The sequence below is a fragment of the Pectobacterium versatile genome (genome assembly GCF_020166435.1).
In the GTDB taxonomy this organism is placed as follows: Bacteria; Pseudomonadota; Gammaproteobacteria; order Enterobacterales; family Enterobacteriaceae; genus Pectobacterium; species Pectobacterium versatile.
This window is the reverse complement of record NZ_JAINZP010000001.1, coordinates 115,344-173,014: the sequence shown is the minus strand read 5'-3', so window position 1 is coordinate 173,014 and position 57,671 is coordinate 115,344. Positions and strand designations below refer to the sequence as shown.

Genomic DNA, 57,671 nt, shown 5'->3' with positions numbered 1-57,671 from the left:
TGCCCCAGAATATCCACCGCCAGATTAATCAGCACATAGCTGACGGTAATCAGCAGCACCGCTCCCTGAATCACCGAGAAATCGCGGCGTTCGATGGAATCCACCACCAGCGAGCCGACGCCGGGAATGCCGAACACGCTTTCAATCACAATCGTTCCCGTCACCAGCGAACCGAAAGATTCACCGCAGATGGTGAGAATAGGCAGGAGCGCATTTTTCAGGCCGTGGCGTAGTAGAACCCGGTATTCCGCTACGCCTTTGGCACGCGCCGTTTTAATGTAGTTTTCGCTCAACACATCGAGCATGACCGCGCGCGTCATGCGGGCAATCAGCGCCGCGATGCGCAGCCCCAATGCCAGCGCCGGAAGCGTCATATACCACAGATTGACCAGCACATCGCCGCGCGTCGAGCTGTATCCCACAACCGGAAACCAGCGCAACTGCACGGCAAAAAAGAAAATCAGAAACAGCCCGAGTAAAAAGCCGGGAATCGACATCCCCACCGCCGCCAGTCCCATAATCAGGCGATCCAGAAACCGTCCCTGTTGCGATGCGCTAAGCACGCCAGCCGCCAGCCCAAGCAGTAGCGCCAACCCTTGCGCATAGAGCGCTAATGCCAGCGTAGGTTGCAGGTGCTGCAAGAAAAGCGACATGACGCTGGCGTTCATGAAGAGCGAATGGCCGAGATCGCCACGCAGCACTGCACCAAACCACACGACAAACTGTGTCAGCAGGGGCTTATCCAGCCCCATTTGTTGACGCAGCGCGGCGACATCCCCCGGACTGGCATCATTGCCCAGAATCACCAGCACCGGATCGCCCGGAGCCAGATGTACCAGACAAAACACCACGATGGAAACCACCAGCAGCACGGGTATCAGCGCCAGCAGCCGATGGAAAATAAACCATCCCATTCGCTTCTCCGCTTACGGTTTTGTGATGCTGACGTTCCACAGGACGGGGCCGATTAAATCCCGATAGCCGTGAACATGATGCTTGATCGCGACCGCATCAGGCGTGGTACGCCCCAGCACAATCACCGGCAGATAGGTCCAGGTTTGCACGTGAAGTTTATCCACCAGTCCTCTTGCCGCCTGTAGCGACGGAGCCTGCTTGATATCATCCAGCAGCGCATCAATTTCCGGGCTGTTACTCAGGCCGGGGAATTTGGCGCGGGAATCCAGGAAAGGATACTGATGCAACACCTGACGCATGGAGAATTCCAGCGCACACAGGTCGAAGTTTTTAGGATCCTGACGCCGCTGTAACACCGTGGCCCAGTCATAGACATCAAGACGAGATTTCACGCCAATCTGTTTGAGCACCTGCTGTGCAACAATCGCCAGATTGTACAATTCGGCGTATTCCTTGGTGGCGATGATCACCACTTCTTCACCGTTATAGCCGGACTCTTTTACCAGCTTTCTGGCTTCGTCCAGCTTGTGCTGATTCCAGTAAGGCTTGCCGGCCTCACTGTGCCAGTCCACCTGCTCAGGAAAACCTAACGATGAATCTTCCTTGAAAAAGCGTGGATCGCTGTAACCCGCCAGCAGCACCTGATGGACATCGAGCGCCAGATTGAATGCCTGACGCAGTTTCACATCGGCAAACGGTCCGCGATTCTTGTTGAACAGGTAGGTGATGAGCGATCCCCCGGCTTCGGGACGATACAGCTTCACATCGCGGGCGCTATTCAGCGCGTCAATGTTGTCTTTTGGCAAATCAAAAACGACGTCATATTCACCGGTCAATGCCCCTGCCAGCCGGGTAGACTCATCCGTGATATAGCGGAACCAGATATCTTTCACCTCGGCCTTTTTCTGGCCCGACAGGCCGTTCGCCGGTTCGCTACGCGAGACATAACCGTCATAGCGCGTCAGATGCAGATAATCCCCTTGTTTGAATTCCGCCAGCTTGTAAGGGCCGGTGCCAATCAGTTCACTCACCGGTTTTTTGCTGGTATTGGCTTCGTCGATCAGGCGCTTAGGCATAATCGAAGGCAGATTCTTCAAGTCGGCCAGCACATTCAGGGTAATCAGAGACGGCGTCTGTACCGTCAGCTGTACGGTGCGATCGTCAATCCGGCTAAACTGCGCTCCCGGCAGATTGGCTTTCCCCTGCGTAGAGACGGCCAGCCAGCGGTTCATCGATGCCACCACATCGTCTGCCGTCAGCGGCTGACCATCATGAAAGCGGATACCGTCGCGCAGTACAAAGGTATAGACCTTGCGGTCATCACTCAGCGAATAGCGTTCAACCAGTTCCGGCACCGGTTCAAACCGATCGTTAATCGTAAAAAGTTGTTCAAAAATGTGGCGTACCACGTCCGTGGTCGCACTGTTGGTTGTCAGGTAAGGATCGAGCGTACCCGGTCGTTTACCATAAGCGATATTCAGCGTTGCATCGCGATTGACGGTCTCCGCCAGCGCGATTCCCCAGGGTAAACTGGCCGCCAGCAAGAGTGCTGCGGCAGGAAAGTTAAACCATTTCATTGATGGGAAACTCCACTATTTTTATGATATTCAGCCTGTGCAGACGCCGCATCAGGCGGCGTCGGTAACCGAGCGACGGCCAGCAAACTCGTCTTTGGCATCCTGCAACGCGCGGGGATCCGTCAACAGTCGTAGACCCGTTCGAGCCAGCACCTGTGCGCCCGTCAGCAGTGCGGCATAACCAAGTGGGGAATTTGCCGCTTCACGGAATGGCACAGTGTGGCCGATCAGATCGTCAGGGCCGATTTTAATCGTGGGGTGTGCCGTCGGCACCGCATGGCTGATATCTCCGGCATCCGTCGAACCGATGCCCTCTTTCGCTTTTTGATCGACCACCTCCCCTGCGGCAGTGAATTCCTCCAGCAGGATCGCATTCAACGAGTGGTTGATCAGGAAATCACGCGGGCCAACCTGATGTTCAATTTTCACCGTGGTGCCCGTTGCCAGCGCGACGCCATCCGCAATCGCGCGAATACGCGGCTCTAACGCCACCACCTCTTCACGCGTTTTGGCACGAATGTAATAGTGGGCGGAGGCGTATTCTGGAATCACATTCGGCGCCTGCCCGCCGTTGGTGATAATGCCGTGAACCCGAACGCCGTCCGGCAGTTGCTGGCGCAGCACGCTGATCCCGTTGTAAAGCAGCACCAGCGCATCCAGCGCGTTCACGCCTTTATGCGGCGAGCTTCCGGCGTGGGAGGGTTTACCGTAAAAATGAAAATAGAGGTGATTGTTTGCCAGCGACGGCCCAGTGAGCCGCGTTTTCCCTGACGGATGAACCATCAGGGCGACATCGACCCGATCAAGGAAGCCATGTTCAACAAAACGCGCCTTCACGTTGCCATTAATTCCGCCTTTCCCGCGCAGGCCGCCTTCTTCGGCTGGCGTACCCAACACCACCACCTTGCCGCCGGTCTGATCGATAACCTCTGCCAGCGCAATCGCGGCCGCCAGACTGGTTACTCCGATGATGTTGTGGCCGCAGGCGTGACCGATATCGATTAGCGCATCGTATTCAGCGAGGTAAGCAATGGTCGGCCCCGGTTTGCCGCTGTCTTTTTCCGCATAAAAGGCCGTTTCATGTCCGGCAACGTTCAGCGTTACCGTGAAGTGATGCTTCTTTAATAACTCCGTTAATAGCTCGCTGGCGTAATATTCATTATTTCCCGTTTCGGGATGCGCATGAATATCCTGGGAAATCGCAATATATTCTTCGCGATTCTGTTCAATACTGCTACTGATACGCTGCTGTAATGCGAGAGTTCCCATCTTGCTCACCTTTTTATGTGCTATGAATATATCGCGCGATAAATATGTCTGCCTCACCGTCGCTTACGGAATACATCGCATCGTGTTGCCACTTCATCCCTAAAAACCCGACAACATCAGTGAATCCCTTTATTTAGCGATAAAAATACCCGCCCGCCGATAACGGCAGGAAATAACAATCAATACTGTGTTTTTTACGATGACTACTCGCTACGTCGCCACGCTGGACGATGCTCAAACGACGTTAAAAATAATAAGGGTGCTTCTAATTACTTATTTCACCATCACTATAACGGCAACCTGTCATTTCTTTTATAGAGATTCAGGATAAGGATATCTGATAAACGGTATTACACGCGTTATTCGTCTTGCAGCGAAAAATGAATCATTCCTATACAGCGGGCAGGAATAACAATCGCTATACCCTAAATAATTCGAGTTGCGTGACAAAACGTGAGCGTTTTGAACAACGCTCTGCGTTGGTCCTTTAGGACAAGGCCGCATGGCCTTGTAACGCGGCAACCGCGCGAATCCCCAAGAGCTTACACCAGTAAGTGACTGGGGTGAGCAAGGACAAATTGGCTTAGCCGATTTGAACGCCGCTTGCGGCGGCCCTTCAGGGCGAGGCTCAGCAATGAGCCGAGTATTGCCAACGCACAAGCAGCTTGAAGTATGACGGGTATATATATTTTCTGTGGATATGCATGAAAGGAATCATGCTAAAGCGTGGCGGGCAGATGTTTTATGTTATTTGGTCACTTAATGGAGGAAAGTATGTCCGCAGCCCTTACCCCACAAGAAAGCGCCCTGTTACCCAAAATTGAGCGCTGGATTGCTGCACAGCGTGACTCGCTGATTGATGAGCTGGCGACGTGGATTGCCATTCCCAGCGTGAGCCGCGCCGATCTCGCTCAGCCGGGCGCGCCATTTGGCCCCGAGTGCGCCCGCGTATTGGACACCGCGTTGACGTTGGCGGAACAGGCGGGGTTCCGTACCGAGCGCCATGCGGGCTACGCGGGTTCGGTGGTTTACGGCGAGCACAACGAGGATATCGGCCTGATTAGCCACCTTGATGTTGTGCCCGCGGGTGAACACTGGACGTACCCGCCGTTTGCGCTGACGCGTCGCGGTGATTTTCTGATCGGGCGCGGCGTTGCTGACAACAAAGGCCCCGCAATCCTCGATCTCTATTTGCTCAAGTTGATCCGCGCGCTGGATATACCCCTGCATCACAATCTGCGCATCGTTTATGGGCTGGCAGAAGAGACCGACATGGCCGATCTCGCCTGGTTTGCCCAACACGGGCCAGTACCGCGTACTTCTCTGGTCACCGACGGGAAGTTTCCGGTGAACTATGCGCAGAAAGGGCAAATCGCGTTCCGCCTGCACATTGCCGAAGCGGGCGTGCTGGCGAATCTGACCGCTGGCAACGCGGCCAATAGTATCCCTGCCACCGCGCAGATCACGCTCGCCAATGCGCCCCGCGATCTCAGCGTCGATAGGCTGCGTGGTCTGGGTGCCGGACGCATCACGCTGCTCCCCGCAGAACAGGGAATCACGCTACAGGCACAGGGTATTGCAGGTCATGCGGCCTTCCCTGACGGTACTCTCAGCGCCGCCGTAGTGCTGCTGGACGCATTACGCGAGCTGGAGCTGTTGCCAGAACGGGAACGCACGCTAGCCGCACAGTTACAGCAGATTTTCGCTTCTCCCTATGGCGAGCCTATTGGGCTGGCACAGGAGGATGCGCCGTCGGGCAGGCTGACGCTGAACGCAGGTCTCTGGCAGTCGACCACTCCCGGTTCACTGACTCTCCTTGCCGACATTCGCTATCCGGTGACACGGGAAGGAAACGCGATCATCGCGGCATTACGCGATCAACTTGCCACAGTGGCAACCGACATCTCGCTGGTGGACGGCTGGCGTGATGTGCCGCCATTTTATCTGTCGGAAGAGGACAGCACGCGGCAGGTCTTGCAGCAGAGCTGGCACGATGTGACAGGTCGTGCAGACCCTGCCTATTCAATGGGAGGCGTAACGCATTCCAAAGTGCTGCCGCGTGCGATTACGTTCGGCCCCGGCTACCTGCGTACCGAGGCCAATAGCCCAGACTTCCTACCCACAGGCCACGGCTTACCGCACGGCGCAGACGAAGTGATCCATCTGCCCTCGCTGCTGGCGGCACTGCCAGTCTATGTGATTGCACTGATACGGCTGGATGCAGCGCTGTATGCGCAGAATCAGGAGAATCCTTCCCATGTCGGTTGACGCCCACGCCACCACATTTGTATTGATACACGGTGCCTGGCACGGCGGCTGGTGCTGGTCGCGAGTGACCGAGCGGCTTACCGCCGCAGGCTTTGCCTCTTCGGCATTGACGCTCGCCGGGCTGGCAGAACGCCGTGACGAGCTATCGCGCGGCATTAACCTGTCCACCCACATTCGCGATATTACCGACACGATCCGCCAGCAGGGCTGGCGCGATGTAACGTTGGTCGGCCACAGCTACGGCGGCTTTCCCGCTACGGCCGCCGCGTATCAACTGCCTGACACCGTCAGCCACCTGATTCTGCTGGATGCGTTTTTACCCGCACCGGGCGAAAAGTTGCTGGATCACGCGCCCGATCTCATCGCCGCCTACCAGACACAGGCGGCGCGCGACCCCATGTGGCACATTCCCCCGCTTCCGTCACTGCTGTTTGGCGTGAACGAAGCCGACCGCGAGTGGGTCGATTCCCGCCTGACACCGCAGCCGGTAAACACCTACTTTGAACCCGTCGCACTGGCACCCGCACCACCGACGCTGAAGAAGACCTACATCCGCTGCACGCGCGCGGCGGGCAACTATCTCACCCCCTCAGTACAACGCGCTCAGACCGATCCAACCTGGCGATTTCTGACGCTCGACAGCGATCACGATGCGATGATCGACGCACCGGATACGCTAACCACACTGCTGACGTCAGCGTTGACAACCCGTACGCCTCTGTGATTAGACTCAATGCTAAGCAGGCTAACTTAAGGAAAGGATTGATGAAAATTACCGACGTGCGCGTGATTCTCGCGAACCGCTATATGTTTGTTGAGGTCACCACTGACGAGGGACTGACGGGCATTGGCGAATCCGGTGCCTGGGGCTTTCTCGATGCCTCTAAAGGGGCCGTTGAGGCATTGCGCACGTACCTGATTGGGCAAGATCCGCTGCGCATTGAGCATCACTGGCAGTATATGTATCGCTGCTGGCATTTCCGTGGTGCCGCCATCATGGGTGCCATCAGCGCCATCGATATCGCCCTGTGGGACATCGCGGGCAAGTATTACGACACGCCGGTTTATAACCTACTGGGCGGCCGCTGCCGCGACAAGGCGCGCGTTTATGCCCACGCGGGAGGACGAACCACGGAAGAGACCATCGCCAATCTGAAAAAAGCCAAAGCCGACGGTTTTACCGCGATTGGTCATCTCACGCCGTTTCTGGATGAATCGCGCGATACGCCTTATTTCACCACTCATGCCAAAGAGATCGGTGAAGCCATCGAACGTATCGGCCTCTACCGGGAAGCCGTCGGGAACGATGTCGACCTGTGTATTGAAGTCCATCGCCGCCTGAAGCCCGCCGACGCCGTGGTGTTCGCCCGTGGCATTGAGCCGTTTTATCCCTACTTTATTGAAGACCCTATCGGCGCGGATAACTTCGATTCGATGGCGGAAGTGGCCGACAAAATCAATATTCCTATCGCCACCGGTGAACGACTGAATAACCCGCAGGAGTTCGCGATGCTGATTCGCCGCAACGCCGTCGCCTATGTGCGTCCTGACGTCTGCATGTGCGGCGGGATTACCGGTGCGAAAAAAGTGGCCGCATTGGCAGAAGCCAATGATCTGATGGTGGTGCCGCATAACCCGCTTAGCCCGGTGTCTACCGCCGCCTGTTTGCAGATCGCCGTCAGCATCCCGAATTTTGCGCTGCTGGAGTATCCGGGAGATGACCAACCGGCGCTGTCGGAAAAATTTGGGGCGACGGGCGTCGAGAACGGCGTGCGGAAGAAAGACGTGGTGAAGAACACGTTCAAATGCGTGGATGGCTTTATGGAAATACCGACGCAGTCCGGCATCGGTATTGAACTGGCGGACGATCTGGAGAGCCGCTTCCCCTATCGCCGTCGCGGCCTGAAAACCCGACTGCACGTTGACGGTTCCGTCGTCGATCAATAGCGGCGTATCGACAGGTCGTGGCGACCAGGCGTCGCGCCACGACCTTTCGTCATTTCACCTACTGCGTAGGATTAACCGCTTTCCACCCTTCCCACTGCATCAACAGGCTCAGCGCGGCAGGCAGTGCTAGCAGCGTCAGCAGCGTCGCCACCATCAACCCACCGATAATCGCGTACGCCATCGGCCCCCAAAACACCTGATGCGCAATCGGGATCATGCCGAGGATCGCCGCCAGCGCGGTTAATACTATCGGGCGTGAACGATGGTGGGCAGCATTCACAATCGCCTCTGTTGCAGGCTGTCCGTTCTTCACGTTCAGATCGACCTCGCCAATCAGAATAACGGCATTACGAATAATCATTCCCGCCAGTGCAATCGCCCCCAGCAGCGCCACAAACCCCATTGGCGTGCCGGTCGGCAGCATGGCGGCGACAATGCCGATCAGGCCGAACGGTGCGGTCAGGAAGGCCAATACCATGCGAGAAATGCGCTGGAGCTGAATCATCAACAGCACCAGCATCACCAACAGCGTCACTGGCAACACCGCATATACGGAGCCATTGCCTTTATCAGACTCCGCCGCCACGCCGCCTTCCGTGATGTGATACCCCGCAGGCAACGCGGCGCGATAGCGTTCAATTTCAGGCGCCAGTTTTTCAGAGAGAGCAGGTGCCCGCACGCCCGGTGCGACATCCATTTGCACCGTAATGAACGGTTCACGCTGACGTCGCCAGATAATCGGATCGTCAACGCCGTACGCCACGGTAGCAATCTGCCCCAGCGGGACGGAACGCCCATCTGCAATCGGGATTTGCAAATTCGCGATCGTGGCAACGTCCCGTCGCTCCTGCGGCGTACCGCGAACGACCACATCCACCAGTCGATTGTCATCACGTACCGAGGTCAGCGTTGAACCTGAGAATATCGCCGCCAGCATACTAGCCACATCCTGCGAACTGATGCCAACTGCACGCGCTTCGGTCTGATTCAGCACCACGTTCACCGAACGTTCCGGCTCCCCCGCCGTCAGGTTGACCTCGCGCACATCGGTCTGGCTTCCCACCAGACTGGCAAGCCCTTGGGCAATATCACGGACGCGATGAATATCCGGTCCCGCGACACGATATTTAAGCGGCCAGCCCACCGGCGGCCCCAATTCCAATGCAGACACGCGCGCCACAATGTTGCTGAAATCGCGCTCAAGTACCTGATTCAGTTTTGCTGCCAGCGCGTCTCGCGCCTCCAGACTTTTTGCCACCACCACCAGTTGCGCGATATTTTCGTGACTCAGCAACACATCCATCGGGAGATAAAAGCGCACCGCCCCCGACCCAACATAGGTGGAGAAATGGTCAACGTCTGGGTCACCTTTCAGAATGGCTTCCAGCCGTTTTGCCTGCGCTTCCGTCGCCGTCTGTGAGGCGTTCGCAGGCAGCGTCAGGCTGACCAGCAGTTCCGGCCTGTCCGACGCGGGAAAAAATTCGCCCTCCAATCGGGTGGCACCAAACAGGGCTACAACCAGCAGAAGCACAGCGATGAGTAACGTCATTCCCCGCTTTGCCAACGCCCGTTGCAGCCACTGGCGATAAAAACGGCCAACTCGTCCTGGTTCGTTATGCTGGTGACGAAACGTTTTTGGCAATAGCCAGACACCGAGCAGCGGGGAAAAGAGAATCGCCACGATCCAGGAACTGAGCAAGGCGATCAGCACCACGACAAAGAGCGAAAAGCAGTATTCGCCCGCGCTTGATGAGGCAAACCCGACGGGAATAAATCCGGCAATCATCACCAGCGTCCCCGTAAGCATGGGGAAGGCTGTGCTTTCATACGCCCAGGCAGCCGCCCGTTTGCGATCCCAGCCCTCTTCCAGCCGCGACACCATCGCTTCCACCGTAATCATGGCGTCATCCACCAGCAGCCCCAACGAAATAATCAGCGCCCCGAGCGAGATGCGCTGTAAGCCAATACCGGTTATCTCCATGCCAATAAAGGTCATCGCCAGCACAATCGGGATGGACGCAGCAACGACCAATCCGGCGCGGCTGCCAAGAGAGACGAACGAGACCGCTAACACAATGGCAACGGCTTCCAGCAGCACTTTGATAAAACCGCCGACCGCCCCTTTCACCACTTCCGATTGATCGGCCACGCGCGTCATTTCAATCCCATGCGGCAACTGCGTCGCAATCACGTTCATTTTATCGCGAATGGCCTGACCGAAATTGAGCATGTTGCCGGTGGGTGCCATGGAGATTGCCAGCCCAATCGCTTTCTCGCCATTCACGCGAAACGTCGGCGACGGCGGTTCCGCCGTTTCACGGCTAATGGTGGCGATATCGGTCAGAGGAACAAATTTCCCACCGATGCGTAAGGTAATCTGTCGCAGGCTCTGCTCTGAGGTAAACGCCCCGCTGACGCGCACGGCGATCTTCTCATCATCGGTGCGAATAATGCCGGCGGGCGTGACCGCATTCTGCGCCTTGAGTGAATCAATCACCTGTTGCGGATCTAACCCCAGCCCGGCCAGCCGTCGGGGCGAGAACGTCACCACAACCTGCTCTTCCTCTACACCGAGCATGTCGACCTTACCGACATCCGGCACGCTCAGTAACGCAGAGCGAATATCGTCAACCTTGTCGCGCAGTTCCCGTGGTGAAAAACCGTCGGCGGTGAAGCCGTAGATGGTGCCAAACGTATCATCAAACTCGTCATTCACGGCCGGTGGGCTGACGCCATCAGGCAACGAACTGGCGATATCGGTCATTTTCTTACGCACCGTATACCAGATATTCGGCACGGCGGAAGGCGGCGTATCGTCGCGCAGGTTAACGAAAACCACCGATTCCCCGGCGCGGGTATAGCTCTCGACGTAATCGAGATACGGCGTTTCCTGTAATTTTTTCTCCAGCTTATCGGTGACGAAATTCACGGTATCGCTCACCGTGGCTCCCGGCCAGGCCGCAGACACCACGGCAGATTTGATGGTAAATGCCGGATCCTCATTGCGGGGCAAACGCTGGTAGCTCATCACGCCTGCGGCCACGATCACCAGCATCATAAACGCGACAAACTGCTGGTGCGCCAACGCCCAAGCAGAGAGATTAAAACGCGTGGCGGTAGAGGGTTGAGATTCACGAGACATCAGTGGCGCTCCTCATCACTTAGCCGAATTTTCTCGTCCGGCCGTAATTTACTGACACCAGCAGTGACAACACGGTCGCCTTGTTTCAGCCCCTCGGCGACGAAAATCGCCGTATCGCTATAGCGTGCGACGCTAATCGGCTGTAAACGCAACGTCTGGGTCTCCGCATTCACGACATAGACCGCAGGTTTGTCCCCCTGACGCGTGAGCGCAGACGCGGGGAGTTCAATGACAGCGGTGCCGGACTGCTGTATCGCACCATTCACGCTGGCCCCCAGAACCATCGCCGCCGGTGGCGAGGTTAACGTGACTCTCACCCGGAAGGTTCGCGTAACGGGATCGGCCTGCGGACTGATATCACGCACGCGCCCCTCGGCCAGCACGCTCGGTTCAGACAGCAGTGACACGCGGATAACGCGCGAGGGCAGCGACGGATTAACCAGACGCTCCGGCACATCAAACACCGCATCGCGCCCGTCAAGCGAAGCGAGCCGGACCACCTCCTGCCCGGCACTGACCACCTGACCGGGGTTCACGCTGACCGTCGTGATCACACCGTCCTGTGCCGCCGTAAGCTGCGTATAGCTAAGGCGCTCCTGCGCGCCTTTGACGGTAGCCTGTGCACTTTCACGTCGGGAAACGGCGGCATCCCAGTTTGCCTGTGCTTCATCAAGCTGTACCCGCGCAATTGCCCCACCCGGTGCCAACGTCTTCATACGCGAGAAATTGCTTTTCGCCAGCCGTTCTGCCGAGGCTGTGCTGGCTAAATCCGCCTGTGCGCTGCGCAACTGGTTTTCGCTGTCGCGCGCGTCGAGCGTCGCAATCACATCGCCGCGCTTCACGGATGCACCGACATCCACCAGACGATTAAGCACACGTCCATCCAGACGGAAACCCAGTACCGTTTCTTCATGCGGGCGAATCTCCCCCGTCAACGACACAGGTTCACGATTCATCGCCGGCATGACGAGCTGCGTTTTCACCGGCCTGACAGGCGGTGACGTCGACGAATTATCGGCACCGTCGCAGCCGCTCAGGAACACGGCTGACAGCAGACAGAAGGCAAAACGGCTAACCATCATTACAACCTCTCAACAAATGGCATTAGAACGAATACAGAACGGCCAACGTTGCGCCAGTATCATTGCGTCGTTCCACAACCTGACTATCCGCCACCTTGTCGGTGAGCCAGGTTGACGTCACCGCCACGTTAGTTGACCACGCGGGGCTAAATTGATGCGTCCAGTTCGCCCCCAGCGCATAGCCATAGACGCCTTTGTCGGCACGATAGGCGGCCAAGCCAGAACGGCGGCTCTGCTGCGGCGTCACGCCGTAATAGGTTTGGTTAAAGCGTGCATCCCCTATCAGCATGTCCGCCGACAGTGCCAGCACGTCATCCTTTGCTGCTGATTGCCACACGGTACTCTTTGCCCCGACGCGATACTGATTACCGCGCGCGCGCTCACTCAGTGCAAATTCGCCACTCGCCTCCAGCGCCAGCCAGGGTGCAAACTGATATCCCGCCGTGACGGTGGTAATCACCGATCCTTTAATTTTCCCCATGCCTTTCAGGTGGTTCGAACCCGCACGCCAACTACTTTTTTTGTCATCCCTTCCCATGTCATATCCCACCGCGTTATCGAAATAAAAACCGGAAGGAGACTGGTATTGCCAGCCGATGCCGTGCGAAGAATCCGCATAAAGTGCGCCACGCTGCACGGTCAGGGTAGGCATCAAACGGGTCTGACGGTCTTTGCTCCCCGAGTAACGTGGTGCATTCTGTCCAACAGCCCCCACGGTAACGTCCGTATGGTCGCCCCAAAATGACGCAGGTACATCTTCCGCCGCCTCAGCAAATGCCGCGCTGGACAGCGCGACGGTAGACAGACAGGTGGATAAAATCATTTTTGTTATGTTCACACAGCACCTCTTTTTATGCGGTAATCGTGCATCCGCCATCTTTTCCCGGATTGTCAGCACACATTTTTCAGTACACTTTTTAGTACAACAGTTATTGGCTTTTCAGCACCGTGGCGGATTATGCTGATGCATAGTCAAGAAACGCTGTGTGGTTTTTTAAGATTTCATCAAGAGGTTCGCGATGGCGGAAAAACGGGTATTGATTATTGAAGACGACATGGATGCAGCCAGCGTGCTAGAAGCCTATCTCCGGCGCGATGGCTATCAGGTGTCTATTGCGTCTGATGGACAACGGGGCCTGCACATGGCGCTGACCAGTAAACCCGATTTGATTCTGCTGGATGTGATGCTGCCAAAGATGAACGGTTCCGAGGTGCTGTCCGCCCTGCGGCAACGCAGCAATATCCCGGTAATTATGGTTTCAGCCATCGGTGACGACCCGGAAAGGATCGGCGCGCTGCGTTACGGCGCGGATGATTATGTCGTCAAGCCTTATAACCCGCAGGAGGTGATGGCGCGGGTGCAGGCCGTGTTGCGACGAACCGGTTACGCCATCCGAGAAGATGCTATCCTGACATTCGAAAATCTCTCGGTTGATCCGACCTCCGTGACGGCCAGCATTGCCGTCTCGCCATCAGAATCCGTCGTTCTCGACCTGACGCCGACCGAATTCAATATTCTGGTGACGCTGCTAAAAGCGCCGAACCGCGCCTTCACCCGGGGAGAATTACTCGAAGCCTGTCTGCCAGAAAGCGATGCGCTGGAACGCGTGGTGGATACGCACGTTCACAACCTGAGAAAAAAACTCAATCAGTACAACATCATCAATGTGCTCGTCACCGTCCGCTCCGTCGGCTATCGATTCCGGTGAGTATGATGAAAAAGTCGATCTTTCTGTCAGAAAACATGTCGCTGTGGCGCTGGCTGTGTTTCCGCATCATTTCTCTGCTGCTCGTCGCCGTGATCACCATCGCAGGCCTGATGTGGCTGCGCTTCGCCATCTACAACATCTATACCGAACAGCAAATGCCGGATGCGGTGCTCATGGAATTTCAGCAATTCACTGCACAGAAAGATTACAGAAATCCTCGCTATCAAGAGATTATCAACCAGTATTACGGCCCGGATATGTTCGTTCCGAATATTGCCAGCAGTGACTGGCTGATACTGGCCATCATGGTGCTTATCGCCTTGCCCACCATGGTGGTTGTGGTGCTGTGGCGAGCGCGCCCGCTATCACAGCAATTTTCCAATATCGCCAACGCCGCACGCGACGTCGCACAGGGGAAATTCGATACCCGCACGCAGCGCGTCGAGCAGGCACCGATGGAACTCATCACGTTGGCGGACGACTTTAACAACATGACCGCACAGTTGGAACGCTATGAGCGGGAACTGCGCGAATCCAGTGCGGCGTTAGCCCATGAACTGCGTACGCCGTTAAATGCGGCAATGGGCCGCGTTCAGGGCATGATGGATGACGTCTTCCCGCAGGATAAATCACAGTTGGCAATGGTCATTAAACAGCTCGAGCAGCTTAATCACGTGATTCAGGATCTACACTTCCTGTCACTGGCCAGAGCCGGACAGCTGCCACTGGTGCACACGCCTTTCTACTTCGACGAGCTCATTACGGAGCGGCTGACCTGGTATCGGCCTCAGTTAGAACAAGCCGGGTTTCAGACGCATGTTGATATCGAACAGAGCGACTTTTGCCTTGCCGACCGCGAACGATTGGGACAGGTGTTCTCTATCCTGATTGAAAATGCCTTAAGCTACGCCAGCGACGGCAGCTATCTGGCGATTGAAGTGCGCGAAATAGCGGGACGAGAAAGCGCACCATGCTGGCAGATTACCGTCACCGATCGCGGCCCGGGGATTGAGCCAGAATCGCTGCCCCTGCTGTTCGACCGCTTCTGGCGTGCCGAGCATTCACGCGGAAGGCACTCCGGCGGCAGCGGGCTGGGACTCTCCATCGCGTCGGCCATTATCACCGCACATGGCGGCACGATTAAGGCTGAATCTCATGCGAAAAGTCATGCAGAACGAGGGGCGAACGGTGGACTGGTTATCATCATGACCCTACCGCGTACGGCATGACAGAACGGCGTACCGTCGGCAATTGCCAATAACTAAAAAGCATAGCGAAATTATTGCTATGCCCTGCCGCAGAGGGAAAACACGGTAAATCGTGGTAATACTCATCGGCTACATGGCGAGACAAACAGAACAACCCCAGACGCCACGCCCTACAGCGGGGGCAGACCGCCTGCCAACGTGATTTTCCTCTCAATGAATCGTTATATTTATCTGGAATGAGATAAGGCGAAAAGAACTAATTTCGCTATAAGTATTTCGCTACTCTGCATGAGCGAAATATATCGCCTCGATTAAAACTCAACCATCAGGGTAATTATAATGAAACGTTCTCTTCACCAGGTATTCATGGCGATAACGCTGATTAGCGCCTCCTTCTTTAGCCAGGCTGCGGAAACGCAAACCTCAACCTGGCAGCACATCAAACAGACCGGTGAATTACGCATCGGCGTGGCACAGGGTGAGCCGTGGTATTTTAAAAATCCCTCGACCGGAGAATGGGACGGTATCGGCTATAACATCGGCAAAGAGCTGGCAAACGATCTGGGGGTAAAACTGGTGACGGTGGAAACCACGTGGGGTAATGCCATCGCCGCCTTACAAACCGGCCAGATCGATACCATGCTGGTGCTCGACCCGACGGAAGAGCGGAAAAAAGCGGTCGACTTTCCTGAGCAGCCTTTCTTTTGGTATGCGCAGGGCGTGCTGATTCGTGATGGTATCGCTGTGACCAACTGGGACGACCTCAATCGGGAAGATGTTAAGATCGGCGTGACGCTGGGTTCCAGCCCAGACCTGATTCTGACCAAACGTCTGCCCAAGGCACAGCTGGTGCGTTTCCCGAATATGGATGAAGGCGTAGCGGCGTTTTATGCCGGCCGCGTCGATGCCCTGTCTTACTTCCATCCGGCGCTGGCACTGCAACAGGCTAAAGTCGGCAAAGGCAATTTGATTCTGCCGAAACCAATTATCGAGGTCAGCACCAGCGGAGCCATCCGTAAAGAAACCGACCAGACCTTCCATAACTTCCTGAATGACGAATTTGCCAAGCTGTATAAATCCGGCAAGACGCAGCACTACTATGAGCAGGCGCTCAAATTGCGCGGCGTGGACGTCAGCAAAGTGCCATCAGTCATTAAAGAAGACTGGAAATAATTGGCATCAGATAACAGAACGGTCCTGAACGGATTCAGGACACACTTATTAGCGGGGTCAGCAGCGCGGCGACATCCTGACATTGTTCAAGTTCGGATAACGCCGCCGTTGCCTCCGCAACATGTGTTGGGGCAAGTCGGGACGATAGATTCTCCGCAAATTTCGCCATGATGCGGCTTTCCGCTAACGGATGTTCCGCGCACCCCAGCGGAAACGCAATGCGCTCACCGTTCACCATCTTTCCCTGCGTGACAACATCAACCTGCAACACCGGGCGACGTTCCTGCGCCATAAGCAGGTCAAGTTCGGGCGACACCTCAACGTGAACCTTATCGGCCAGCGCCTGAAGCACCGGGTTGGCTAAGGTCTCATCAGCACTCCAGCGATGACGCGGAATACGGTAGGCAAGACACGCCAGCGCAAACGGCAGGCTGAACTGTGCATCCGTTTCATTTTGTGGTCGCGTATCCATAAAATCAGCGGCCAGCCTCTGGCTTCCTTTTACCCGAATAACGTCGATGTCCTGCGGCAATAACGCCAATTCGTGCTGTAGGCGCTCGAAGGATTCCAGCGCGGTATGTATCCAGCGACAGGCCGGATACGCTTTGAAACTGGCGTGCTGAAGCGCCCATTGTTCCCCCAGGCCGGTAATCAATGCCGCTTCATCAAAGTGGTCAGATCCCATCATGCGCCAGAATCCCTGTTCGCCGGACAGCACATCTCTTGGGCCGATAATCCCGCCACGATGCAGCTCGACGGCACGGACACCCGATTCCGCAGCAGGGGCGTTGTAATCCTTGAAAGACACCAGCGGCCGCTGCTGCCAGTTGTATTTGTGCAAGCTAGGCAACGGCGTCAGCGATGCCGCCAGACCGATGGCGTTCTCTAGTCCTTCAGCATCACATCCCGTTAGCAATCCGTAGGCCACCGCCGCCCCGATGGATTCATGCTGGCACACGCCGTAAACCTGCTGAAAACGCGCCTGACTCGGCTGCTGAGACTGAATGATTCGCCCATTAATTTCATACGCCGCAGCCAGCGCACAAATCAGCGTTTCGCCGTCGATCAGGCGCGTTCCTAATGCTGCCAGCGCGGCGGCAACCAGCGTTGCACCGGGGTGCCCCATGCCGCGCCCAGCAACTTCATAACCGTCGTCATAATCCAGCGCATTGATCGCCGCCGCATTCAAAAATGCCGCGCCAATGGCGGCTAGCGGCGCTCCACCATCCACTATTGGGCTGTTACCCGCCGCATAGTGCAGGCGGGTGACGCGCGCGCAGTCCCGCACCACCTGACTATGTGCGCCTGCAATGCCGCAGCCCAGGCTGTCGATAAAATGCAGCACGATTTTTCGTCTTAACGCGGCGGGAATGCCCTGAATCGTCAACCGATGAGCAAAGGTCGCCAGACGCAGCGTCAGAGGTAATACGGCAGAGTGAGTCATCGAAAAATCGTCATTTGTTATACATAAAAGGAATATTAGCACCACGTTTTATTATTTATTTATCATTTTTTCGACCTGCTAAGATGCATAGGTTCTAACAAAATAAGAAACGTATTTCCTAATTACGCACTTTCCAGGGGCAGTTTACTTATGTCGTATCAGTGGGATTTTTCCGCCATCTGGCCCTATCACCAGCTGCTGCTGGAGGGGCTATGGGGAACGATAAAGATCGGTGCCACCAGCATCCTGATCGGTATGGTCGCAGGCATGGTTCTCGCCGCGATGAAAATGTCGCCTCGGCGGCTGTTGCGCCTGCCCGCCGCAATGTTGATTGGTTTTTATCGTAATACGCCCGCACTGGTGCATTTTTTCTGGATTTACTATGCCCTGCCCGTCATTACGCCGTTAACGTTTTCGCCTTTCACCGCCGCCGTGATCGCGCTGTCCGCACAGTCCGGTGCCTTTTATGCCGAAGTTTACCGTGGCGCGATCTCCTCTATTCACACGGGGCAATGGGAAGGGGCCAAAGCGCTGGGCATGTCGAAATCAACGGCACTGCGTCGGGTTATTCTCCCACAGGCGTTACGCCGGATGATCCCGCCCTTTATTGAGCGCTCGTTTGAACTCATCAAATCCACGTCGCTGGCGTCATCACTGGCCTACAGCGAACTGCTTTATCAGGCGATGCAGATCAACAGCCAAACCTACCGACCGCTGGAAGTCTACAGTCTGGTGGCAGTGATGTATTTCACCCTGCTGCTGCTGATTAGCCTGTTCAGTCAACATATTGAGAAACGGCTGTCACTGGCAGACCGTCGACTCGCGTAAGGAACAGCATGCATTATCAATGGGATTTCTCGCTGGTCTGGCACAACATTCCCGTGCTGCTGAAAGGCCTTGGCGTCACGCTCGAACTCTGGCTGCTGGCCGGCGTGCTGGGAACCGCACTGGGTCTGGTTCTCGGTCTGTTTCGCGTGTTTGGCAAGCGCTGGCTGTCATTGCCTGCCAGATGCTTTGTCGAAATCTTCCGTAATACGCCAGTGCTGATCCAACTGATCTGGTTCTATTACGCCTTTCCGGTTCTGGTTGGTTTGCAGTTCAGTACGTTCGGCGCCGCCGCACTGGCACTGACGCTCTATAGCGCGGCGTACTGTACGGAGATTTTCCGTGCCGGACTGCAATCCATCGACCACGGGCAGTGGGAAGGCGCGAAAGCGCTAGGGATGCGTCATTCGGTCATTTTACGGCGTGTGGTTCTGCCTCAGGTACTGCGCAACATGCTGCCCGCCTTAACCAACCGGATGATCGAGCTGGCTAAAGTCACCTCGCTGGCTTCCATACTGGCCGTCAACGAACTGATGTACCAAGGGCGACTGCTGAGCAGCACCTATTATCGTCCGCTGGAAATTCTGACGGTGGTGGCGCTGCTCTATTTCGTTTTGATCTGGCCGGGGAGCTACCTTGCCGCACGACTTGAACGTCGTTTCCGTTCCACCCCCTAGCCTGACAGCGACACAGGATTGCTATGAGTGAAGATAAAGTTCTGCGTGAAGATATAGACCTGAATGAGGATGTCGTTCTGCGCATTCGCGGACTCCAGAAGCGCTTCGGTGCCGTTGAGGTATTGAAAGGTATCGATCTGGATGTGCGACGCGGTGAAAAAATCGCCATCATCGGCGGCAGCGGCTCGGGGAAAAGTACGCTGCTGCGCTGCCTGAATTTCATGGAGATCCCCAGCGCTGGCACCATCGAACTGGATGGTGTGGTTCTGGGAAAAACGGATGCCAAAGGCCAGCGTGATTACCCGGAAAAGCAGCTTTGCGCTGTGCGGGAACGCGTAGGGATGGTGTTTCAGCAATTCAATCTGTTTCCCCACCTGACCGTGCTGGAAAATGTGCGTGAAGCGCTGGTGTCGGTGAAAAACAAACCACGACATGAAGCGGATAGCATCGCCAAAGCACAGCTGGAAAAAGTCGGGCTGGGCAATAAGCAAGAGGCTCGCCCCGCCAGCCTGTCCGGCGGGCAGCAGCAGCGCGTGGCGATTGCCCGTGCGCTGGCGATGTCGCCGGAGATTATGCTGTTCGATGAACCCACATCATCACTGGATCCAGAACTGGTGGGCGAAGTGTTGCACACAATCCGCGCGCTCGCGGAGGAAGGCCGCACGCTGCTGCTGGTCACCCATGAACTGGGATTTGCCTATCACTTCGCCGACCGCGTCATCTTTATCGAGAATGGCGTGATCCATGAAATGGGCAGCGCCGAACAGGTGCTCAAAAACCCGCAGCAACCTCGCACGCAAGCCTTCCTTGCTCGCTTTGCCGAGCGCTCCTTTTAGCTCATCATTCACATTCAGGAACAGCACGATGCAACCCACATTATCCAGCCAGAGCAGTCAGGCTTATTTGCAAGATCCACGTAACAACGACGTACAGGTGTATGTAAATGGGGAATTTGTTCATCGCGATAACGCGGTGGTGTCGATTTTTGATTCCGGCTACGTGTGCGGCGACGGCGTATGGGAAGGATTGCGTTTGGTTAACGGCCGCCTGATTGCGCTGGAGGCGCATCTCGATCGCCTGTTTGAGGGTGCTGCTGCAATCCAGTTGGATATCGGCCATAGCCGGGAGGCGCTGACCGAGATTCTCTATAAGACATTGGCGGTCAACGGCATGACCGATGGCGCGCATATCCGCCTGATGATTACCCGTGGGAAAAAGCATACGCCGAATCAGGATCCCCGCTTCATCATCGGCGGCGCAACCATCGTGTGCGTGGCGGAGTATAAGGTCGTCGATACCGCAGCGAAAAAGCGCGGATTGACGTTGTTTACCTCCACCTACCGCACCAGTACGCCAGACGTCTTCGATCTGCGGCTGAACTCACACAGTCGACTCAATCTTATTCAGGCCCTGCTACAGGCGTTGCAGGCCGGTGCCGATGAGGCGCTGATGCTGGATCCACACGGTTTTGTCGCCAGCTGCAACTCCACCAACTTTTTTATCGTCCGCCGCGGTGAACTGTGGACATCATCGGGACGTTACTGCTTCAACGGCATCACCCGTCAGACCCTTATCAATCTCGCACAGGCCAACGGGCTTAAAGTCAGGACTCAGGATTTTACGCTGGCAGAAGCCCTCACCGCCGATGAGGCTTTCGTCACCGGCACGCTGGCGGGTATCACCCCGGTAAAAGCGCTGGATGGCCGCCCGTTTAACCCCGAACACCGCCCGGTTACCGAACAGCTCAGCCGCTGGTATGAGGCGTATCTGCACGCGTAGTGATTAAGGCGCTACGTTCAACAACGAATTGATTCAACGAAATATTAACCGCCAGAAACATTTCATGTAACCTAAGCGCCACTTTTTCAAAAGAGCAGGTCAGGGAATGAAAGCCGTAAAGTTACTGTTTGGCATCCTACTACTGAATATGGTCATAGGGGTCAGCACGGCTATCGCCGCCCCGGACGACACCGCACACCCTTTTTACGCGGGTAAAACGCTGGCGCATCCGATCATTTCGGGCGCACGCGACAGCAGCGCCCTTCTGGTTTTCATTCAGGAAAACCAGGTGGTCAAAGGCTATTATTGCTTCTGTAGCGAAGAGGATCATAGTGTCGATCACCTTCCCCATCTGCTCGGTACCTTCCCTGATTCCACCATTGAATCCGTGTTTTATGTCGACGTAGACCAGGCGGGTCAAATCACGCTGGTGTTGAGTAAAAGCAATGGCAAGTTCGCCCTGCGCGGTTGGCGTTACATTGAAGACGGCAGCTATATTCCAGTACTGAGTTTACAGCCGGTTCTGGACAAGCTGGTTCGCGAGAATAAGGATCTCAATTCAACGTCGGTAAAACGCGCCCTCGCCAAGCTTCCACCTTATGACTACAGCGCGCAGTACCCTAAGTTCGATAATCACGATTTCGATAACATCGACTTTACTCAGGGCGACGTTGTCGGCTGGTATCTTGACGATGGCACACCTTCTCATGCTGCGAAACAGCCAGCAGACAACGTCTACGCCTATAAAAAAACCTTCGCGGAAAAAGACGGTTTATTTCTTACCGTAACCTTCCGTCGCGTGGAAGACAGCGCAACACCCGGATTTCGCGCGACAGCCATCAGTTGGCAAGCTGACCCGGCTAAATTTAGCGGCAGCGAGAATGGGCCTTATGTCTATTACTCGGCGCAATATGGCTTAGTAAAAGGTTTTTTCCTGCATGGCGTTCCTGACGGAAAATGGACCACCGTCGGCGAGAACTTCGCCAGTTCAGGTAGCTATATAGCGGGACAACAGCAGGGCCAGTGGGCCATCAGCGACGGGCAAGAAACGGCAACGGGATTGATGAAAAACGATGAACGTGAAGGCCGCTGGGAGATCGCCGACGGCATGGATGGCAATACACCAGAGCTAAGTGGCTTCGATACTTATCTCAATGGCCAGCGTCATGGCCCCAACGAACGCCGTCTGGCGGGCGTGCTGCGCTCGAAGGGCGATTACGTTGATGACCAGCCTGAAGGCATGTGGATCACCGAAAACGGCGAAGGCCCGTTTGTGAAAGGCGTGGCTAATGGGATGTGGAAACTCAAGACGGCTGACGGCGAGATCCAGCAGGTCGAACTGATCGCTGGCGTAAAGCAGGGAGAACTGCGCTGGAGTGATAAGCAAGGCCGTCTGACGCAAATCATTCATTATAAAGATAATCTTCCCCACGGTGTGTACCAGAAGTTCAACGCTGCCGGAAAAATGGTTTATCAGGCTGACTATGTCATGGGCAAACTGGAGGGCCGTGAAATCGAATATTATGACGATGGCACCACTGTGCGCGCCGATCGCGGCTACCGCAATGGCGAACTCGACGGCCCGAATATCTATAATTTCCCCGACGGAAAACCGAAGTCCGTATCGACCTATGACCGCGGTTATGATGTCGGACTGATGCAGGAATTTACCGCCACTGGCGTCAAAATTACCGAGCGCAATTACTGCCCTCTGTCGATGAGCGGTCGCGGCTACTGCGGTAAACAGCAAACCTTCAACCCGGACGGCACACCCCTCACCGAAGCCGATTATCTGTTCAACCGCCAGCAAACCAATAATACCTGGTATGCGAACGGTCAGCGTCAGGATGAAACGCGTATCGGCACCGATGACAGCTACACCCAAATCAGCTATTACCCTAACGGCCAGATGCAATGCATTAGTCGCGCGCAGGGTTTCAAACCGTTGGTGGTCGATGGCAAAGAGTACAAAGATTATCAGGGCGCGCTGCGCCAAGGCGAAAGCGCCTGTTATTACCCCGATGGCAAAGTCAAAAGCAGCGGAGTCTGGAAAGACGGCAGGCTAACCACAGGCTGTGAAACACGTTTCGATGAAAACGGAAAACAGACCGCCCCCGGCCCTAAAGGCTGCGTGATTCCGAAATGGGAGTATGAACGCTGATATCCCACACAGGAGAAACGCTCAATAGCACTGGTGACAGAACGAAGTGGCCAGAAATCCTAGGTTCTCTGGCGATGGCAGTGTTGTGCCAAGCTAGTCAGACAGACCTTTGTTGAATGGGCTGCCAAGACGGTTAACTCATCATACTGGGCCAGGCTGTGTTATCAGGGACAGCGAGAAAAAGCTTGTCGAATGTCTCAGGGCGTGAAGCTGGCGTCAGCGGCTCAGGATAAAGGCACGAAAAGGCACGAATATGACAATGCGTAAAAATCGAGTGTTGCGGTGCGCCAGAATTAAACGCTAAGGGAGATAATAGAGTCAGCGCACTCTTTCACCATTAACTAGTTTGATCAGCGATGTAAGGATGTTGACTGCTGCTGGGATGTCTTCTGAATAGGTATTTCCGTAACCTATGACCAGTCCGCTAGCTGAGCCGGTACTCTCACAGTATGAAGACAGTGCCTGAACACCAAGGCCTCGCTGACGGGCAAGCTCGGCGATCCTTTTATCATCAGTTCCCGGTGCAAGCCTCAACGTCAGGTGAATGCCTGATTTACCACCGAGTATCTGATCATGAGCGAAATTTGCTGTCAGCGCATCCCGTAAAATCCGCTGACGCTCCCGGTAGAGGCGGCGCATTCTTCCCAGATGGCGGCCAAACTCTCCGCTTTTCATAAAATCAGCCAGAGCCAGCTGTTGAAGATGTTGGCCGTTTCGCAGTACTTCATTAAGAATATTTCCTGCTTGCTCAATGATGCTTGCCGGTAGCACTACAAATCCAATTCTCAACGAGGGAAACATAGTTTTACTGAACGACCCTATGTAAAGGACGGGCGCGTTTTCAAGCAGTCCTTGCATACACGATATGGGACTGCCAGAGTGCCTGAAATCGCCATCATAATCGTCCTCAATGATCCAGGCCCCGGTCTTTTCTGCCCCAGAGATAAGCGCAAGCCTTCGCGAAACGGACAGCACAGCGCCAGTGGGATATTGATGTGCTGGCGAGGTATAGATCAGTTTTGGAATAGGAGTCTGCCAGGCTTCATCAGGCACCCGCATGCCATCCTCGTCAACGGCCATCATAACCGTCCTGAGCTTGCCCGCATTGAATGCCGCTCTGGCACCGTAATAACCCGGATCTTCCATCCAAACCGTATCACCGGGGTCCGTCAGCAAATTCACGCAGAGTTCCAGTGCCTGCCTTGCCCCTTCGGTAATGATTATAGAGGATGCCTCACAACGAACCCCTCTCGCAATAAACAGGTGCGTTGCGAGAGCTTCACGAAGGATGCGTTCGCCCATTGGCTCGGCATAGCCCAGGGAGCTTGGTAACAGTTGCCTGGCTGCGCGGTCAAGGGAGCGTCGCCAGGCAGAGAGAGGAAATTCCCTGAGCGCAGGCATACCGGGGGACAGAAGGGTATCTGCCGGCAGGCTACGCGCATTATCCACAAACGGCCTCAGACGTTCGGCTAGCTTAACGTCAGACATGTGCAGTTTTAACGCAGGTGCTATTACACGATCGGAACCAGACAGAGCAGCCACACGTGTACCCTGACGGTCGGCCAGAATATATCCCTCAGCCGCCAGTTGATCATAAACATTCACAACAGTATTACGAGATATGCCCAGCTCTTTCGAAAGCGCACGGGAGGACAAAAGTTCTTTCTCCGGAGGCAGAAAGCCGCTCAGGATCGCATGACGGATACGCTCTTTGAGCTGTTTCTGTAAGGATATTCGCTCACCATCAGCAGTGGTCACTCCCGGATGCAGAGGTTCAGTTATATCAAACATTTTATGGCCCCATAAAAATGAGACTTTGTGGACCTTTTTATAATACCACAAATACTTCATTCTCTTTATTTGGTGATTTCCTTACGGTGATAGAGGAGTTAATAATATTCATGAATCAGAGAGTAAATAATTTTCAACAACCAGTCGGTGCAGAGCTGCCAGGTTGGAGCAGCGCGAACGTTCCCGATGGGAAAAACCTGAAAGGACGCTACTGCCGCGCTGAGCGAATCAATGTTGAACGCCATGCTGCTGAACTTTACGAGGCTTACAGTGAAGCAACGGATGGACGTGACTGGACGTATCTCCCGGCTGGGCCTTTCGAAACATTTGAATCGTGGTGTGCTTATCTGAGGAGCATCGAGAAAGCGACGGACCCTATGCATTATGCCGTCATTGATTTAGCCACGGATCAAGCTGTGGGTACTTTTGCTCTAATGCGTATTGACGCGCCTCACGGAGTCATTGAGATGGGCTATGTAACCTATTCTCCTCTCATGAAACGTACACGGATCTCAACAGAAATCACCTACCTCGTGCTCAACTACGTTTTCGAAGAGCTTGGCTATCGACGGCTTGAGTGGAAATGTGATTCATTGAATGCACCTTCAAGAGATGCCGCCATACGCTATGGTTTTACCTTGGAAGGTGTTTTCCGCCAGGCAGTCGTCACCCATGGGCGCAACCGTGACACAGCCTGGCATTCCATAATAAATAGTGAATACATAGCGCTGTGCAATGCTTACGAAAAATGGCTCTCACCTTCTAACTTCGACGAAAATGGATTTCAGCAAGAAAAGCTAAGTAAGTTCATTGCCGAGGAACGGCTCATAGTGGGCGGGCAGTAAGAAAAATATACCTGATGGCGATGTTTTTCACCGATGCTAATGCTGTTCTGTGCGCCCAGAACCGCCAGCTAGTTCTTTGCCCTGCAGGTAACGCTTTACTTGGAGCCTAATATCAGCTTCGAGCACTAAGATTTAAACGGCCCTTTGCCATAACGCAATTAGCAGAGCCGACCTCTAGCGTCGGCTCCTGGCACAGGGCTGCTGTTGCAGCCCCTGATAACCTCAAACCTCGATCGATTCAGATATCTCCAGCGCATCATCGACTTCAATGCCCAGATACCGAACTGTACTTTCCAGTTTCTTGTGGCCTAGAAGGAGTTGGATCACTCTGAGATTCTTGGTTTTCTTGTAGATCAGGTATGGTTTTGTTCTTCTCATGGAATGCGTGCTGTAAAGCGAATCTTCGAGATCAAGCTTTGCTATCCACCCATGAAAAATTCGGTTGTATTGCCGTGTTGATATGTGTTGGCAAATACCGACCCTAGACCGGAACAGGAAGTCTTTACTGCGCAAATTGCCAAGCTTTATCAAATTAGTAACAGCTTCTCTTGTCCCTTTGGTTATCTCAAATTGGACAGGGCTACCGGTTTTCTGTTGCAATACCATTGCTCTGCTTGAAACAGACCCGCCATATGCAACATCTGATACTTTGAGTTTGACCAGATCACAGCCCCGTAGCTTACTGTCCAAAGCCATGTTGAACAGAGCTAGATCGCGTGTTTTACCTTCCAGCTCAAGTCTAATCCGGATCCCCCAGATATGAGATATCTGAAGTGGCCTTTTTTGACCGATGATACGGTCTTTGTTCCACGGTGACGTTTTCATACTTAAATCTCCTGCAATGTGGGAGATTTGAGTATGGTCGTCCCTCAAGAGCGAGGAGCGGACAAACCGCTGGTTTCTGAAAGTGTCTTTAATCTGTTTTATCTCAAAATAGCGAGCTTTATCATCCCGAGTTCGGTCTTAATAAAAAACGCGATCAAAACATCTGCTCTAAAACTCGGCTGATATTTGCCACCAGATATTCCTCATCTACAGACTCCTGAGTAATCAGAATTCTGAACCAGACAGGAGCAATAAGCGTTTCAAGTATGGCTCTGCGCTGCCCCTCATAGCCAGCCTCGCCACGCAAAGCTGCCCGTTCAAACATGATTTCCGCCTGCTGAAACCTTTGCTCCCAGACCTCCCTAATAGCAGATTCAACCATGCCATCCCCCGACGAGGTCGCGCTGATAGCGCCTAGTACCCATTTCCTGCCCTCTGATGAAGCGAGCATGGAGGAAATCCTATGCAAAAATTCATACAAATCTTCGGACAGGCTGCCGCTGTCTGGAAGGGCAACCATACTTTCAGCGGCACTTTTGAACACATCGGCAATCAATCTTGCTCTGTCAGGCCATCGACGAAAGACCGTCGACGCATTGACTCCGGCAAGATGCGCGACGTTTCGGTGTGTCAGGGCATTCGCTCCTTGTTCCATGAGTATCTGCCGGGCAGCCTGCAACACAGCCTCCCTGACTTTAGCACTGCGTCCACCGGTTCTTTCTTTTACTGCGTCGAGTGATTCTTTTTCTTCAGATGTTGATCTCATTGCGCTCAAAGCCTAGTATTTAACGCAACACTTGTTGCGTTAAGAGGATGGCATGAAAATACATTGCCTGCAAACCGGAGATGTTCAGATCAAAAACCGGCATCAGTTAGCCCGCTATGAAGCACGTCCAGCCCGCGTCGTGGATATTTTGAGAGACAAAGACTGGAGTCCACGTCTCCCGATTGGATGCTGGCTTATTGAACATCCGGAAGGTCTTATCTTAGTGGATACAGGCGAAAGCTCACACGCGAATGATCCGGGCTATCAGCCCTGGTGGCATCCATTTATGCAGAAATGCGAAAGGAGATGGGTAAAACCTGAAGAAGAAGTTAACGCCAGAATTCGGGCGATTGGATTCAATCCCCGGAATGTCAGATGGGTAATAATGACGCACATGCATGGCGATCATGCAGGAGGTATCGGCCACTTTCCTGACAGTGAGTTTATCCTTAGCAGAAAAGAAGCGCATGACGCTCTTGCATGGAATGGGCCAGTGCAAGGTTTCCTTAACATGCATTATCCAAAATGGCTTAAACCAACCACCACCACACATGATGACGGGCCGTTTGAAAGTTTTGACAGAAGCATGGCGGTAACGAAAGACGGCGCAGTAAGAATTGTTCCAACCCCGGGACATACTCTGGGGCACCAGTCAGTCGTGGTAGATGCAGGCACTCACTATGTATTGATTGCAGGAGATGCTTCGTACCAGGAAAGTTATATGCTGGAAGGTCGAGTTGATGGTGTCGCAGTTGATGCAAAGTTGCATCATGATTCAACCCGCAGAATGCGCGAACTATGTAAACGCAAACCAACCATTACCCAGTTCGCCCATGATTTTGATAGTGTAAAACGTCTTGAAGAGAAAATATTCACCATTCCCCGCGAATAGTTGATGTCTCATGTGGCTCTGTGCCAAAAATTGAGATGAGACATGAATACGTCCGCTTAGGCACAGAGCTGCCTGTCATATTAGGTATCACCCTAAGCCCCGAAAGCGCCACTGGCGCCTCAAAAAGCAGGCATAAGCACCGAAGGAACCACGTTAACGGCATAATTCCCCCCCAAAGTCTGGGTTCTTAGGCCGCTGGCGACTAAGCGCCCTACGTCGGGCGTGGCATCAGTGCTACAGAAAAATTCCGCTGTTTATCACGCACGAAACCCTATCTCTTCCTTGAAATGCGTTTTGCTGTCACAACGCGATTTGTTAAGCCTTTCGTTGGCAGTCTATACGCCCGCACCGCTACGCCTCTGCACATCCTTACGGCCAATCAGAATATTATATTACTTAAATGCATATTCTTTGGTGATTTACTTCGTTCAGTTTCGATTTGCAGCAGATCTACTATGTGGTATCCACCATTTTCAACAGAGTGAAATGCTATGAAAAGTACCAACGCCGTTCTCGACCTGATCGGTCATACGCCGCTGCTGGAGCTAACCCAGTTTGATACCGGCCCCTGCCGACTGTTCGTCAAACTGGAAAACCAGAATCCCGGCGGTTCGATTAAGGACCGTGTGGCGCTGTCCATGATCGAAAACGCAGAGCGTCAGGGCTGGCTAAAGCCGGGTGGCACCATCGTTGAAGCCACCGCTGGCAATACCGGACTCGGTCTGGCGCTGGTCGCCGCACTGAAGGGCTATCATCTGATTCTGGTGGTGCCGGACAAAATGAGCCGCGAGAAAATCTTTCATCTACGGGCACTCGGTGCCGAAGTGCGGCTCACCCGCTCTGACGTCGCCAAAGGCCACCCTGATTACTATCAGGACTATGCCCGTCGTCTGGCAGAGGAAACGCCCGATGCGTACTACATCGATCAGTTTAATAATCCGGCCAATCTGGAGGCGCACTATCGCACGACGGGTCCCGAACTATGGCAGCAGATGGAAGAACAGATTGACGCTATCGCCGTCGGCGTGGGTTCTGGTGGCACGCTGGGCGGGTTAACCCGCTACTTCGCCGAGGTGTCGCCGCAGACTGCCTTTGTGTTGGCCGACCCCGCCGGTTCGATTCTGACGGACTATCTACAGCGCGGTGAATATGGTGAGGCAGGAAGCTGGCTGGTGGAAGGGATTGGCGAAGATTTCGTGCCGGCACTAGCCGATTTCACTCAGGTTACCCACGCTTACGCGATTGATGACGCCGAGTCCTTCCACACCGCTCGGGAACTGCTGCGTAAGGAAGGCGTGCTGGCTGGCTCCTCCAGCGGCACGCTACTGGCCGCCTCCCTGCGCTATTGTCGGGCACAAACCGAGCCTAAGCGGGTCGTCACCTTCGTTTGCGACAGCGGCAATAAATACCTGTCCAAGATGTTTAACGATTACTGGATGATTGAGAAAGGACTTATCACGCGCCCGTCACACGGCGACCTGCGCGATCTCATCACCTATCGCCACGATGAAGGTGCCACGGTTTCGGTGTCACCTGACGACACGCTCAGCGTGGTACATGCCCGTATGCGGCTCTACGACATCTCCCAACTCCCCGTATTAGACAACGACCGCGTCGTCGGCGTGATCGATGAGTGGGATCTGCTCAACAGTCTCAAAAACGATACCCAGCATTTTTCACTGACGGCGCGCGAGGCGATGTCCGATCAGGTCAAGACGCTGCCAAAAGAGGCGTCGCCTGACGATCTGCTGGCAATTTTTGACCGGGGATTTGTCGCAGTGATTCTCGACGGCGATCGTTTTCTCGGTTTGATTACGCGTACAGATGTCCTGAACCACTGGCGGCAGACGCTTCGCTGATACGTTGCTCACGCTTCTCTTTTCTTATCACTTAGGATGTGAACCATGCCTCAATTCGATACCCAAACCGTTCACGCTGGCTATACCCCGGACAGCACTGGCGCGGTTATGCCCGCGATTTATGCAACCTCCACGTTTGCTCAGCCCGCACCCGGAGAGCATACCGGCTACGAATATTCACGCAGCGGCAACCCGACGCGTGCGGTGCTGGAGGCGGCGATTGCCGAACTGGAAAGTGGGACGCGAGGATTTGCTTTTGCCTCCGGTCTGGCCGCCAGTTCCACATTGCTGGAACTGCTCGATCAGGGTAGCCATATTGTGGCCGTGGACGATCTCTACGGCGGCACCTGGCGTCTGTTAGAAAATGTCCGCAAACGTACCGCCGGATTGCAGGTGACCTACGTTGACCCCGCCGACCTCACCGCGCTGGAGCACGCCATTACGCCGCAGACAAAAATGATCTGGGTAGAAACGCCGACCAATCCGCTGCTGAAACTGGCCGATCTGGCAGCCATCGCCACGCTAGCTAAAAAGCATCAGATCATCAGCGTGGCGGATAACACGTTTGCTTCACCGGCGATTCAACGCCCGCTGGATGTCGGATTTGATATCGTGGTGCACTCCGCAACCAAATACCTCAACGGCCATTCAGACGTGATTGCCGGGCTGGCGGTCGTCGGAGATAACAACGAACTGGCGTCACAGCTGGCCTATCTGCAAAATGCGATTGGCGGCGTGCTCGACCCATTCAGCAGCTTCCTGACGCTGCGCGGCATCCGCACGCTGGCGCTGCGAATTGAACGTCACAATCAAAGCGCCCTTCAACTCGCACACTGGCTGGAACTCCAGCCGCAGATCGAGCAGGTTTACTATCCGGGGCTACCGAGCCACCCGCAGCACGGGTTGGCGCAGCAGCAGATGCGCGGCTTTGGTGGCATGATTTCTGTGAGGTTGAAAGGCGATGAGGACTATGCGCGTGAGGTTATTAAGCGCACGCGGCTATTTACGCTGGCAGAGAGTCTGGGTGGCGTGGAAAGCCTGATTAGCCAGCCCTACTCCATGACCCACGCTTCCGTGCCGTTGGAAAAAAGACGACAAAAAGGCATCACGCCACAGCTGTTGCGTTTATCCGTGGGGATTGAAAATGTGCAGGACTTAATCGACGACCTGTATCAGGCACTGAATGTGAACGCAGTGAGTTAACTGCACACAACCTAGCTGATGCAGAACTCATTCCAGTGCAAGAAAGCGACAAGGTTTCGTGCGTGATAAGCAGCAGAGTTTTTCTGTGGCATTGATGCCACGCCCGACTTAGGGCGCCCAATCGCCGGCGCCCTAAGAACCCAGGCTTTTGGCGGAAATTATGCCGCTAACGCGGTTCCTTCGGCGACCATGCCCGCCTTTCGAGCCGTCAGTGACGCGTTCCTGACGCGGCACTGACTTTCGCGACGTCCTGTCGCTCACTCGGCGTTCATGTTCACCTCAGCATAATTTTTTACGCCATGCGGAGAAATACCATGAACAATACGATTTGGCTTAAGTTTGTCAGTGGTCTTAACTAACAAACGCCGCCTGCAATCGTGAGTCGTGATTAATAACGCTCCAGCCAGTGAGCGTAAGGTGCTGGCAGCGTCCACGAGGCGCGTTCGATGCCCAGTTCGCGGGCGGCCTGATAGCTCCAGTGCGGGTTCGCCAAATGCGCTTTGCCTACCATCACCAGATCCAACTGACCCGATGCCACCGCCTGTTCAGCCAGTTCCGGCGTGCCGAAGCCCCAGGCGGAAGAGACAGGAAGATCGGCCTGTTCGCGTACCTGCTTAGCAATCGGCCCCATAAAGGCAGGTGCCCACGGCACATTCGCTGCCGGCGTAGAAAAACCAATACTGACGCTCAGCATATCCAGCCCTGCGGCTTTAAAGCGACGCGTCAGTTCAATGGATTCCTGCAAGGTTTCTTCATCACGACCGTCAAATTCAATCACGCCAAAACGGGCGGTCAGCGGCAGGTGCTGTGGCCACACGTCGCGAACGGCAGCCAGCGTTTCCAGCAGAAAACGGCTGCGGTTGTCAAAACTGCCGCCGTACTGATCGTTACGCTTATTGGAATGAACGGAGAAGAAGCTCTGTGCCAGATAGCCGTGAGCAAAGTGCAGCTCCAGCCATTCAAACCCAGCTTCCAGTGCACGGCGAGCCGCCGCGACAAAATCATCACGAACGCGGGCGATATCTTCCAGCGTCATTTCCTGCGGCTGTTTGGACAGATTCGCGCCGAAAGCTTCTGCGGAAGGGGCAATGGTCTGCCAACCTCGTGAATCGCCCGCGGGGATATGATCGTCACCTTCCCAGGGAATATTGGCGCTGGCTTTGCGTCCAGCATGCGCAATCTGAATTCCCGGCACGGAGCCTGCATCCTTAATGGATTTAGCAACCTTGGCAAACGCCTGCGCCTGCTCATCGCTCCAGATACCCGTGCAGTGCGGCGTGATGCGGCCTTCGGGTGCAACAGCCGTCGCTTCCACGATAACTAACCCAGCACCACCGCGCGCCAGTGAGGCATAATGCACCTGATGCCACTCGTTGATCAGGCCATCATTCGCGGAATAGGTACACATCGGTGGAACGGCGATGCGGTTGCGTAACGTAATGTCTTTCAGCTTAAAGGGTTGAAACAGTGCGGACATAATTTCCTACCTTGTCTGGTTACTTCGATATTTCGATATTATTCGAATAATAGATTTTAGACAACCCTGACGCTATAATTCGCCCATGAGACCTTTTAAGCACCCTACCCCCGATGAGTTTACCCTTGAGCGCGTCCTGTACGCCTTGAGCGATCCCCTGCGCATGGAAATCGTCCGCTGTCTGGCCGTGCAAGGAGAAGCTACATGCAGCGAGCTTGACGGGGGTCGCCCGAAATCCAGCGTGTCGCACCATTTTCGCGTCTTGCGTGACTCGGGCCTGCTGCATACCACCAACATCGGCACTACGCACATCAACCGACTGCGCCGCAGCGACATGCAACTGCGCTTTCCCGGCCTGCTCGACGCCATCCTGTCTCAACCCGCCGAATAACTTTTCGCATCAATGGCGGCCTTTCCGCCATTGCACCGCCTCCGTGATTCCAACCTCTCCGCTATTCCAGCATTGATGCTTTGCTTTGCATTTCTATGAATATAGCGACCGCCATTTTTCCATTACTCTGATGCTGATACAGGTTTTATGAGGCAGCGTGGATGGACTACTACATTGGCATTGATATCGGGACCTCAAAGGTCAAATCGGTACTATTCGATGCCGAGTTCAATGAACTGCTGATTGCGTCAGCCAACACCGTCACCTACTCTCCGCTGCCCGGCTACGCTGAGCAAGATATGTCTCATGTGTGGGACGGTGTGCTCTCTACCCTGAAAACGCTGGCTGCTTCACCGCTGCTACAACAGGGTCGCGTGCGCGCCATCGGGCTGGCCGGGCAGGGTGAAGGCGTCTGGTTGAGCGATCGCAACGGGCAACCCATTCGGCAGGCCATCCTCTGGAGCGATACCCGCACAGCGGAACAGGTTTATCAGCTTAAACAGCGCCCAAACCTAGAAGCGACGCTCTTTCCGGAAACCGGTTCTCCCCTGCTCCCTTGTAACAGCGCGCAGCAGCTACGCTGGCTTGCACAGCATCAGCCGGATGCGCTGAACGAGGCCGATTACTTCTTTTTTGCCAAAGACTGGGTTCGCTTTCGGCTGACGGGACAGGCGAATCTGGAACTGACAGATGCGGGTACGTCGTTGCTGGATCTGCATAGCGAGACGCTGTCAAAAACCGTGTTGGATAAGCTGGAGTTACAGTCGATTAGGCCGCTTTTTCCGCCGTTGCTTTATCCCGATGACATCGCCGGAACGCTAAGCGACAGCGTCGCCGCACAAACGGGGTTGCCCACGGGAATTCCCGTCTGTGCAGGCGCACTGGATGTGTCTGCCGCGGCACTGGGCATCGGCGCCATTCACGACGGCGACATTTTCACTATTCTCGGCACCACCTGCTGCACTGGCATTGTGTGCCGTGGTTTAACGCAGGTGAGCCTACAAACCCGGTTTGTCGCACACGCCTGGCCGGGACACTATCTCAACCTCTTCGCCATGCAGTCAGGCACGCCGAATATCGACTGGGCGTTGAGCACATTGGTTGATGAGGCCGATTTTCAGACGATCAACGCGCGTATTTCTCGCGTGCCACCCGGCAGCGGCGGCGTCTTCTATCAGCCTTACCTTAATGGTGAACGCGCACCGTTTTACAGCACATCGGCACGGGCGGGATTTTTTGGTATCGAACAATCCACGACCAACACGCATTTACTGCGCGCGGTCTTTGAGGGGCTCGCCTACGCGATTACCGATTCGCTCAGTGGCTATCCTGCCCACGGCGATCTCTACATCGCCGGTGGCGGTGCTGCCTCAGCGACTTGGCTGCAAATCATCGCGGACTGCACCGGACGGCGGGTGATCGCCAGTTCGGTCAAAGAGCTCAGCGCATGCGGTGCCGCTCGCCTTGCCGCCCTGTCCGTCGGAGAAAGCGCCAACATCGTTCCCGCCGCCAATGCGCAGGCGTCGACGTTTCTCCCCAATGCCGACGCCCATCGGCAGTATCAGACACTGTTTCCGGTTTTTCGCCAACTGCGCGACCAGCTACAGCCGCTCTGGCAGGCACGGGCTCAGGCGCTTAATGCACTAGAGAACCGAGGCGCAGCACACTCGCACATGGTTCCTACCTCACAGGAAAGTATTGCTTCATGAAAATCGTATTTACCGCCGAATATGGCGGCAACCTTGATGCCTTTCAGGCGCTGGGGAAGTTGGTGGTAGACGGCTGGGCTATCGGTCAGCCCAAATTGAGCGAAACAGCGCTGATTCATCTGGCGGAGAACGCCGATGTTATCGTCACCAGCTATGACGATATTACCGCCCGCGTCATTGAGGCTTGCCCTCACCTGCGGCTCATCGCCTGTACCCGCGCCAACCCGGTTAACATCGATATCGAGGCGGCACGCCGTCGGGGAATTCCGGTCCTTTACACGCCCGGACGCAATGCCGATGCCGCAGCAGAATTAACGCTGGCGCTGATGCTGAATGCCACACGCCACATCCCTCAGGCCCACAGCGCGCTCAAACGCGGTGAGTTCACGCGCGAAACCCATACCGCGACACAGACGCAGGCCGGATTACGTCAGGATGTGGTGTGGGACGTAGACAAGCACAGCCCGTATGAAGTGTTCAAAGGCGGCGAACTGCGTAATAAGACGCTCGGCATCATCGGCTATGGCAGCATTGGTCATCGGGTCGGGAAACTGGCGCGTGCCTTCGGTATGCAACTGCTGATTGCGGATCCGTACGTTGCCGCCGAAGAGATCGACGAACCGGGCATTCGCAAAACCACGCTGGACGAGCTGTTTTCTCAGTCCGATTTCGTCAGCCTGCACCTGAACAGCACGCCGCAAACCAAAGGGCTCGTCAACCTCGACAGGCTCAGAACCATGCGCCCCAACGCCTATCTGATCAACACCTCGCGTGCCGCCGTCGTTGTCGAAGCCGATCTGATCGCGGCGCTACGCGAAAAGTGGCTGGCAGGTGCCGCACTTGACGTTTATGACAGCGAACCGCTCTGGCGTCATCACCCGTTTATTACCGAATTTGATAACGTGGTACTCACGCCGCACATTGCTGGCGCGACGCGGGAGACGCTGGTGAAACACACCGCGATGATCGCCGCCGACCTACAGCGATTCATTCGCGGCGAACCGCTGCTTTACGAATGGAAATAGACTCAACACTGATCTTTACTCTAAATAATTCGAGTTGCAGGACAAAACGTTAGCGTTTTGAACAACGCAAGGCGTTGACCCGTAGGGCGAGGCTCATTTATGCGCCTCGTAACGCGGCAAGAGAAGGAGTCCCGATGAGCTTACTCAAGTAAGTGATTCGGGTGACTGAATGCAGCCAACGCACATGCAGCTTGAAGTATGACGAGTATAATAGGTGGGGGTTTCTGCCATAAACCGCAACGTCTGTTCCCAGTCAATCACGCCCGCATCAGAACCCAACCCAGTAGCCACCAGCCCTGACACCGCCGAACCGAGCTGGCAGGCCTGTTCCAGACCCCAGCCTTTTGCCAGACCGGCAATAAAGCCACCGCAGTAGCTGTCACCGCAGCCGGTGGTATCCGATACCGCCACGCGATAGGCGGGAATGTGCAGCGTAACATCCTCGCTGAACACGTAAGACCCTGCCGCGCCCGCTTTGAAAATACAGGTGCCAACGCCTCGATCGAGAAAGAAAGCCGCAATCTCTGCCGGTTGCGTCAGGCCAGAGATAAACGCAGCCTCTTCCAGCGACGGCATAAAGTAGTCTACATCCGGCAGCAGCGGTGTCAGCAGCGACAGCGTCTCTGCATTCGGTGCAATCAGGTCGAAACTGGTCGTCAGCCCTTTGGCTTTGGCGTGGCGAAGCAGACGCGCGCTCTGCCCCTGATCCATTTTCGCCAGCAGCCCTGTACCGCCGTGGTGTAAGAAACGCGCATTGCACACGGCGTCAAAATCCTGATCGTCGATGAACAGGTGATCTGACGCCCCGCGATAGTGTAGCGCCGGACGCTCGCCGTCTGGGCGAATGGTCAGAATCGTCGCCGAGGTCGATGCCGCCGTCGTTCTCTGAACCAGAGAGCAGTCGATGCCCAGCTTGTGATAGGCTGCCAGAATAAAATCCGCTTTTTCATCCTCACCGAGACAGGCCGCCGTCGCCGTGCGGATACCTAGCTTGGCGGCGTTCATCGCCGCACCGCTGGCCGTCCCAGCAGGGTTAAGGCGAATTTCATCAATAAAGTGGACGCCGCCGCCTTCAGGCAAACCGCTCACCGGCCTCCCGGCAACATCCAGAATGGTTAATCCAACAAAAACCGCATCAAACTGACTCACGCTGACTCCTTCACGTTCTGTTTTTTTATTCGTGTTCTGCTTTTTATTCATGTTTGAACATTTATTGCCGCTGACGCAGTCGCCCTTGCAGGAAAGAGAGCGCCAGCGCCAGTACCAAAATCACGCCGCTCAGCGCATCTTTTACGATGAAGTTCAGCCCCATCAGGTTCAAACCGTTGGCGATCATACCGAGAAAAAGCACGCCGATTAGCGTCCCCGCCACGTTGGGTCGCCCCTGCGCATGAAACGCGGTGCCGATAAAAACGGCGGCAATCGCGTCCATCAGGTAAGCCTGTCCGGCCAGCGGCGTAAATTGACGCAGATTGGCGGATAACACCACACCGCCGATGGCGCACGTCACCGACGTGACAATCAGCAGCCAGAACATCGTGCGCCGCACATTAACACCCGCAATCAGCGCCGCTGGCGCATTCAACCCCATCGCATGGATACGTTTACCCGCAATCGTCCGTTCAAATAACAGGTAGTAGGCAAACCACAGCACCGCGACAATCACGATCGGCACCGGAATACCCCACAGGTCACCCACAGCCAGCTCGTGGTACTGCGGTGCCATCCGACGATAAGCGATCGGCCCGCCGCCCTCGGTGTAAATGCGCTCAATACTGCTGCCGATAAACCAGGTTCCCAGCGTTGCCAAGAATGGCTTAATTCGACAATGAATAATCAGTACCGCATTAACCACCCCCACCAGCGCACCACCCACCAACGCGGCCAATACCGCAGCCTGCCACGGCAGACCATAGACTTTGAGTGCCACCAGCGCGAAGGCGGCGCCAAAGTCCAGCGCCACGCCCACGGACAGATCGATCCCACCGGCCGTCACCACCAGCGTCATAGCCAGCGCCACAATCAACAGCACCGCGCTACCTTGCAGCAGATTCCCCCAGTTGCCTAACGTCAAAAATATCGGGTTTTGCAGCGAGAAAAACACCAGAAAAGCCAGCAGAATGACCAGAAAACCATAGCGGATAAAGAACGACAGCCCCAGTCTGCCGCCCGGCAACGCAGGCTGCGCCGCCAAAGAAGAACTTTTCACGCGTGACTCCTTTGCCTGCGTAGCGAGGCGGCGGCGAGCACCACCAGAATCAGTACGCCCTTAATTGCGCCGACCCAGAAGATATCGACTCGCAGCAGCGCCAGACCGTTCGACAGCGCGTTAACCAGCAGCGTGCCCAGCAATGCCCCCCAGATGGTGACCACCCGACGGCGAGAGAACGCCGCGCCAAGAAACGTCGCCAGTACCATCTCTAGCAACAGCGGTTCTGCCGTGCCGGGCGAACTGCCGGATCCTTGCGCCACCAGCGTCAGCGAGGCCAATGCCGCCGCCAGCGCACCTAACAGATACGAACCGATAACCAATGGCGTGTGGGAAATGCCCGACAGCTGCGCCGCTTCGCGGTTTCCACCGGCGGCCTGCAAATGCTGACCCCAGCGGCTATGGTGAACGATAAACTGAAACAAGAGGAAGACCAGCAGCATAAACCAGACCGCCAGTGGCAAACCCAGCAAAGTGCTATCGCGAAACGCCACAATCACTGGATCGCTCACGCTGATGCGTCGCTGCTGGGTCAGCAAATTGGTGAGCCCGATAACGGCTACGGAACAGGCTAATGTCGCCAACAGCGGCGGTAGCCGAATCGCCACCACCAGCGCTGCATTCACCGCGCCCGCCACTAGCGCGGCCCCCGCCACCCACACAATCAACCACGAATAGCTGATATTCGCGTTAGTCAAACCGTCGCTGATTATCGCTACGGCAAGTACCGCAATCGCGGGCAGCGAGAGATCAATACCGCCGGAGACCACATCGTCACCACCGCCCGTAATGACGCAGACCAACCCGAAGCACAAGATCGCCAGCGGCGCGCTTTGGCGTAAAATAATGGTGATATTTTGCCAACTGAGAAAATAAGGCGCACTCAGGCAGAGAAACAGCAGCAGCGCCGCAAACAGCAGTAAGGGGATATGATTGAAAAGTCGGGCTAAATGCGGCGTCGAGCGGATGAATTGTAGGGCACGAGTCATATCGCCTCCTGCATTCGGCCGCTGCTGGTCAACGCCAGCAGGCTATCCAGCGAGAGGTGTTCCGTCGGCACATCGGCGATGAGTTCACCGCGCCACATTACCAGAATGCGATCGCAAAGCCCCAGGAGTTCGCCGTCATCGCTGGAAGAGACAATAACAGCCCGCCCTTCTGCCGCGAGCTGCCGGGTAAGCTGATAAATTTCCGCTTTCGCGCCAATATCGACGCCCAGCGTCGGTTCATCAAGAATAAACAGTCGGGTATCGGTCTTTAGCCAGCGCGCCAGTATCACCTTCTGCTGGTTACCGCCGCTTAAATTGCGCACAGGAACGCTGACATCGCGCGGCCGGATATCCAGCGTCTGCGCCAGATGATTCGCCTGTGCTACCGCTTTCTTACGCCGCAGCCAACCGCGCCAGGCTACCGCAGGTAAAGAAGCCAGATTGATATTGTCCGCCACCGATAGCGGTAAAATCAGCCCGTCATGACGACGATCGCGCGGCACCAGCGCCATTTTCTGTGCGATGGCCTGTACCGGAGAACGTGGTCGCAGCGTCTGATCATTGATCGCAATATGTCCCTCACGGGCAGGCGAAATACCATAGAGCGCATCAATCAGCGCCTCACGCCCCGAGCCTAACAGTCCTGCAATGCCGACGATTTCTCCCGCCGCCACCTGAAAACTTATCGGCTGAAAATGTTGCCGATCCGTGAGCTGTTCAACCTGTAGCAAAGGCGTCTCACTTTTCTCTGTCTTTCGTTTTCCGTCAAACAGGCTGGCGATCTCTCGTCCCACCATCAGGCGAATCATTCCATCGATATCCTTCGTCTCAGGATCGTCCAGCGTCGTCACGCCCTTACCATTGCGTAACACGGTGACGCGATCGCAGATATCCGCAATTTCATTGAGATAGTGGGAAACATAGATAATGCCGATGCCGCGCTGTTTCAACGTCTGGAGCGTATGCAGTAGTTGCGCGGCTTCGCGCGCTTCCAGCGGCGCGGTCGGTTCATCAAACACCACAAGCCGCGCCTTGCCATCAATCAGTGCCCGCGCAATCTGTACCAGTTTACGTTGCGCCAAACTTAAATCCCGAATGAGCTGGTTGGCATCTATCGATAAATTGAACGTGTGTTGAAAAAACTGTTCGGTTTCACGCCGCATCGCCCGACGATCGACGCCTCGCCAGCGGCTCACAATTTCCTGCCCGAGAAACACCGATTCCGCCACGGTAAAATGGGGAATCAGATGCAGTTCCTGATGGATAAAACGAATGCCGTGCGCGTGAATAACCGCTGGCGTCACGGCGGTCAGCCGCTGTCCATCGATAGCGATCTCGCCACTGTCCGCAGCATAGACCCCAGCCAGCACCTTGATTAAGGTCGATTTCCCCGCACCGTTCTCCCCGATCAGACCGAGAATTTCTCCCGACCGAACCGTTAGTGATACGTTGTCCAGCGCGGGAACCCCTGAGAACTGCTTACTGATGTGCGTCATTGCCAGACCGCCGCCGGACGGCGACGGGGCTGAGTGATATCCCGCCATAGCCTTACTTCAGTTCGCCATAGCCAAGCTGTTTATAGACCGCTTTGGCTTCTGCCTCCCCTTTGACGGGCAACACTGGCACAAACGTCTGCGGCAGCAGCGTGGCACCTGCGAAATAGCGGGCGACATTTTTCGCCGATGTGGTGCCAATCAGACGCGGCTGCTGTGCAACGTTGGCAACAAACGGGCTGCCTTTCTCCGCCATAATTTCCAGCGTTTCTGGCCCGGCATCAATCGCCGTGACCTTCACATCCTTATCACGCCCAGTTTCTTCCAATGCCTGCACCACGCCGATGGCCGGTTGATCCCAGCAGGCAACATGGATCGCATCCAGCGTGCCTTTCGGGTGCTGGCTCAGCAGCTCAAGGGTTTTCTTACGCGCATCTTCCGGTGAGTTGGAATATTGCTCAGCCAGCTCAGGCTGAATGATTTTGATCCCCGGATAGTCTTGCAGGACGTATTTCCACAAATCATAGCGGATACCACAGATTCGCAGCGCGTTGGAGAACGCGTTAAACACCGCAATATTGCCTTTTCCGCCCAGCGCATCTGCCGTATAGCGCCCGATCGTCGAACCGATCGCGTAGTTATCTGACGTCGTGTTATTGATAGAGTAAGACGAAACGTGATCGACGGTGAAAACCGGAATTTTCGCGTCACGCAGCGCTTTAAATTTCGGTTCTACCGCACTGTCGCCAAGAATACTGATCACCGCATCCACCTTACGCGTCAGCAGGATATCGTGGTTATTGGCATGAACCTGATTATCACGCCCGCCGTCCACACCCACAACCTGCCCACCGAGTTTCTCAATTTCTTCGGTCGCCCCTTTGTAGGCCTCACGATCCCAAAAATGCTGTGTCCCCACGACGGCGACACCAATGGTTTTTCCCTTTAATGACAGTGTCTCATCAGCCGCCTGAACAGAGGTCATAACCCCCGCAGCCAGCACGCACGCAGCAAGACGAGAAAAGCGAGTCTTCATCATTTTTATCCCGGTTTTTATAAAATTATTAGCAGTGAAAGAGATTAGCAACGGGAAAAGTTAAATCGAAATAACAAAAATGATAATGGCTAGTGATTAAATAGAAATAGCATTGATACACAGATGTAATGATTTTTACCTATTGAATTTGAAGGAATAAGTTATAAAAAAAGCATCTTGTTTTTTATCCCTATAAAGTTAATGGTTAAGGTTCTTCTATACCTAAGGGAAAGCAGACATGACAACGCTATCGATTTACCACCGTCCGCAGATCACACAGCCCGTCCAGCAGATCACCACGTTTAATGACATCGCTTCCCTGCTCGCCAGCGCGGGGATCCAGTTAGAACATTGGCAGACCGAAGCACCTCCGCTCGACGCCAGCAGCGAAACCATTTTGACGCAGTACTGTGCCGATATTGAACGTCTCAAACAGCAGGAAGGCTACACCTCTGCCGACGTGATCAGCCTGACGCCAGATCATGCCGAGAGACTGGCGCTGCGGGAAAAGTTTCTTCAGGAACACACCCATAGTGAAGATGAAGTGCGCTTCTTCGTGCGCGGCAGCGGAAGCTTCTTTGTGCCGATTGGCGAGCAGGTTTTCCAGCTTACCTGTGAGGCCGGCGATCTCTTACGCGTTCCCGCCAACACGCCGCACTGGTTTGACTGCGGCGAATTTCCTGATTTTGTCGCGATCCGTATTTTTACCAATCCAGAAGGCTGGGTTGGGCACTTTACCGGACGGGAGACGTTTCACTAATTCCACGATCGTTTCTGCATTTCTCCGCCGTTCCCTTTATACTGTGCGTTTTGTACGAAGACGAACGGCGAGACCCCCTCCGTAATGATGAACAACGATGTCCTGCGCAGCGTGCGCTATATGCTGAATTTCAATAATGACCACCTGCTGAAGATCCTGGCGCTGGTGGAGATGACCGTCCCCCCCCAGCAGTTGGCGAGCTACGTCAAAAAAGAGGGAGAGGAAGGCTATCAACCTTGCCCGGACATCGTGATGAGTTATTTCCTGAATGGGCTGATTCTGCAAAAACGCGGTCAAGATGAAAACCAGCCTGCGCCGCAGTTTGAGCGCAAGATGACCAACAATATTATTCTGAAAAAGCTGCGTGTCGCATTTTCACTAAAAACGGATGATATTCAGGCGATCCTGCAGGCACAAAATTTTCGCATTTCAGTACCGGAAGTCACCGCGATGATGCGCGCGCCTGATCATAAAAACTATCGCACCTGCGGCGATCAGGTGATCCGCTACTTCCTGAAAGGGCTAACGGCGCGAGTCCGCAAAGGCTAAAAGCAATGCGTTAGCGAAAGGACGTGAGCGCTGCCTGACTGACCTTCCTCGTAAGGGCATCAGCAACGCTCAGTTTTTAGTGCGGTATTGTTTAGTGCGATATCGTTTAGGACGGTATCAATGCTGTGTGTCATGCAAGATGGCCGCGACCAGTTGCTCCAGCTCTTCTTCCTCAAGCTGAGTGACCTGCTGCACGCTGTTCTTATCCATTCCCGTTAGCAATAAATTACGGGCAATTTGTCTGGCACTGTTTTTCATCCCTTGTTCAATGCCCTGCTCCAATCCTTGCTGAATACCGCGTTGGATTCCTTCCTCGAATCCCATTTTTTTCAATTGTTCTGCAATCGTCATAATGTCCTCCTGACCGGTTGATAGCGGTGCAGCCAGTGCGTCAATGAAATCTGCGGGTTTGGATGTGTTTCCCGCTTGTGCAATATAAAATAACAGCGCCCGACGCTGTGTCAGCGGCACCGACCAGCGTTCAAATAGTAACCCAATCTCCCGCGCCAACTCCAGCATATCACGGGTACGAATATGCTTCTGTACCAGTTCCAGTAACGCCATCCGTCGGTGCGTGCGGATTTCATCGTCTGGCATGACAGTTAAATCCACCAGCGGGAAAGGCTGTTCATACAGCGCTTTTGCCAGTACGGGATCGGCGAAGCTGTCCAGCCAGCGGAGGCTGTAAGGATAAGGACGCGCTCTGCCATGGTAAAACAGCAGCGGCACCACTAGCGGTAAGCGATCGTGTCCCTGATCCAGATGCTGCTGCATGGCAGCCAGACAATAGCGCAGCAGCCGGAAAGCCATCTGCTTTTCCGGGCGGCTTTGGTGTTCAATCACACAGTAAATATACCCTTTGCCTGCGGTGGTACGTAGCGAGTACAGCACGTCCGATATCCGCGCGCGCAGCTTTTCATCAATAAACGACGCGGATTCCAATTGCAGCGTGCTGAAATCACACCGTGCACGGATTTCATCCGGCAGATGAATAGTCAGAAAATCCCGTGCGACCGCGATATCGCTGAGAAACTGTTTGAAGATCGCATCATGCGATGGCATCTCGTCCCCTTCCCTGTAGACCATGACTAAAAATTCAGTAGGGAGGGTAACGGGGATGCGATAACAAAACAGAAGACAGCGGAGAAAGTGGAAAGCGCCTCGAAGAAAAACCGATTTATTTCGAAGCGCTGGCTGTAGGCAAGGAGCCGTTGCCGTCAGGCGGCTTCATGTTTTTCCATCGTCAAGCGCGCAGGAGCAGCGTCGACATGCAGCGCCGGATGACGGCAGAAGCGAACGACGTCACCCACCACCAGCAGGCTAGGCGACTGTGGCTGATAGCGAGCCAACAATGCCGGTAAGGTTGCCAGCGTCGCAGTCAATAGCCGCTGATCCGGCTGGGTGCCGCGTTCAATAATCGCGATGGGCGTCTGCGCGGACAGACCATGTTCGATCAGGCGCTGGCACAGTCGACTGCTGTGGCTCAGCCCCATATAGAACACCAGCGTTTGCTGGCTGTCCGCCAGCGTCGGCCAGTCCAATTGCGGTTCGCCATCGCGCGAATGGCCGGTCACGAAGCGTACCGACTGCGCACAGGCCCGGTGCGTCAGCGGTAACCCCACCGCCGCCGCACAGCCTGTCGCGGCAGTAATACCGGGCACCACATGACAGACAATCCCGGCCTGCTGGGCATAGTCCATCTCTTCGCCGCCGCGACCAAAAATAAAGGGGTCGCCACCCTTGAGACGAATCACCCGTTGCCCAGCCTGCGCCAGTTCGACCAACAGCTGATTGATTTTCTCCTGCGATAAACGGTGGCAGCCGCGCGTTTTTCCGACGTCTATACACAGTGCCTGCTCCGGCACCAAATCCATAATCTCCGCCGACACCAGCCGATCGTAGACCACCACATCCGCCTGCTGGATTGCCCGCAGCGCCTTCAGCGTCAGCAGTTCTACATCGCCCGGCCCTGCGCCTACCAGCCAGATTTCACCGCCGAGTACAGGCTGACGCCGCTGGCCTTTCGCCAATATTGATTGTGTTGTCATCATGTCACACCTCATTACGCCGTGGCGCTCAACCTGCTTTTTTCAATTCATTGACCGTTATCGGCACATGCTGACTCAATAACGCCTTCAGTTCGGGGATACAGGAACCGCAGTTGGTGCCGCATTTCAGCGTGCCGCCTAACGCTGCCACGCTGTGACATCCCTTACGAATCGCACCGACGATGATCGCTTCGCCAACGCTATAACAACTGCAAATCGTAGCTCCCTGCTTCACCTGTCCTTGTGGAGCCTGACCTGCCAGCAGTGCATGGCGCTCGTGCGGTAGTTGCGGTGGAGTAGCAAACGCCTGACGCACCGCATCGCTGTCGATACGCAGCGCCTGCGCACTCACATAGCAGGCCAACACCACCCGTCCATCGCGCCAGCCAATCAGGTGAAACACACCATTGCCCTGCGCAACCTGACACTGCATATTTTCCAACCCATAATGTTCAGTCAGCCATGCCTGCCAGTCGTCTACCGGCACACGGTCGGCAAACAGATACTGCGTCACGCCTTCATGAGGCACTTTGCTCCAGTAGGTAGCGGGCGGCGGCAGAACGTCATGCTCTGCGGGTAAGGTTAATGTCGCTGGAACGGGTTCGTCGGCAAAAAACAGCGTTGCCTGCCAGGCGGTATGCCAGGGTTGGATACGCACCCGGCTGTGTTTGCTTTCCGGCTGCCCGGAATACGGATCGGTAATCGGCGCAACTAAACTGTCAGCCCGCGCCTGAGCGCTGAACTGCTGATTCCAATGCATCGGTACAAACACGCTGCCGCGCGCCTGTCCGGCATCGAATCGTGCCCGCACCAGCATCCAGCCGTGTACCGACGACAGACGTACCAAATCGCCCGCCTGAATATCATGCATCTGCGCATCCTGTGGGTGCAGTTCGCAATAAGGTTCGCTGATATGACGCATCAGCCGGGCCGCTTTGCCAGTCCGCGTCATGGTGTGCCACTGATCGCGAATACGCCCAGTGTTCAGTATCAGCGGATACGCCGCGCTCCAGGGACTTTGCGGCAGCGACGGTGTTACCGCCACCAGACGCGCTTTACCATCGGCATGCCAGAATCGGCCATCGTCACCCAGTCGAGCGCGTCCGTTCGGGAATGCCGCATTCACCGGCCACTGTATCGGTTCCAACTGCTGCCACTGCTGATTACTGAGCGTCGCCAGCCCGCTGATATCAAACGCGCGGCTGCCATTATTCTCAAACCCAGACAGCGCCGCATGTTCACGAAAGATTTCCGCCGGATGCTGATAAGCAAATGCCTCGGCAAATCCCATACGCTGCGCCACCTGACTCAGTATCCACCAGTTGGCTTTGGCTTCCCCCGGCGCGGGCAGAAAGGCTCGCTGACGAGACACCCGGCGTTCTGAATTAGTTACCGTGCCGTCTTTTTCTCCCCAGCCCAACGCGGGCAGTAAGATATCAGCGGTTTCTGCGGTATCGGTGTGACGCATCACCTCGGAGACGATCACCAGCGGGCAGCGTTCCAGCGCCTGTTTCACCCGGTCGGCATCTGGCATCGACACCACCGGATTAGTGCCCATGATCCACACCGCTTTAATATCGCCGCGTTCAACCGCGCGAAACAGTTCCACCGCATTCAGACCGGGCTGCGTCGCCACATTATCGCTCTGCCAGAAGCGCCCTACGCGCTCGATGTCCTGTGGCGTAAAACCCATGTGGCTGGCAAGCTGATTAGCTAACCCGCCGACTTCCCGTCCGCCCATCGCATTTGGCTGTCCGGTTATCGAAAAGGGGCCGGAACCCGACACGCCGATTTTACCGCTCAGCAGATGCGCATTAATGATGGCGTTGCATTTATCACTGCCCGAGGACGATTGATTTACGCCCTGCGAATAGAGCGTGACCACTTTATCGCTGGTGCTGAACAGGTGATAGAAACACTCGATATCGGCTTCATCTAACCGACAGAACTCCGCCACCTGCGTTACCGACCACGCCTGCGCTGACTGTAATGCCTCTTCCACGCCGGAAAAGCGCTCGGCCAATTCGGCGCGATCGATACGCGAATCCTGCGCAATCCAATGCAGTAGGCCGTTGAACAGCCCGGCATCGCTGCCGGGTTGCAGTGGTAGATGCAAATCGGCAATATCGCAGGTTGCGGTACGTCGTGGATCGACCACCACCACCTGCATCTGTGGTCGCTGCTGTTTCGCCTGCACCAGCCGCTGATAGACCACCGGATGCGCCCAGGCCGTGTTAGAACCGACCAACACCACCACATCCGCCAGTTCGATATCTTCATAACTACAGGGAACGGCATCTGCCCCCAGCCCACGCTTGTAACCAATCACCGCAGATGCCATACACAGCCTCGAATTGGTATCCATATTGGCGACGCCAATGAAGCCTTTCATCAGCTTGTTGGCGACGTAGTAATCTTCCGTCAACAGCTGGCCTGAACCATAAAACGCGACCGACTGCGGGCCGTGTTGCTGCATGGTCGCCAGCAGCCGTTCAGCCACCGTATCGAGCGCCTGATCCCAGCTAACGCGACGCCCTTCCACTAGCGGCCACAAGAGCCGGCCTTTCAAATCCAGCGTCTCTCCCAGCGCGGAGCCTTTGACGCACAGCCGACCCAAATTTGCCGGGTGTGCGGGATCCCCGCTGATCTTTACCGCCCCTTGCCCATCGTGTTCTGCCAGCACGCCACAGCCGACGCCACAATACGGGCAGGTTGTCCGACAGACGTGCGCATTCATGATGCTTTCGCCATAGCTGTCTCTGCCAGCGAGACGCTTTCAGGCACGGCCAGCGGTTGACGGCATACCCAGATTTCGTCATCTTCCACGCGCACCGGCCAGGCACGCACGTACAGCGCGCTGTCATCCGGGCTCACACCATCCCGCAGCTTGAAGCGTTTTTTGTACAGCGGAGAAATCACAACCGGCTCACCCGCCACGTCACCCAGTAGCCCACGCGACAGCACGTTCGCCCCGCTGCCCGGCTCATGGTTTTCTAACGCGTACACCTGCTGCTCGCTACCCGGCAGGTGGAACAGTGCGATTTGCTGCTGTCCGAGGCGCGCCGCCATGCCAGCATGACGCGGAATATCACCCAGCGTCGCGACCTGCACCCACTCCGCTTCATGCGCGGCAGGTTTCAGCACCGCGGGTTCTGGCGATATCGCTTTCTCATGATCCTGTGCCGGACGGATCTGCCCACGCTCAGGCACCATCACCACCGCTTCATCCGGGCTATCGCTGTTCAGGAAGCCGCGGAACAGCGCCAGACGTTCTGGGCTTTCCAGCGTGGTTTGCCATTCGCACTGGTAGGCATCCACCACGCGCTGCATCTCTTTATCTAACTCTTCGCCGATATTCAGGCTGTCCTCCAGAATCACCTGACGCAGATAGTCGATACCGCCCTCCAGATTATCCATCCAGGTGCTGGTGCGCTGGAGGCGATCGCCGGTGCGGATATAGAACATTAATACCCGATCGATAGTGCGCAGCAGGGTTTCCGTATCCAGATCGCTGGCGAAGAGATCCGCATGACGCGGTTTCATGCCGCCATTGCCGCACACATACAGATTCCAGCCTTTATCGGTGGCAATCACGCCGATGTCTTTGCTTTGTGCCTCCGCACATTCGCGAGTACAGCCAGAAACCGCCATTTTGACTTTATGCGGCGAGCGCAGTCCTTTGTAACGGTGCTCCAGTTGGATCGCTAACCCGGTGGAATCCTGCACGCCGTAGCGGCACCAGGTCGAACCCACGCAGGATTTCACGGTACGCAGCGATTTACCGTAGGCATGGCCGGTTTCAAATCCAGCATCGATCAGCTCACGCCAGATCTCTGGAAGCTGCTCTAAGCGAGCACCGAATAAATCCACCCGCTGGCCGCCGGTGATCTTGGTATACAGGTTATAGCGCTGCGCAACCTGCCCGATAGCGATCAGGCCTTCTGGCGTGATTTCCCCTGCCGGAACGCGCGGCACGACGGAATAGGTGCCGTCTTTTTGGATGTTGGCAAAGAAACGATCGTTGGTATCCTGCAACGGCAGGTGCTGCGGTTGCAGCAGGTAGTCATTCCAGCAGGAGGCCAGCATCGACCCCACCAGTGGCTTACACACTTCGCAGCCCAAACCGTGGCCGTAACGCTCAAGGAGACTGTCGAACGAGCGGATCTCATGCACGCGAATCAGGTGGTACAGCTCCTGACGTGAATAGGCGAAGTGCTCACAGATATCCTTCTTCACTTCGACGCCCAGTTGCGTCAGTTCGTACTCCATCACCTGCTTAAGCAACGGCACACAGCCACCGCAGCCCGTCCCCGCTTTGGTGCAGGTTTTCAGGGCGCCCAGTTCACCGCAGCCGCCCGCCACCGCCGCCGAGATATCGCCTTTGCTGACGTTATGGCAGGAACAAATCTGTGCGCTAGCGGGTAACGCTGCCACGCCCAATCCTTTCGGCGCATCACCGGAACGCGCGGGCAAAATCAGTCCTTCCGGCTGTTTAGGCAACGGCATATCGTTGAGCATCATTTGCAACAGCGTGCTGTAATCACTGCTGTCGCCGATCAATACGGCACCCAGTAAACGCTTGCCGTCGGCAGACACGACGATTTTCTTGTAGACCTCGTTCGGGCCGTCCGTCCACTGGTAGCTTTGGCTTCCCGCTGTGCGCCCATGCGCATCGCCAATCGAAGCCACTTCTACGCCCAACAGTTTCAGCTTGGTGCTCATGTCCGCGCCGGTAAATGGCGTATCGCGCTGCGCCAGCGTATCCGCCACGCTGCGTGCCATCTGGTAGCCCGGTGCCACCAGCCCGAAAATCTGCCCTTTCCACAGCGCACACTCGCCGATGGCGAAAATCGCGTCATCGGAAGTCTGGCAGCGGTCGTCAATCACGATGCCGCCACGCGGCCCTTTCTCTAAATCGCAGCTATCCGCCAGTTTGTCGCGCGGGCGAATCCCGGCGGAAAACAGCACCAGATCGGTTTCCAATATGCTGCCGTCAGCAAAGCAGAGGCGATGTAGCGCCTGCTCGCCGTCGGTGATTTCCCGCGTTTCTTTGCTGAGATGAATCTGTACGCCCAGCGCTTCAATCTTGCGGCGCAGCATGGTGGCACCACCGTCATCCAGCTGTACCGCCATCAGACGCGGAGCAAATTCCACCACATGCGTGTCCAGCCCCAGTTGACGCAAGGCGTTTGCGGCTTCCAGCCCCAGCAAGCCGCCGCCAATCACCACGCCAGACTTGCCCTTTTTCGCCTGTGCTGCAATCGCATCCAGATCGTCCAGCGTGCGATACACCAGACAGCCGGGGCGCGTGTTGCCGGGAATCGGTGGAACAAAGGCATAAGACCCCGTCGCCAGCACCAGTTTGTCGTAGGCGGTTTCTCTGCCCTGCGCATCACACACGCACTGACGTTCACGATCGATAGCCACGATCTCGCTGGCACTGCGTAGTTCAATGCCGCTCTCGGCAAAAAAGCCGTCTTTTACCAGCGACAGCGAGGCGGCACTGCGGCCAGAGAAATACTCGGAGAGGTGAACGCGATCATAGGCTTCATGGCGTTCTTCGCCGAATACGACGATGTGGTAATGCTGATGCAGGTCGCGCTCAACCAGCTGTTCAAGAAAATAGTGGCCGACCATACCGTGGCCGACGACCACCAAAATAGGTTTGCTCATGACAGGAATCCTTACAGCTTCAGGCTGTGGGTCAGAATCAGGGGAAGAAAGGCCGAAAAGCAGCGAGGCAGGCGGAATCATCTCGCCTTCTGTCGCGCTATCCATCGCGGCCAGCAGGCGCTGGCTGTCGTCAGTGTCGCCATACAGCAGAACACCGCTCAACCGACCGTCGCGAACGAGCAGACGACGATAGTGCTGCGTCTGCGGATCAAAAAGGGTGTACACCTCATCATCCGGTGTAACGTTAATATCGCCGCCGCTGACCACGCCAATACCGGTGACCTTCAGCCGCGTCGCCGCCTGTTCACGCTGATAGTCTTTCGGTGCATGTCCGGCAAGGCGCTGTGCTACCAGCGTGGCATGGGCAATACATGGGGCAACCAGCCCAAAGGTTTCGCCATTGAGTTCACAACATTCGCCGATCGCGCTGATATGCGGGTCGGCAGTTTGCAACTGTCCGTCCACCAGCACGCCACGGTTGCAGGGTAAGCCACATTCGCGCGCCAGTTGGCTGGCAGGAATCACCCCCGCGGTCACCACCACCAGACCCGCCGGAATCGTGCGGCCATCAGCCAGCGCGACCGCCGTCACCCCGCGTTCATCGCCATGCAGCGCCACAACCTGCACATCCGTCTCGCAGGCAATGCCGCGTTCGCGCAGGCTGTCGCACAGCAAGTTACTCGCCGTGGCGTCCAGTTGACGCTCCATCAGAACCGGGACGCGATGCAGTAACGTGACGTCGGCACCGCGCAGTTGCAGCGCAGCGGCGGCTTCAATGCCGAGCAAACCGCCGCCAATCACCACCGCAGGAACGGACTGGCCAATCGTCGCCAACATCAGTTCGACATCATCCAGCGTGCGGAAGCCGCACACGCCCGCCAGATCGATACCGGGCATCGGCGGCATAAACGGCGTAGATCCGGTCGCCAATACCAGATGATCATAATGCAACTGCCGTTGCGTCGTTGTCACCTTACGCTGCTGGCGATCGATATGGGTTACCCGCTCACCCAGCAGATAACTCACCGGCAGCGCCGCATCGTCGTCGAGAGTCGCTAGCGTCAGCAGCGTATCCGTAAACGCTTTTTCGCCACTCAATACCGGCGACAGCAGGATGCGGTTATAGCTGGCGCGCGGTTCATCACCAATTACGGTGATTCGATAGCGCGTGGCGGCCAGTTGGCGCAGCACATCGACGAATCGCGCACTCGCCATCCCGTTACCAATCACAATCAGATGCGGTTTCATCATCGTTCCGGCCTCGCTGTCAGGCTGCTTTAGGCTGTTTTTCATATAAGAAATGCAGCACCTGCTGACGGTAGTGGTGGTAGCGTGGATCGTCGGCCAGCACGACGCGTGAGCGCGGACGTTCCAGCTCGACCTTCATGATTTCACCGACCGTCGCCGCCGGGCCGTTGGTCATCATCAGCACGCGATCCGACAGCAGCACCGCTTCGTCGACGTCGTGAGTGATCAGCACAATCGTGGTTTGCAACCGCTGCTGAATCTCCATCACCGCATCCTGAAGATGTGCGCGGGTCAGCGCATCCAGCGCGCCGAACGGTTCATCCATCAGCAGGACTTTCGGCTTCATGGCCAGCGCGCGGGCGATACCCACACGCTGCTTCATCCCGCCGGAGATCTCATTCGGTCGCTTGTTCAGCGCGTGCTCCATATGCACCAGTTCGAGATTGTGGGTAATCCATTCGTGCATTTCGCGCTTGTTCATCTGGCCGCGAAACACCTGGCGTACCGCCAGCGCCACGTTTTCGTAGGTGGTCAGCCACGGCAGCAGCGAGTGGTTCTGAAAGACCACACCGCGCTCCGGCCCCGGGCCGTCGATTTCACGGTTGTCACACAGCAGGCCGCCGCTGCTCGGCAGCGTCAGGCCAGCAATCAGGTTCAATAACGTAGATTTGCCGCAGCCGGAATGGCCGATCAGGCTGATCGTTTCACCAGTGTGAATATCAAAACTCACCTGATCCAGCGCCAGAAACTCACCGCTGGCGGTATTGAAACGCTGGCTCACCTGCTGCACTTGAATAATCGGTGTTGTACGCATCGTCGGCTCCTTAGCGGTTGTCATAGCTGAAACGGTTAGCAATCCACACCAGTCCCTGCTCAAGCAGCAGACCGATAACGCCAATCACCACGATGGCGATAATGATGTTTTCCACATTCAGGTTGTTCCACTCGTTCCAAATCCAGAAGCCGATACCGACGCCGCCGGTCAGCATTTCCGCCGCCACAATGACCAGCCAGGCGACACCAATCGACAGACGCACACCGGTCAATACGTTAGGCAGCACCGCAGGCAGCAGAATCTTGCGCATGATGGTGAACTCAGAGAGCTTCAACACCCGCGCCACGTTCAGGTAATCCTGCGGGATGCGGCGCACGCCTTCGGCGGTGTTGAGGATCATCGGCCAGATGGAGCAGATAAAAATGGTCCAACTGGATGCCGGTTCGGCACGCTGGAACAGCAGCAGGCCGATAGGCAGCCAGGCCAGCGGACTGACCGGACGCAGCAGCGAAATGATCGGATTGAGCATGTTGGCCAGAAACGTAAAACGACCAATCAGGAAACCAGCAGGAATGCCGACCAGTGCCGCCAGTCCGAAGCCGATGCCAACACGTTGCAACGAGGCCAATACGTTCCAGCCGATGCCCTGATCGTTCGGCCCTGCGATGTAAAACGGATCGGCAAAGAGGCTGAGCGCCGCAAGCCAGGTCGTCCACGGCGTCGGGAAGTTTTCGCTGTTGAGCGCGGCAATCTGCCAGACCGCAACCAGCAGCCCCAACCCCAGTACCGCAGGGAAAAGTTGTTGAAACAGCTTGCGCAGCAGCGGGCGGTAGGCGAAAGCCGGTGCCGCCGGTACTTTTGCAGGCGTTGCGGGTTTAGTTGGCAGCGGCGTAATCTCGGCGCTGTGTACGGTTTCCGGGGCGTTATCCGCGGTAATTGGAATGACTTGGGCCTGGTTTTTCATCATCAACCTCACTTATTTCTTCACGCTAAAACTGTTGGCATAACCCGCTGGATCGCTACCATCCCAGCGACGGCCATCGATGAGCACGCTGCTGCGCATGTCGCTACCGGGCAACGGCACATTCCCCACGGCATCGGCCGCCTGCTTATAGATATCAATACGGTTAACCTGCTTCGCGACAGCCAGATAATCCGGCTCTTCGGTGAGCAAGCCCCAGCGTTTGTGCTGGGTGAGGAACCACATACCGTCGGACAGGTACGGGTAGTTCACGGAACCGTCGTGGTAGAAACGCATCGCGTGTTCGTCTTTCCAGCTTTTCCCCAGCCCGTTCTCGTACTGGCCCAGCATGCGTCCGACGATGGTTTCTTCTTTGGCATTGATGTACGCGCGTCCGGCAACCACGCCAGCTGTTTCACGGCGGTTTTCATCCGAGGCATCAATCCAGCGCGAGGCATCGAGGATCGCAGCGGTCAGCGCACGGGCGCTATTCGGATTGGCGTTTACCCAGTCAGCGCGGGTGCCCAGCACTTTTTCCGGGTGATCTGGCCAAATGTCTTGCGAGGTAGCGGCGGTAAAGCCGATGTTTTCGCTGATGGCACGCTGGTTCCACGGCTCGCCGACGCAGTAGCCGACCATGTTGCCAATCTTCATGTTCATCACCATCTGCGGCGGCGGCACCACCACGGTGCGCACGTCGTTCAGCGGATGAATGCCGGCGGAGGCCAGCCAGTAATAGAGCCACATGGCGTGCGTGCCGGTTGGGAAGGTTTGCGCGAAGGTGTAAGTGCCCGCAGGACTAGCGGCAACATACTTTTGCAGCGCGGCGAGATCCGTGACGTTGGCTGCACGCAGCTGGTTCGCCAGCGTGATCCCTTGTCCGTTCTGGTTGAGCGTCATCAGTGCCGCCATGTTGCTCTGCGATCCAGACAGCCCCATTTGCAGACCGTACAGCTGACCATACAGAATGTGTGCGGCATCCAGTTCACCCGAAACCAGTTTGTCGCGCACCGCGGCCCAACTGGCTTCTTTGCTGGGAACAATGGTGATGCCGTATTTCTTATCGAAACCTTTCACTGCGGCCATCACGACCGAGGCGCAGTCCGTCAACGGGATAAACCCAACTCGAATTTCCTTTTTCTCCGGCGCATCGGAACCGGCAGCCCAGGCGCTATTCATCAACCCCGGCAGCATCAGACTGCCTCCCAGTGCAGCACTCCCCAACAGAAACTGGCGGCGAGAGACGGTCATGCTTTTGGTTTTGGAATCACTCATCAACGACACCCTTGCGCAAAACACCTTTTCAGGCGGTAAAAACAAAAACGGCGTCCACAAGCCCATGCAGAATCTGCACGCTTATGGACGCCGTTGTCCGATTAACACCTTCCGCACCGCCGTTGGCCCGAAACGTATTATGAATGTTTGGTTGTTGCTAATGAGTTAAAGCAAGGTTTGTGCCAGCTATCACACTTTTGAGCGTTCCACTTCGCAGGAGCCGTCTCTTAGTCACATTTCTATACAGACTCAGAGACAGTTTCGTGCGCCATACCGCCACCATGATATGCAATACCGTACACGCGCCCGACGCAGGGCGCTCAAGCGCCGCAGCCCTGCGAACCCTGGCTTCTGGCTAAATTATGCCGCTACGCGGTGCCATCGGTGGACATGACCGCTAATCGAGCCGCCAGTGCGTCAGCCACGGTCCGTCAGGCGACTGATTTTCCGAAGGAACCGCGCAGCGGCGTAATTTCCCGCGAAAAAGCCTCGGGTCACGGGGCGGCGGCGACTGAGCGCCCCGTGTCGTGCGTGTGCTACGACGTAGCATAGAAATGACGATATTTTTACGCACGAAACCACTTCATACTGCCATTGACTCTGAGATTTCCTCCTCACGGGACGATGCCTTGCACCGCCAACTGGCAGAACACGCACAGTTCATGTGCATATACCTCTTAAGGGGTATCACCAAATACATCGGCCACCGCGAGCATCGCCGTCGCGATGTCAATCAGCTTTTTATTCTGACTCATCGCCATGCGGCGCAGGGTTTTGTAGGCCTCTTCTTCGCTTAATCCACGGTGCTGCATCAGCAAACCCTTCGCACGATCGATCTGCTTTCTTTCATTCAACGTGGCTCGCAGCGCAGCCAATTCATGATCCTGTGCCTGTAAGCGCCGCGATTGTTGCTGCACCAGCGACAGCAGCGATCGCCCCAGCTGTGGACTGACGCCATCACTATTCAGCCAACCAGGAGGGACGTCCTGCCCTTCCACGTCGTGACCGGCGATAAATATCGAATAGCCTGGCTCATCATGTTCCTGCTGCGCCATCAGCGCTTCGAGATCCGCGCGCTGATCGCTGCATGCTTTCTCAGTAGCCGCAATATGGGTACGGCAGCGCTGCATCAGCGTCTGCTCCAACTCATCTTCCATCTGCTTCATTTCATCGATGCGCCGCGTGGCAATCGAAAACCAGTGAAGACTATCGGCTTCCGGCAGCTTTTCTATCGGGCTGCGTGTGCACACAATGCGACGCAGGCGCTCAAACTCGCTGTCTACCGCGATAGCACGCCAGCGCTGCTGGCTTTCTTCACCGCTAAAACTCAGAAAGGTATCGAAACAGCGATCCTGCCGTTCAATCAAATCCAGCAGCTTTTGCCGAGTTTCCTCATCGACGCAGCCTGCCGCATAGGCCGCCGCGCCGATAGCTCGCTCCTGCCCCGCCAGCTCTTTCCCCTGCATAAAGCTGAACATGGCAATTAGCGTGCGGGAAATCCCCGGATCGGCCGCCGTGTCCGATACCTCAAAAACCAGCGCCAGCAGGTTGCGGACAATGTCGTTGAAAAACGTCATCGCCTGCGGCTGAGGCAACAAACGCTGGCGAATCTGCTGACGCAGCGCGGGCAGCAGGCTCAGCGCATAAACCACGCTGGCAACACGGCTGAATAAACGGCTCGCCTGCGGTAATTCCGCCGTCATTTTTTCCAATCCGGCCAGATGCATCATCAAGTGCGTCTGCGCCACCTGCACGTCTTTCTCACGTAGCGCCAGTTCGTCGGCGAACAGTCGACCATCGGAGCAAAGAAACAGGTTGGCCGTTCCCCGTTCACGCTGCAATAGATGGACGAGCTGGCTAATTTTGCCCACCAGCTCACCGCTTTGCAGCAGGTAGCGCAGGCTGTTCAGCTCACACTGGCGCGAGGCAAGTAAAAATCGAATTGTCGTTGAAGGCTCCGCCACCATTGCTGTCTCTCCTGAAAAAACCACGTTCAGGAATATGCAATTAGCGCGCCATTTGCATCAGCTCACATTTATAAGGAAGCAAGGACATAGTACCTGCACGGTTAATGCCGCTTCCGCACACTTTTCAACTTCAATTTTTAAACTCCGTTACTAAACCAGCCCCATCGCAAAAGGTACTCTCATCATCGTTACTAAAACTGTTTTATAGCCATCGGCATGATGCTGACATCGGCGTGGAAACAGAAAGAATCGCTGTAAAAGCCGCACCGTAGCGACGTCACAACCATAGGAACGCATGAACATGGCGAATTTATCTGAACAAGAAAGCTGGATTGATGGAATTTATCAGCTTGAGACATCGGATCCCGTTGTCGCAGGCCCAGGGGGGATCTCTAACCGTCAGGCAGAGCAATTAGCTAGCCGCACGGCTTACCTGAAAAAAATGCAGGAAACCACGGGTGAGAGTTTGCAGGTACATCTCGCTGCCAGCGACCCGCATTCGCAATATGCCCCCAAAAACAGCCCAGCGCTGACGGGAACGCCCACCGCGCCAACGACAGCGCAAACGGCAAACAACACGCAAATTGCCACCACGGCCTTTGTGAAATCGGCCCTTGCCGCACTGGTCAATGGTTCTCCGGCAGCACTGGATACGCTGCAAGAACTGGCGAGCGCGTTGGGCAACGATCCGCACTTCAGTACCACCGTGGTGAATGCCATTGCTGATGT

45 protein-coding genes and 2 pseudogenes (2 of these 47 cut by a window edge) are annotated in these 57,671 nt (G+C 55.7%); 23 read left to right on the top strand and 24 right to left on the bottom strand.

What is annotated here, in order from left to right; genetic code table 11:
- The 3 genes in view from K7X24_RS00720 to K7X24_RS00710 are tightly spaced (at most 51 nt apart) and all read right to left on the bottom strand, a layout consistent with a single transcriptional unit that may run on beyond the window.
- Window positions 1-914: the 5' portion of an ABC transporter permease gene (locus K7X24_RS00720; protein ID WP_039538524.1), read on the bottom strand. Its footprint begins 43 nt before the window's first position; 914 of the gene's 957 nt are visible here — the first part of the coding sequence; its start codon is at window positions 912-914; its stop codon lies off the left edge, out of view.
- 12 nt (window positions 915-926) lie between these two features.
- Window positions 927-2,492: an ABC transporter substrate-binding protein gene (locus K7X24_RS00715; RefSeq protein ID WP_116586698.1), complete on the bottom strand. Its 1,566-nt coding sequence runs from the start codon at window positions 2,490-2,492 to the stop codon at window positions 927-929.
- Between the two features lie 51 nt (window positions 2,493-2,543).
- On the bottom strand, window positions 2,544-3,761 hold the full coding sequence (locus tag K7X24_RS00710) for a M20 family metallopeptidase (protein WP_224552280.1): 1,218 nt from the start codon (window positions 3,759-3,761) through the stop codon (window positions 2,544-2,546).
- A gap of 774 nt (window positions 3,762-4,535) precedes the next feature.
- Between K7X24_RS00710 and K7X24_RS00705 the strand changes: the two genes are divergently transcribed.
- The 3 genes from K7X24_RS00705 to K7X24_RS00695 are packed head-to-tail and all read left to right on the top strand — an operon-like array spanning window position 4,536 to window position 7,976.
- Window positions 4,536-6,029 (top strand): Sapep family Mn(2+)-dependent dipeptidase, encoded by a 1,494-nt coding sequence (locus tag K7X24_RS00705; protein ID WP_224552278.1) that lies wholly within the window; start codon window positions 4,536-4,538, stop codon window positions 6,027-6,029.
- Window positions 6,019-6,753, top strand: coding sequence for an alpha/beta fold hydrolase (locus K7X24_RS00700; protein ID WP_224552277.1), 735 nt, complete (start codon window positions 6,019-6,021; stop codon window positions 6,751-6,753). The genes K7X24_RS00705 and K7X24_RS00700 overlap by 11 nt, the downstream gene beginning before the upstream one ends.
- Window positions 6,754-6,794: 41 nt before the next feature.
- A complete protein-coding gene (locus K7X24_RS00695; protein WP_111778738.1) occupies window positions 6,795-7,976 on the top strand; it encodes a mandelate racemase/muconate lactonizing enzyme family protein in 1,182 nt (393 codons plus the stop codon).
- A 58-nt stretch (window positions 7,977-8,034) separates the two neighbouring features.
- On the opposite strand, the gene K7X24_RS00690 is transcribed toward K7X24_RS00695, so the two are convergent.
- Genes K7X24_RS00690 through K7X24_RS00680 form a run of 3 tightly spaced genes read right to left on the bottom strand, consistent with a single transcriptional unit; the run spans window position 8,035 to window position 13,038 of the window.
- Window positions 8,035-11,118 carry an efflux RND transporter permease subunit gene (locus K7X24_RS00690; RefSeq protein WP_224552275.1) on the bottom strand — a complete coding sequence of 1,028 codons (3,084 nt, stop codon included), beginning with the start codon at window positions 11,116-11,118 and terminating at the stop codon, window positions 8,035-8,037.
- Entirely contained in the window at window positions 11,118-12,200 is a 1,083-nt protein-coding gene (locus tag K7X24_RS00685) for an efflux RND transporter periplasmic adaptor subunit (protein ID WP_224552273.1), read from the bottom strand. Before K7X24_RS00685 ends, K7X24_RS00690 begins: the two co-directional genes overlap by 1 nt.
- Window positions 12,201-12,222: 22 nt before the next feature.
- On the bottom strand, window positions 12,223-13,038 hold the full coding sequence (locus tag K7X24_RS00680) for a MipA/OmpV family protein (RefSeq protein WP_051982089.1): 816 nt from the start codon (window positions 13,036-13,038) through the stop codon (window positions 12,223-12,225).
- A 181-nt stretch (window positions 13,039-13,219) separates the two neighbouring features.
- Here K7X24_RS00680 and K7X24_RS00675 point away from each other — a divergent pair, with 181 nt between their 5' ends.
- From K7X24_RS00675 to K7X24_RS00665, 3 genes are all read left to right on the top strand, one after another.
- Window positions 13,220-13,909 carry a response regulator gene (locus K7X24_RS00675; protein ID WP_103162585.1) on the top strand — a complete coding sequence of 230 codons (690 nt, stop codon included), beginning with the start codon at window positions 13,220-13,222 and terminating at the stop codon, window positions 13,907-13,909.
- Between the two features lie 5 nt (window positions 13,910-13,914).
- The gene (locus tag K7X24_RS00670; RefSeq protein WP_224552270.1) at window positions 13,915-15,138 is read left to right on the top strand and encodes a sensor histidine kinase; all 1,224 of its coding nucleotides are present in this window, start codon (window positions 13,915-13,917) and stop codon (window positions 15,136-15,138) included.
- A gap of 318 nt (window positions 15,139-15,456) precedes the next feature.
- Window positions 15,457-16,290, top strand: coding sequence for a transporter substrate-binding domain-containing protein (locus tag K7X24_RS00665; protein WP_039471382.1), 834 nt, complete (start codon window positions 15,457-15,459; stop codon window positions 16,288-16,290).
- A gap of 34 nt (window positions 16,291-16,324) precedes the next feature.
- Here K7X24_RS00665 and K7X24_RS00660 read toward each other — a convergent pair whose 3' ends face one another.
- Window positions 16,325-17,734, bottom strand: coding sequence for an MmgE/PrpD family protein (locus tag K7X24_RS00660; RefSeq protein WP_224552268.1), 1,410 nt, complete (start codon window positions 17,732-17,734; stop codon window positions 16,325-16,327).
- A 150-nt stretch (window positions 17,735-17,884) separates the two neighbouring features.
- On the opposite strand from K7X24_RS00660, the gene K7X24_RS00655 reads away from it, so the two are divergent.
- From K7X24_RS00655 to K7X24_RS00630, 6 genes and pseudogenes are all read left to right on the top strand, one after another.
- Complete coding sequence (locus K7X24_RS00655) at window positions 17,885-18,562, top strand: amino acid ABC transporter permease (RefSeq protein ID WP_039360114.1); 678 nt, start codon at window positions 17,885-17,887, stop codon at window positions 18,560-18,562.
- Between the two features lie 8 nt (window positions 18,563-18,570).
- Entirely contained in the window at window positions 18,571-19,236 is a 666-nt protein-coding gene (locus tag K7X24_RS00650; protein WP_010298963.1) for an amino acid ABC transporter permease, read from the top strand.
- A 23-nt stretch (window positions 19,237-19,259) separates the two neighbouring features.
- Window positions 19,260-20,072: an amino acid ABC transporter ATP-binding protein gene (locus K7X24_RS00645; protein WP_130640292.1), complete on the top strand. Its 813-nt coding sequence runs from the start codon at window positions 19,260-19,262 to the stop codon at window positions 20,070-20,072.
- A 28-nt stretch (window positions 20,073-20,100) separates the two neighbouring features.
- A complete protein-coding gene (locus tag K7X24_RS00640) occupies window positions 20,101-21,015 on the top strand; it encodes an aminotransferase class IV (RefSeq protein WP_224552266.1) in 915 nt (304 codons plus the stop codon).
- A gap of 106 nt (window positions 21,016-21,121) precedes the next feature.
- Window positions 21,122-23,176: a hypothetical protein gene (locus tag K7X24_RS00635; RefSeq protein ID WP_224552264.1), complete on the top strand. Its 2,055-nt coding sequence runs from the start codon at window positions 21,122-21,124 to the stop codon at window positions 23,174-23,176.
- 9 nt (window positions 23,177-23,185) lie between these two features.
- Window positions 23,186-23,359: pseudogene (locus K7X24_RS00630) on the top strand (IS110 family transposase); the annotation flags it as partial.
- Between the two features lie 135 nt (window positions 23,360-23,494).
- Here K7X24_RS00630 and K7X24_RS00625 read toward each other — a convergent pair.
- Window positions 23,495-24,967 (bottom strand): PLP-dependent aminotransferase family protein, encoded by a 1,473-nt coding sequence (locus K7X24_RS00625; RefSeq protein ID WP_224552262.1) that lies wholly within the window; start codon window positions 24,965-24,967, stop codon window positions 23,495-23,497.
- Between the two features lie 110 nt (window positions 24,968-25,077).
- On the opposite strand from K7X24_RS00625, the gene K7X24_RS00620 reads away from it, so the two are divergent.
- On the top strand, window positions 25,078-25,812 hold the full coding sequence (locus K7X24_RS00620) for a GNAT family N-acetyltransferase (RefSeq protein ID WP_224552259.1): 735 nt from the start codon (window positions 25,078-25,080) through the stop codon (window positions 25,810-25,812).
- A 222-nt stretch (window positions 25,813-26,034) separates the two neighbouring features.
- Here K7X24_RS00620 and K7X24_RS00615 read toward each other — a convergent pair whose 3' ends face one another.
- Together K7X24_RS00615 and K7X24_RS00610 are read right to left on the bottom strand one after the other, a co-directional pair.
- Window positions 26,035-26,637 (bottom strand): tyrosine-type recombinase/integrase, encoded by a 603-nt coding sequence (locus K7X24_RS00615; RefSeq protein WP_224552257.1) that lies wholly within the window; start codon window positions 26,635-26,637, stop codon window positions 26,035-26,037.
- Between the two features lie 154 nt (window positions 26,638-26,791).
- A complete protein-coding gene (locus K7X24_RS00610; RefSeq protein WP_224552255.1) occupies window positions 26,792-27,403 on the bottom strand; it encodes a TetR/AcrR family transcriptional regulator in 612 nt (203 codons plus the stop codon).
- Between the two features lie 52 nt (window positions 27,404-27,455).
- Between K7X24_RS00610 and K7X24_RS00605 the strand changes: the two genes are divergently transcribed.
- The 3 genes from K7X24_RS00605 to K7X24_RS00595 all read left to right on the top strand — a co-directional run bounded on the left by K7X24_RS00605 (window position 27,456) and on the right by K7X24_RS00595 (window position 31,357).
- Complete coding sequence (locus K7X24_RS00605; RefSeq protein WP_224552254.1) at window positions 27,456-28,295, top strand: N-acyl homoserine lactonase family protein; 840 nt, start codon at window positions 27,456-27,458, stop codon at window positions 28,293-28,295.
- 491 nt (window positions 28,296-28,786) lie between these two features.
- Entirely contained in the window at window positions 28,787-30,154 is a 1,368-nt protein-coding gene (locus K7X24_RS00600) for a pyridoxal-phosphate dependent enzyme (protein ID WP_224552253.1), read from the top strand.
- 45 nt (window positions 30,155-30,199) lie between these two features.
- The gene (locus tag K7X24_RS00595; protein ID WP_224552252.1) at window positions 30,200-31,357 is read left to right on the top strand and encodes a trans-sulfuration enzyme family protein; all 1,158 of its coding nucleotides are present in this window, start codon (window positions 30,200-30,202) and stop codon (window positions 31,355-31,357) included.
- A 388-nt stretch (window positions 31,358-31,745) separates the two neighbouring features.
- On the opposite strand, the gene K7X24_RS00590 is transcribed toward K7X24_RS00595, so the two are convergent.
- The gene (locus K7X24_RS00590; RefSeq protein WP_224552251.1) at window positions 31,746-32,834 is read right to left on the bottom strand and encodes an NADH:flavin oxidoreductase/NADH oxidase; all 1,089 of its coding nucleotides are present in this window, start codon (window positions 32,832-32,834) and stop codon (window positions 31,746-31,748) included.
- Window positions 32,835-32,919: 85 nt separating this feature from the next.
- On the opposite strand from K7X24_RS00590, the gene K7X24_RS00585 reads away from it, so the two are divergent.
- The 3 genes from K7X24_RS00585 (at window position 32,920) to K7X24_RS00575 (ending at window position 35,959) form a co-directional block, all read left to right on the top strand.
- Window positions 32,920-33,225: an ArsR/SmtB family transcription factor gene (locus K7X24_RS00585; protein ID WP_224552250.1), complete on the top strand. Its 306-nt coding sequence runs from the start codon at window positions 32,920-32,922 to the stop codon at window positions 33,223-33,225.
- A 161-nt stretch (window positions 33,226-33,386) separates the two neighbouring features.
- Window positions 33,387-34,934 carry an FGGY-family carbohydrate kinase gene (locus K7X24_RS00580; RefSeq protein ID WP_039506135.1) on the top strand — a complete coding sequence of 516 codons (1,548 nt, stop codon included), beginning with the start codon at window positions 33,387-33,389 and terminating at the stop codon, window positions 34,932-34,934.
- Complete coding sequence (locus tag K7X24_RS00575) at window positions 34,931-35,959, top strand: 2-hydroxyacid dehydrogenase (RefSeq protein WP_224552249.1); 1,029 nt, start codon at window positions 34,931-34,933, stop codon at window positions 35,957-35,959. The genes K7X24_RS00580 and K7X24_RS00575 overlap by 4 nt, the downstream gene beginning before the upstream one ends.
- Window positions 35,960-36,184: 225 nt before the next feature.
- On the opposite strand, the pseudogene K7X24_RS00570 reads toward K7X24_RS00575, so the two are convergent.
- From K7X24_RS00570 to K7X24_RS00550, 5 genes and pseudogenes are all read right to left on the bottom strand, one after another.
- Window positions 36,185-37,108: pseudogene (locus K7X24_RS00570) on the bottom strand (carbohydrate kinase family protein); the annotation flags it as partial.
- 61 nt (window positions 37,109-37,169) lie between these two features.
- Complete coding sequence (locus tag K7X24_RS00565) at window positions 37,170-38,168, bottom strand: ABC transporter permease (RefSeq protein WP_224552248.1); 999 nt, start codon at window positions 38,166-38,168, stop codon at window positions 37,170-37,172.
- Complete coding sequence (locus K7X24_RS00560) at window positions 38,165-39,157, bottom strand: ABC transporter permease (protein WP_224552247.1); 993 nt, start codon at window positions 39,155-39,157, stop codon at window positions 38,165-38,167. The genes K7X24_RS00565 and K7X24_RS00560 overlap by 4 nt, the downstream gene beginning before the upstream one ends.
- Window positions 39,154-40,701: a sugar ABC transporter ATP-binding protein gene (locus K7X24_RS00555; RefSeq protein ID WP_224552246.1), complete on the bottom strand. Its 1,548-nt coding sequence runs from the start codon at window positions 40,699-40,701 to the stop codon at window positions 39,154-39,156. Before K7X24_RS00555 ends, K7X24_RS00560 begins: the two co-directional genes overlap by 4 nt.
- A gap of 4 nt (window positions 40,702-40,705) precedes the next feature.
- Window positions 40,706-41,686, bottom strand: coding sequence for a sugar ABC transporter substrate-binding protein (locus tag K7X24_RS00550; protein ID WP_411961307.1), 981 nt, complete (start codon window positions 41,684-41,686; stop codon window positions 40,706-40,708).
- Window positions 41,687-41,924: 238 nt separating this feature from the next.
- Here K7X24_RS00550 and K7X24_RS00545 point away from each other — a divergent pair, with 238 nt between their 5' ends.
- Both K7X24_RS00545 and K7X24_RS00540 read left to right on the top strand, forming a co-directional pair.
- Window positions 41,925-42,446, top strand: coding sequence for a 1,2-dihydroxy-3-keto-5-methylthiopentene dioxygenase (locus tag K7X24_RS00545; protein ID WP_224552245.1), 522 nt, complete (start codon window positions 41,925-41,927; stop codon window positions 42,444-42,446).
- A gap of 84 nt (window positions 42,447-42,530) precedes the next feature.
- A complete protein-coding gene (locus tag K7X24_RS00540; protein WP_010295289.1) occupies window positions 42,531-42,995 on the top strand; it encodes a DUF1456 family protein in 465 nt (154 codons plus the stop codon).
- Window positions 42,996-43,112: 117 nt separating this feature from the next.
- On the opposite strand, the gene K7X24_RS00535 is transcribed toward K7X24_RS00540, so the two are convergent.
- From K7X24_RS00535 to K7X24_RS00505, 7 genes are all read right to left on the bottom strand, one after another.
- A complete protein-coding gene (locus K7X24_RS00535) occupies window positions 43,113-44,057 on the bottom strand; it encodes an Rpn family recombination-promoting nuclease/putative transposase (RefSeq protein WP_224552244.1) in 945 nt (314 codons plus the stop codon).
- Window positions 44,058-44,212: 155 nt separating this feature from the next.
- Window positions 44,213-45,046 carry a uroporphyrinogen-III C-methyltransferase gene (gene cobA, locus K7X24_RS00530; RefSeq protein ID WP_224552243.1) on the bottom strand — a complete coding sequence of 278 codons (834 nt, stop codon included), beginning with the start codon at window positions 45,044-45,046 and terminating at the stop codon, window positions 44,213-44,215.
- A gap of 25 nt (window positions 45,047-45,071) precedes the next feature.
- The gene (locus K7X24_RS00525; protein ID WP_224552242.1) at window positions 45,072-47,780 is read right to left on the bottom strand and encodes a nitrate reductase; all 2,709 of its coding nucleotides are present in this window, start codon (window positions 47,778-47,780) and stop codon (window positions 45,072-45,074) included.
- Complete coding sequence (gene nirB, locus K7X24_RS00520; protein WP_224552816.1) at window positions 47,777-51,964, bottom strand: nitrite reductase large subunit NirB; 4,188 nt, start codon at window positions 51,962-51,964, stop codon at window positions 47,777-47,779. The genes K7X24_RS00525 and nirB overlap by 4 nt, the downstream gene beginning before the upstream one ends.
- Before the next feature lie 19 nt (window positions 51,965-51,983).
- The gene (locus K7X24_RS00515; protein WP_010295297.1) at window positions 51,984-52,778 is read right to left on the bottom strand and encodes an ABC transporter ATP-binding protein; all 795 of its coding nucleotides are present in this window, start codon (window positions 52,776-52,778) and stop codon (window positions 51,984-51,986) included.
- A gap of 10 nt (window positions 52,779-52,788) precedes the next feature.
- Window positions 52,789-53,703, bottom strand: coding sequence for a nitrate ABC transporter permease (gene ntrB, locus K7X24_RS00510; RefSeq protein ID WP_211006768.1), 915 nt, complete (start codon window positions 53,701-53,703; stop codon window positions 52,789-52,791).
- A 12-nt stretch (window positions 53,704-53,715) separates the two neighbouring features.
- Window positions 53,716-54,975: a CmpA/NrtA family ABC transporter substrate-binding protein gene (locus tag K7X24_RS00505; RefSeq protein WP_010295303.1), complete on the bottom strand. Its 1,260-nt coding sequence runs from the start codon at window positions 54,973-54,975 to the stop codon at window positions 53,716-53,718.
- A 390-nt stretch (window positions 54,976-55,365) separates the two neighbouring features.
- Between K7X24_RS00505 and K7X24_RS00500 the strand changes: the two genes are divergently transcribed.
- Complete coding sequence (locus K7X24_RS00500; protein ID WP_156890179.1) at window positions 55,366-55,527, top strand: hypothetical protein; 162 nt, start codon at window positions 55,366-55,368, stop codon at window positions 55,525-55,527.
- A 125-nt stretch (window positions 55,528-55,652) separates the two neighbouring features.
- On the opposite strand, the gene K7X24_RS00495 is transcribed toward K7X24_RS00500, so the two are convergent.
- Window positions 55,653-56,942, bottom strand: coding sequence for a nitrate regulatory protein (locus tag K7X24_RS00495; protein WP_103162567.1), 1,290 nt, complete (start codon window positions 56,940-56,942; stop codon window positions 55,653-55,655).
- A 301-nt stretch (window positions 56,943-57,243) separates the two neighbouring features.
- Between K7X24_RS00495 and K7X24_RS00490 the strand changes: the two genes are divergently transcribed.
- Window positions 57,244-57,671, top strand: partial view of a phage tail protein gene (locus tag K7X24_RS00490; RefSeq protein ID WP_224552241.1) — the 5' portion only. It continues 1,231 nt past the right edge of the window; only the first 428 of its 1,659 coding nucleotides appear in the window; the start codon lies at window positions 57,244-57,246; the stop codon falls past the right edge of the window.

Bases quoted from the DNA above. Each gene is read 5' to 3' on its own strand.
- K7X24_RS00715 (WP_116586698.1), bottom strand. From the start codon at position 2,492: ATGAAATGGTTTAACTTTCCTGCCGCAGCACTCTTGCTGGCGGCCAGT.
- K7X24_RS00710 (WP_224552280.1), bottom strand. From the start codon at position 3,761: ATGGGAACTCTCGCATTACAGCAGCGTATCAGTAGCAGTATTGAACAG.
- K7X24_RS00705 (WP_224552278.1), top strand. From the start codon at position 4,536: ATGTCCGCAGCCCTTACCCCACAAGAAAGCGCCCTGTTACCCAAAATT.
- K7X24_RS00700 (WP_224552277.1), top strand. From the start codon at position 6,019: ATGTCGGTTGACGCCCACGCCACCACATTTGTATTGATACACGGTGCC.
- K7X24_RS00695 (WP_111778738.1), top strand. From the start codon at position 6,795: ATGAAAATTACCGACGTGCGCGTGATTCTCGCGAACCGCTATATGTTT.
- K7X24_RS00690 (WP_224552275.1), bottom strand. From the start codon at position 11,118: ATGTCTCGTGAATCTCAACCCTCTACCGCCACGCGTTTTAATCTCTCT.
- K7X24_RS00685 (WP_224552273.1), bottom strand. From the start codon at position 12,200: ATGATGGTTAGCCGTTTTGCCTTCTGTCTGCTGTCAGCCGTGTTCCTG.
- K7X24_RS00675 (WP_103162585.1), top strand. From the start codon at position 13,220: ATGGCGGAAAAACGGGTATTGATTATTGAAGACGACATGGATGCAGCC.
- K7X24_RS00670 (WP_224552270.1), top strand. From the start codon at position 13,915: ATGAAAAAGTCGATCTTTCTGTCAGAAAACATGTCGCTGTGGCGCTGG.
- K7X24_RS00665 (WP_039471382.1), top strand. From the start codon at position 15,457: ATGAAACGTTCTCTTCACCAGGTATTCATGGCGATAACGCTGATTAGC.
- K7X24_RS00660 (WP_224552268.1), bottom strand. From the start codon at position 17,734: ATGACTCACTCTGCCGTATTACCTCTGACGCTGCGTCTGGCGACCTTT.
- K7X24_RS00655 (WP_039360114.1), top strand. From the start codon at position 17,885: ATGTCGTATCAGTGGGATTTTTCCGCCATCTGGCCCTATCACCAGCTG.
- K7X24_RS00650 (WP_010298963.1), top strand. From the start codon at position 18,571: ATGCATTATCAATGGGATTTCTCGCTGGTCTGGCACAACATTCCCGTG.
- K7X24_RS00645 (WP_130640292.1), top strand. From the start codon at position 19,260: ATGAGTGAAGATAAAGTTCTGCGTGAAGATATAGACCTGAATGAGGAT.
- K7X24_RS00640 (WP_224552266.1), top strand. From the start codon at position 20,101: ATGCAACCCACATTATCCAGCCAGAGCAGTCAGGCTTATTTGCAAGAT.
- K7X24_RS00635 (WP_224552264.1), top strand. From the start codon at position 21,122: ATGAAAGCCGTAAAGTTACTGTTTGGCATCCTACTACTGAATATGGTC.
- K7X24_RS00625 (WP_224552262.1), bottom strand. From the start codon at position 24,967: ATGTTTGATATAACTGAACCTCTGCATCCGGGAGTGACCACTGCTGAT.
- K7X24_RS00620 (WP_224552259.1), top strand. From the start codon at position 25,078: ATGAATCAGAGAGTAAATAATTTTCAACAACCAGTCGGTGCAGAGCTG.
- K7X24_RS00615 (WP_224552257.1), bottom strand. From the start codon at position 26,637: ATGAAAACGTCACCGTGGAACAAAGACCGTATCATCGGTCAAAAAAGG.
- K7X24_RS00610 (WP_224552255.1), bottom strand. From the start codon at position 27,403: ATGAGATCAACATCTGAAGAAAAAGAATCACTCGACGCAGTAAAAGAA.
- K7X24_RS00605 (WP_224552254.1), top strand. From the start codon at position 27,456: ATGAAAATACATTGCCTGCAAACCGGAGATGTTCAGATCAAAAACCGG.
- K7X24_RS00600 (WP_224552253.1), top strand. From the start codon at position 28,787: ATGAAAAGTACCAACGCCGTTCTCGACCTGATCGGTCATACGCCGCTG.
- K7X24_RS00595 (WP_224552252.1), top strand. From the start codon at position 30,200: ATGCCTCAATTCGATACCCAAACCGTTCACGCTGGCTATACCCCGGAC.
- K7X24_RS00590 (WP_224552251.1), bottom strand. From the start codon at position 32,834: ATGTCCGCACTGTTTCAACCCTTTAAGCTGAAAGACATTACGTTACGC.
- K7X24_RS00585 (WP_224552250.1), top strand. From the start codon at position 32,920: ATGAGACCTTTTAAGCACCCTACCCCCGATGAGTTTACCCTTGAGCGC.
- K7X24_RS00580 (WP_039506135.1), top strand. From the start codon at position 33,387: ATGGACTACTACATTGGCATTGATATCGGGACCTCAAAGGTCAAATCG.
- K7X24_RS00575 (WP_224552249.1), top strand. From the start codon at position 34,931: ATGAAAATCGTATTTACCGCCGAATATGGCGGCAACCTTGATGCCTTT.
- K7X24_RS00560 (WP_224552247.1), bottom strand. From the start codon at position 39,157: ATGACTCGTGCCCTACAATTCATCCGCTCGACGCCGCATTTAGCCCGA.
- K7X24_RS00555 (WP_224552246.1), bottom strand. From the start codon at position 40,701: ATGGCGGGATATCACTCAGCCCCGTCGCCGTCCGGCGGCGGTCTGGCA.
- K7X24_RS00550 (WP_411961307.1), bottom strand. From the start codon at position 41,686: ATGAAGACTCGCTTTTCTCGTCTTGCTGCGTGCGTGCTGGCTGCGGGG.
- K7X24_RS00545 (WP_224552245.1), top strand. From the start codon at position 41,925: ATGACAACGCTATCGATTTACCACCGTCCGCAGATCACACAGCCCGTC.
- K7X24_RS00540 (WP_010295289.1), top strand. From the start codon at position 42,531: ATGATGAACAACGATGTCCTGCGCAGCGTGCGCTATATGCTGAATTTC.
- K7X24_RS00535 (WP_224552244.1), bottom strand. From the start codon at position 44,057: ATGCCATCGCATGATGCGATCTTCAAACAGTTTCTCAGCGATATCGCG.
- cobA (WP_224552243.1), bottom strand. From the start codon at position 45,046: ATGATGACAACACAATCAATATTGGCGAAAGGCCAGCGGCGTCAGCCT.
- K7X24_RS00525 (WP_224552242.1), bottom strand. From the start codon at position 47,780: ATGAATGCGCACGTCTGTCGGACAACCTGCCCGTATTGTGGCGTCGGC.
- nirB (WP_224552816.1), bottom strand. From the start codon at position 51,964: ATGAAACCGCATCTGATTGTGATTGGTAACGGGATGGCGAGTGCGCGA.
- K7X24_RS00515 (WP_010295297.1), bottom strand. From the start codon at position 52,778: ATGCGTACAACACCGATTATTCAAGTGCAGCAGGTGAGCCAGCGTTTC.
- ntrB (WP_211006768.1), bottom strand. From the start codon at position 53,703: ATGAAAAACCAGGCCCAAGTCATTCCAATTACCGCGGATAACGCCCCG.
- K7X24_RS00505 (WP_010295303.1), bottom strand. From the start codon at position 54,975: ATGAGTGATTCCAAAACCAAAAGCATGACCGTCTCTCGCCGCCAGTTT.
- K7X24_RS00500 (WP_156890179.1), top strand. From the start codon at position 55,366: ATGACCGCTAATCGAGCCGCCAGTGCGTCAGCCACGGTCCGTCAGGCG.
- K7X24_RS00495 (WP_103162567.1), bottom strand. From the start codon at position 56,942: ATGGTGGCGGAGCCTTCAACGACAATTCGATTTTTACTTGCCTCGCGC.